This window comes from Holophagales bacterium (assembly GCA_016699405.1).
Classification (GTDB): domain Bacteria; phylum Acidobacteriota; class Thermoanaerobaculia; order Multivoradales; family JAGPDF01; genus JAAYLR01.
This window is the reverse complement of the sequence record CP064972.1, coordinates 5,132,411-5,190,081: the sequence shown is the minus strand read 5'-3', so window position 1 is coordinate 5,190,081 and position 57,671 is coordinate 5,132,411. Positions and strand designations below refer to the sequence as shown.

At 69.3% G+C, this 57,671-nt stretch carries 42 protein-coding genes (2 of these 42 running past the window's edge); 24 read left to right on the top strand and 18 right to left on the bottom strand.

Features of this window, described 5'->3' with window-relative positions; genetic code table 11:
- From IPJ17_21470 to IPJ17_21445, 6 genes are all read left to right on the top strand, one after another.
- Positions 1-835, top strand: the 3' portion of a protein-coding gene (locus IPJ17_21470) for a hypothetical protein (GenBank protein QQR74002.1). 782 nt of this gene lie to the left of the window's left edge; the window shows 835 of its 1,617 coding nt (coding positions 783-1,617); its start codon lies off the left edge, out of view; it ends in the stop codon at positions 833-835.
- Positions 836-879: 44 nt separating this feature from the next.
- On the top strand, positions 880-1,269 hold the full coding sequence (locus IPJ17_21465; protein ID QQR74001.1) for a VOC family protein: 390 nt from the start codon (positions 880-882) through the stop codon (positions 1,267-1,269).
- A 106-nt stretch (positions 1,270-1,375) separates the two neighbouring features.
- Positions 1,376-1,972 (top strand): hypothetical protein, encoded by a 597-nt coding sequence (locus IPJ17_21460; protein QQR74000.1) that lies wholly within the window; start codon positions 1,376-1,378, stop codon positions 1,970-1,972.
- An 82-nt stretch (positions 1,973-2,054) separates the two neighbouring features.
- Positions 2,055-2,450 (top strand): DUF1761 domain-containing protein, encoded by a 396-nt coding sequence (locus tag IPJ17_21455; protein ID QQR73999.1) that lies wholly within the window; start codon positions 2,055-2,057, stop codon positions 2,448-2,450.
- A 151-nt stretch (positions 2,451-2,601) separates the two neighbouring features.
- Complete coding sequence (locus IPJ17_21450; GenBank protein QQR73998.1) at positions 2,602-3,411, top strand: alpha/beta hydrolase; 810 nt, start codon at positions 2,602-2,604, stop codon at positions 3,409-3,411.
- Positions 3,412-3,435: 24 nt separating this feature from the next.
- A complete protein-coding gene (locus tag IPJ17_21445) occupies positions 3,436-4,065 on the top strand; it encodes a LysE family translocator (protein ID QQR73997.1) in 630 nt (209 codons plus the stop codon).
- A 75-nt stretch (positions 4,066-4,140) separates the two neighbouring features.
- Here the strand turns inward: IPJ17_21445 and IPJ17_21440 are convergent, their stop codons facing one another.
- Together IPJ17_21440 and IPJ17_21435 are read right to left on the bottom strand one after the other, a co-directional pair.
- Complete coding sequence (locus IPJ17_21440) at positions 4,141-6,864, bottom strand: protein kinase (GenBank protein ID QQR73996.1); 2,724 nt, start codon at positions 6,862-6,864, stop codon at positions 4,141-4,143.
- Positions 6,861-7,442 (bottom strand): sigma-70 family RNA polymerase sigma factor, encoded by a 582-nt coding sequence (locus IPJ17_21435; GenBank protein QQR73995.1) that lies wholly within the window; start codon positions 7,440-7,442, stop codon positions 6,861-6,863. Before IPJ17_21435 ends, IPJ17_21440 begins: the two co-directional genes overlap by 4 nt.
- A gap of 114 nt (positions 7,443-7,556) precedes the next feature.
- On the opposite strand from IPJ17_21435, the gene IPJ17_21430 reads away from it, so the two are divergent.
- Positions 7,557-9,233 carry an FG-GAP repeat protein gene (locus IPJ17_21430; GenBank protein QQR73994.1) on the top strand — a complete coding sequence of 559 codons (1,677 nt, stop codon included), beginning with the start codon at positions 7,557-7,559 and terminating at the stop codon, positions 9,231-9,233.
- Positions 9,234-9,375: 142 nt separating this feature from the next.
- Complete coding sequence (locus IPJ17_21425) at positions 9,376-11,043, top strand: FG-GAP repeat protein (GenBank protein QQR73993.1); 1,668 nt, start codon at positions 9,376-9,378, stop codon at positions 11,041-11,043.
- Here IPJ17_21425 and uvrA read toward each other — a convergent pair.
- From uvrA to smpB, 4 genes are all read right to left on the bottom strand, one after another.
- On the bottom strand, positions 11,033-13,870 hold the full coding sequence (uvrA, locus tag IPJ17_21420; protein ID QQR73992.1) for an excinuclease ABC subunit UvrA: 2,838 nt from the start codon (positions 13,868-13,870) through the stop codon (positions 11,033-11,035). The genes IPJ17_21425 and uvrA overlap by 11 nt on opposite strands.
- A gap of 116 nt (positions 13,871-13,986) precedes the next feature.
- The gene (locus tag IPJ17_21415) at positions 13,987-15,498 is read right to left on the bottom strand and encodes a hypothetical protein (GenBank protein ID QQR73991.1); all 1,512 of its coding nucleotides are present in this window, start codon (positions 15,496-15,498) and stop codon (positions 13,987-13,989) included.
- A 31-nt stretch (positions 15,499-15,529) separates the two neighbouring features.
- Positions 15,530-16,825 carry an outer membrane protein transport protein gene (locus tag IPJ17_21410; protein QQR73990.1) on the bottom strand — a complete coding sequence of 432 codons (1,296 nt, stop codon included), beginning with the start codon at positions 16,823-16,825 and terminating at the stop codon, positions 15,530-15,532.
- A gap of 110 nt (positions 16,826-16,935) precedes the next feature.
- Complete coding sequence (smpB, locus tag IPJ17_21405; protein QQR73989.1) at positions 16,936-17,424, bottom strand: SsrA-binding protein SmpB; 489 nt, start codon at positions 17,422-17,424, stop codon at positions 16,936-16,938.
- A 57-nt stretch (positions 17,425-17,481) separates the two neighbouring features.
- Between smpB and IPJ17_21400 the strand changes: the two genes are divergently transcribed.
- The 9 genes from IPJ17_21400 to IPJ17_21360 all read left to right on the top strand — a co-directional run bounded on the left by IPJ17_21400 (position 17,482) and on the right by IPJ17_21360 (position 30,990).
- Entirely contained in the window at positions 17,482-18,042 is a 561-nt protein-coding gene (locus IPJ17_21400) for a DUF4390 domain-containing protein (protein ID QQR73988.1), read from the top strand.
- A complete protein-coding gene (locus IPJ17_21395; GenBank protein QQR73987.1) occupies positions 18,039-20,252 on the top strand; it encodes a PAS domain S-box protein in 2,214 nt (737 codons plus the stop codon). The genes IPJ17_21400 and IPJ17_21395 overlap by 4 nt, the downstream gene beginning before the upstream one ends.
- Positions 20,253-20,260: 8 nt before the next feature.
- Positions 20,261-22,198, top strand: a complete 1,938-nt coding sequence (gene selB, locus IPJ17_21390) for a selenocysteine-specific translation elongation factor (protein ID QQR73986.1) — start codon at positions 20,261-20,263, stop codon at positions 22,196-22,198.
- Between the two features lie 65 nt (positions 22,199-22,263).
- The gene (locus tag IPJ17_21385) at positions 22,264-23,253 is read left to right on the top strand and encodes a tetratricopeptide repeat protein (protein QQR73985.1); all 990 of its coding nucleotides are present in this window, start codon (positions 22,264-22,266) and stop codon (positions 23,251-23,253) included.
- Positions 23,254-23,582: 329 nt separating this feature from the next.
- The gene (locus tag IPJ17_21380) at positions 23,583-26,477 is read left to right on the top strand and encodes a TonB-dependent receptor (protein ID QQR73984.1); all 2,895 of its coding nucleotides are present in this window, start codon (positions 23,583-23,585) and stop codon (positions 26,475-26,477) included.
- Positions 26,478-26,677: 200 nt separating this feature from the next.
- A complete protein-coding gene (locus IPJ17_21375; protein QQR73983.1) occupies positions 26,678-28,783 on the top strand; it encodes a sulfatase-like hydrolase/transferase in 2,106 nt (701 codons plus the stop codon).
- Positions 28,784-28,805: 22 nt separating this feature from the next.
- Positions 28,806-29,216: an OsmC family protein gene (locus IPJ17_21370; GenBank protein ID QQR73982.1), complete on the top strand. Its 411-nt coding sequence runs from the start codon at positions 28,806-28,808 to the stop codon at positions 29,214-29,216.
- Between the two features lie 8 nt (positions 29,217-29,224).
- Positions 29,225-30,385: an XdhC family protein gene (locus IPJ17_21365; GenBank protein QQR73981.1), complete on the top strand. Its 1,161-nt coding sequence runs from the start codon at positions 29,225-29,227 to the stop codon at positions 30,383-30,385.
- Positions 30,382-30,990 (top strand): nucleotidyltransferase family protein, encoded by a 609-nt coding sequence (locus IPJ17_21360; GenBank protein ID QQR73980.1) that lies wholly within the window; start codon positions 30,382-30,384, stop codon positions 30,988-30,990. Before IPJ17_21365 ends, IPJ17_21360 begins: the two co-directional genes overlap by 4 nt.
- Positions 30,991-31,079: 89 nt before the next feature.
- Here IPJ17_21360 and IPJ17_21355 read toward each other — a convergent pair whose 3' ends face one another.
- Positions 31,080-32,441 (bottom strand): 1-acyl-sn-glycerol-3-phosphate acyltransferase, encoded by a 1,362-nt coding sequence (locus IPJ17_21355; protein QQR73979.1) that lies wholly within the window; start codon positions 32,439-32,441, stop codon positions 31,080-31,082.
- A gap of 31 nt (positions 32,442-32,472) precedes the next feature.
- On the bottom strand, positions 32,473-33,765 hold the full coding sequence (locus tag IPJ17_21350; GenBank protein ID QQR73978.1) for an MFS transporter: 1,293 nt from the start codon (positions 33,763-33,765) through the stop codon (positions 32,473-32,475).
- A gap of 79 nt (positions 33,766-33,844) precedes the next feature.
- On the opposite strand from IPJ17_21350, the gene IPJ17_21345 reads away from it, so the two are divergent.
- Positions 33,845-34,543, top strand: a complete 699-nt coding sequence (locus IPJ17_21345; protein ID QQR73977.1) for a YafY family transcriptional regulator — start codon at positions 33,845-33,847, stop codon at positions 34,541-34,543.
- Here the strand turns inward: IPJ17_21345 and IPJ17_21340 are convergent.
- Positions 34,534-35,001 (bottom strand): DinB family protein, encoded by a 468-nt coding sequence (locus IPJ17_21340; protein QQR73976.1) that lies wholly within the window; start codon positions 34,999-35,001, stop codon positions 34,534-34,536. The genes IPJ17_21345 and IPJ17_21340 overlap by 10 nt on opposite strands.
- 296 nt (positions 35,002-35,297) lie before the next feature.
- On the opposite strand from IPJ17_21340, the gene IPJ17_21335 reads away from it, so the two are divergent.
- From IPJ17_21335 to IPJ17_21315, 5 genes are all read left to right on the top strand, one after another.
- Positions 35,298-38,993, top strand: a complete 3,696-nt coding sequence (locus IPJ17_21335; GenBank protein ID QQR73975.1) for a PAS domain S-box protein — start codon at positions 35,298-35,300, stop codon at positions 38,991-38,993.
- The gene (locus IPJ17_21330) at positions 38,990-39,430 is read left to right on the top strand and encodes a response regulator (protein QQR73974.1); all 441 of its coding nucleotides are present in this window, start codon (positions 38,990-38,992) and stop codon (positions 39,428-39,430) included. Before IPJ17_21335 ends, IPJ17_21330 begins: the two co-directional genes overlap by 4 nt.
- On the top strand, positions 39,414-41,141 hold the full coding sequence (locus tag IPJ17_21325; GenBank protein QQR73973.1) for a GAF domain-containing protein: 1,728 nt from the start codon (positions 39,414-39,416) through the stop codon (positions 41,139-41,141). Before IPJ17_21330 ends, IPJ17_21325 begins: the two co-directional genes overlap by 17 nt.
- Positions 41,142-41,392: 251 nt before the next feature.
- Entirely contained in the window at positions 41,393-42,346 is a 954-nt protein-coding gene (locus tag IPJ17_21320) for a TerC family protein (GenBank protein QQR73972.1), read from the top strand.
- On the top strand, positions 42,343-43,470 hold the full coding sequence (locus IPJ17_21315; GenBank protein QQR73971.1) for a site-2 protease family protein: 1,128 nt from the start codon (positions 42,343-42,345) through the stop codon (positions 43,468-43,470). Before IPJ17_21320 ends, IPJ17_21315 begins: the two co-directional genes overlap by 4 nt.
- A gap of 178 nt (positions 43,471-43,648) precedes the next feature.
- Here IPJ17_21315 and pta read toward each other — a convergent pair whose 3' ends face one another.
- Positions 43,649-44,620 carry a phosphate acetyltransferase gene (gene pta, locus IPJ17_21310; GenBank protein ID QQR73970.1) on the bottom strand — a complete coding sequence of 324 codons (972 nt, stop codon included), beginning with the start codon at positions 44,618-44,620 and terminating at the stop codon, positions 43,649-43,651.
- A 95-nt stretch (positions 44,621-44,715) separates the two neighbouring features.
- Here pta and IPJ17_21305 point away from each other — a divergent pair, with 95 nt between their 5' ends.
- Positions 44,716-45,963, top strand: coding sequence for an acetate kinase (locus IPJ17_21305; GenBank protein ID QQR76246.1), 1,248 nt, complete (start codon positions 44,716-44,718; stop codon positions 45,961-45,963).
- A gap of 369 nt (positions 45,964-46,332) precedes the next feature.
- Here the strand turns inward: IPJ17_21305 and IPJ17_21300 are convergent, their stop codons facing one another.
- From IPJ17_21300 to IPJ17_21265, 8 genes are all read right to left on the bottom strand, one after another.
- Complete coding sequence (locus IPJ17_21300; protein ID QQR73969.1) at positions 46,333-48,108, bottom strand: cyclic nucleotide-binding domain-containing protein; 1,776 nt, start codon at positions 48,106-48,108, stop codon at positions 46,333-46,335.
- A 105-nt stretch (positions 48,109-48,213) separates the two neighbouring features.
- Positions 48,214-49,077 (bottom strand): phosphate ABC transporter ATP-binding protein, encoded by an 864-nt coding sequence (pstB, locus tag IPJ17_21295; protein QQR73968.1) that lies wholly within the window; start codon positions 49,075-49,077, stop codon positions 48,214-48,216.
- A 47-nt stretch (positions 49,078-49,124) separates the two neighbouring features.
- Complete coding sequence (pstA, locus tag IPJ17_21290; protein ID QQR73967.1) at positions 49,125-50,771, bottom strand: phosphate ABC transporter permease PstA; 1,647 nt, start codon at positions 50,769-50,771, stop codon at positions 49,125-49,127.
- A 13-nt stretch (positions 50,772-50,784) separates the two neighbouring features.
- Complete coding sequence (locus IPJ17_21285; GenBank protein ID QQR73966.1) at positions 50,785-53,055, bottom strand: ABC transporter permease subunit; 2,271 nt, start codon at positions 53,053-53,055, stop codon at positions 50,785-50,787.
- Positions 53,056-53,159: 104 nt separating this feature from the next.
- Positions 53,160-54,131 (bottom strand): phosphate ABC transporter substrate-binding protein PstS family protein, encoded by a 972-nt coding sequence (gene pstS, locus IPJ17_21280; GenBank protein ID QQR73965.1) that lies wholly within the window; start codon positions 54,129-54,131, stop codon positions 53,160-53,162.
- Between the two features lie 188 nt (positions 54,132-54,319).
- Entirely contained in the window at positions 54,320-54,991 is a 672-nt protein-coding gene (gene phoU, locus IPJ17_21275; GenBank protein ID QQR73964.1) for a phosphate signaling complex protein PhoU, read from the bottom strand.
- A 95-nt stretch (positions 54,992-55,086) separates the two neighbouring features.
- Positions 55,087-56,433: a porin gene (locus IPJ17_21270; protein ID QQR73963.1), complete on the bottom strand. Its 1,347-nt coding sequence runs from the start codon at positions 56,431-56,433 to the stop codon at positions 55,087-55,089.
- Between the two features lie 146 nt (positions 56,434-56,579).
- Positions 56,580-57,671, bottom strand: the 3' portion of a protein-coding gene (locus IPJ17_21265; GenBank protein QQR73962.1) for a PAS domain-containing protein. 723 nt of this gene lie beyond the right edge of the window; only the last 1,092 of its 1,815 coding nucleotides appear in the window; its start codon lies beyond the right edge, outside the window — the gene reads right to left on this strand; its stop codon occupies positions 56,580-56,582.

The following is a 57,671-nucleotide window of genomic DNA, read 5'->3' as shown; positions in this document are numbered from 1 at the left end:
CATCGACGCACGTTTCGAGCGCAACCTGGTTCGACTGCACGGCTCGGACCTGGGCTTTGTCGACGGCATCCAGACCTTCGCCGCGAGCGGAGGCACGGTCTCGGTGGTCGCCGACGCCAATCAGTTTCTCGGAGGAGGAGGCCGCGTCGGCACCGGATTCGAAACCCGTGTCGCCCCGGGTGGTCATGCTGCCGTTCTCGCAGTGAACAACCTCTTCCGCAACCTTTCGATCGGCCTTTCACTCACCCTCGACGCGGCGAGTGGCTTGGAGGGTGCACCGATCGGTGGCACCGGAGCTGCAACCTGGGCCAACAACACGATCGCCGACTCGGGTTACAGCGGTCTGTCTCTCGAGATCGATGCCGGAGCCGAAGCGACAATGACAATCTCGAGCAATCTCGTGGTCAGGAGTGGCGGATACGGCGTCGGCTTGGCGGACGGGCTGCTCGGGGTCGTCACGCTCGCCGGCGGGCACAATGGGTTCTTCGGCAATCAGCTCGGCGACGTCCAGGCGCCGCTCACGCTCACCGACTCGGTCGTCGACGATCCGCTCTTCGTGAGCGGCGACGACCTCCACCTGCGGACCCACTCTCCGATGCTCGACGCCGGCGACAACAACCCAGTGATCAACCTGGTGACCGACCTCGACGGCAACCCGCGGATCCAGAACGGAACGGTCGACATCGGGGCCTACGAAGGGGCGGTCGGCTCGCTGGTCGAGGTGCCGACCCTCGACGCGATCGGCCTCGGCGCGCTGGTGATCGCCCTCGGCATCGGTGGCTGGCTCGTGCTCGGTCGTCGCGCCCAGGGTAGCTTGTCGCGCTTGCGCCCGTAGGGTCGACGTTCGAGTCACTTGTCACAACGTCCAGGAGTGGAGCCATGGATTCCAAGCTTCCGCTTCGCAGTCTCGACTACACCGTGATCTTCGCGCGCCAGATGGCTCGGATGCGTGACTTCTATGGCGTCGTACTCGGCCTTACCCAGCATCGCGAGCTCGGACCCCAGTGGGTCGAATACCGGGTCGGCTCGAGCATCCTCGCACTGACCGAGCGCGGCCTCCTGTTCGACGACCCCGCCCCTCCGATCGGCGTGTTGTCGCTGCAGCTGGCGTTTCGGGTCGCACCCGCAGAGGTCGCGCGGTGTGCCGACACCCTGCACGAGCGTGGAGTCGATGTCCTTTCCGGGCCGACGGACCAGCCTTGGGGTCATCGCACGCTGTTCTTCCGCGACCCCGACGGCAACGTCGTCGAGATCTTCGCCGAGCTCTGATGCTCCTCCGTGCGCTTCCTCCGAGAGGTCGGGTCGGCGCTGCTGCGCGGCTCTCTCCGTCGCGCCGTTCGTATCTTCGATTCGCCGGGCTGCGGCTTGCGAGACCATGAGGTCATTCGAGTCCTCCGCCGGCGTTCGCTTCGCGCCCTGGGTCCGCTCGACCGCGCTCGGCTGGGCGTTGGGCGTTCCGGCGATCGTGCTCTTCGCCGCTCTCGCCGAGAGCCTCGGTTGTCACACCCTGCACACACCTGTCGGTGCGGGCGCAGGGCTTGCGGTGGGCTTCTTCCAGGCACGGGCTCTGCGAATGTGGCACGGCCCCGTCACTCGTTGGTTCTGGTCGTGCTTTCTCGGCCTGACGGCGCCTTTTGGGGGTGCCGATCTGGCGAACCTGGCGGGGCTTGGCCTCCCGTACTCGCTCCACCCTTCCGTTGTGATCGGTGGCCTCGTCGTCGGCACCTGGCAGGCCGTGCTGCTCCGCACATCCTTTGGTCCTGCCGCTGCGTGGGTTGCCGCCTCCGTTCTCGGCTGGGGGTTCGCTTCGGGTTCCGTAGCCCTCGCGGATCTGCTCGTTCGGTCGTGCGCGATCGGCGGCATCGCGGGCGCAGTGGTCTACCTGATCCTCATCGCTTCCGGTGGCTTCGCCCTCGCACTCCCCACCGGGCTCACGCTCGCTCGGCTCCCGTGCACCCCTGGCGAGGTCTAGCCGCGGCCTGCACACCACTCCTGCCGCCGCGCTTGCCGCGAACCCGACGGCGTTCGGCGTTGAAGAAGAGGACGAATCCTGCATGAAGATCCTTCCCGTCATCGTGGCCGGTTTCAGCTACTTCGCTCTCGGCGGGCTTTGGTTCACGCCGTTGTTCGGTCGGCAGTGGGACACCGCCGTCGGTTTTCAACGCCCGCCGAAGTGGCGACCGACATGGGAGTACTACCTCGTGCCCCTGGCCGGCTGCCTGATCGCCGTTTCCGCCGCAGCTTTCCTGCTCGAATCCGCCCACGCTCATTCACTCGTCGATCACCTGCGCCTCGGGGCCGTCGTCGGGCTCGGCTTCGGCGCCACCATCACCACGGTCAATGCCGTCGCTCCGAACATGCCGCGACCCGGTCTCTACGCGGCTGTTGTCGGCTCCTATCACTTGGTCGGTCTCGTGCTCGCATCGCTGGTCCTCTATGGGCTGTCATGACCTCTCGGGCTCGCTTGCGCCAAGGGGAGTTGCCCCCGCGAAGGCAGGTGGAATTCGAGCTCGAGAGCGAATCGAGGTCGGAGACCTCGGAGCGGGAATAGGAGCGAGTCGCCCACGGTTAGGGGCCTCGGACCGGTCCGCGGGAGTCGACATGCAGGCACTTGCGAACATCACGACCGTTGCCTATGGCGAGCAGGCTGGCCAGGAGGGGGATCTCTGGCTCGCGGGCGCGGCGCAGGCGCCGTTCGCTCCCGTCGTCGTGCTCCTCCATGGCGGCTTCTGGCGAATGCCATGGGGACGGGAGCAGCTGGACGGCGTCGCGCAAGATCTCGCGGTGCGAGGGTTCGCGGTCTGGAATGTGGGCTATCGCCGGCTCGGTCAGCCTGGAGGCGGCTGGCCCGGGACCTTCGAGGACGTCGCCGCAGCGGTTGACCACCTGACGGTGCTCGCGAGTCATGGCGCGCCCCTCGACCTTTCCCGCGTCGTCGTCGCGGGGCACTCGGCAGGGGGGCAACTCGCGCTCTGGGCGGTCGCCCGGCGCCGCGCAGCGTCCTCCCGTGGCCCTCGCCGGGTACTCCCGGCGGCCGCGGTGGGGCTCGCGCCGGTCGCCGATCTGCGAACGGCCGCGGAGCAGCGGCTCGGCCACGGAGCGGTTGCCGATCTGGTCGGCGGGAGCCCGGCGGAGGTGCCCGCTCGCTATGCTGCCGTTTCGCCGCGCGACCTCTTGCCGCTCGGAGCTCCGCAGCTGCTGCTGCACGGCGTCCGCGATGCCGCCGTGCCCGTCGCCGCCTCGCGAGCGTACGTGGCGGCAGCTCGCGAGGCGGGAGACGAGGTCTCCTGGGTCGAGCTTCCGGACAGTGAGCACATGGACTTCGTGCGAGTGGAGAGCGCGGCCCACGCGGCGTTTCGGCGTTGGCTGTTGCGGTGGGCCGAGAGCGTCGTGACCACCGCGAAAGGCTGACAAAAGGGGAGCGCGAGGCGAGCGGTGATCGATCCGAGCAGATACCTTCTTTTTCTGGCCACGGCGGGAGCGCTGGTGCTCGCTCCTGGACCGGGACAGGCACTGGTGCTCTCGCGGACCCTCGCGGGAGGGCGGCGCGTCGGAATGCTGACGGCGCTCGGGCTGAACGTCGGCACTCTCTTCCATGCGGCTGGCGCCGCACTCGGCCTTTCGGCGCTCCTCGCTCGCTCGGCGACCGCTTTCACGGCCGTGCAGCTCGCCGGCGCGGCCTACCTGGTCCTGCTCGGTTTGCGGGCGATCGGTGGGAGCAGCGCGCGAGCCGCCACCACAGAACCCAGAGCACCCGCAGCGGGCCTCGTCTTCCTGCAGGCGGTGGCGAGTGGCGTGCTCAATCCCAAGGTCGCCCTCTTCTTTCTGGCGTTTCTCCCACAGTTCGTCGAAGCGGAGCGCGGGTTCGTGTTCCTTCAGTTCCTTCTGCTCGGTGCGACGATGGCGCTGCTCGATGTCCTCTACGAAGCAGGGCTGATCTGGCTCGCCACGGGACTCGGAAAATGTCGAACGATCGGCGCGCGAGTCGGGCGCTGGCAGGAACGAATCTCCGGCTTCGTGCTCGTGACTCTGGGGCTCCGCCTGGCCCGCCAGACCGCACACTGACCGCGCCTGAAGGCATGCCGAGCGCTGGCGCGGCATACGGTGCGAGCGCTGCGGCGTCGGGTGTCACCTGAAGATCTACCTGGGATCCTGCTGCGCCACCGCGGTGCGCGCCCGTTGCGCCCACAGCTCAAGCCCGAGAGAGTCCGCTTCGCGCGCGAGCTCGCGGAGCGGCGCGTGCGCCACCGCCGAAGCGAGCGTCGCTTGTGCCAGGCGCACATCGAGCTCGTCGAGCTTTCGGCCGGCCGCCGTGGCGATTGCGAGCGCCGAGTCGAGATCCGCTCGCGCCGCGGGGAGTCGCCCCTCGGCGCGCGCCAGCGCGGCACGCGCCAGCAGGAAGGCGATGCGACGACCAGGGGCCGGTGCGGAGTCCCCATCGCCAAGCAGCGCGAGCTCGCGAGACGCCGCTTCCAGCTCGCCGTCGTCGGCGAGCGTGCGGAGGCGCAGGCAGCGGGCGAGGTAGATGGCGCGGACCTCCCGAGCGCCTTCGGGGTACCGACGGATCACGGCTTCCGCGGCGCCCCGCGCCAACGAAGAACTTCCCGCCCGCCACTCGGCGGTGGCGTGAGCCGCGCCGATCTCGACCGCGTTGTCGAGGTCGCCGTTCTCGTCCAAGACGTTGAGAGAGTCGGCGAAACCTCTGCGCATCGGTTCGATCTCTCCGCGGGCTGCCGCCAGCCTAGCCTCGAGGCCGCGCGCTAGCGCCAACGGCAGCGGCGTTCCCGCGCCCTCCGCAGCGCTCCGCAGCTCGCGGGCGATCGGTTCGACTTCGTCGAGTCGTCCGGACTCGTAGGCCAGCTCGGCCCGGCTCTCGAGGAACTGTTGGAGGTTCTCGAAATCGCCGGGGGCACGCAGGATGGCCAAGGCGGCGTCGAGCTGCGCCGCAGCCTCGGTCGTGCGGCCGAGCTCGAAAAGCGACTGACCGAGGAAGCCGAGAACGTCGCCGTACTGCCGTCGATTCGACTCCTTGCTCCGAACCTCGGCGACTTGCCGCAGCGCCGGCTCGGCCAGATCAGGACGACCGCGGAGAATGTCCAGCAGGGCGAGATTGATCAGCAGCGAGCCAGGATAGAGGTCGGTCTGCTGCACTTCGTGCAGGCCCCGATCGAGAAGCTGTCGGGCGACCTCGAGATCTCCGGTTCGCTGATGATCGAGCCCCAGGTTGTTGAGCACTCGGCCCGCGGAGGCGTGATCGCCCGCTTGCTCGAAGCTCGCCAACGCCAACTCCATCTCTTGACGGGCCGCCTCGCGATCGCCGAGTCTAGAGAGGTTGCGGGCCAGCATCGCGCGGATCTGGCCCACGAGCTCTCCCCGGTGCCCCACGATGGCCTTCTCCAGCCCTCGACGCAGGAGCACGACGGCGCGTTGCGGTTGCTCGGTGCGCGAAGCGAGGGCCGCCTCCGCGTAGTCGGTCAGTGCGTCTTCCTCTCTGCCGGGGATCTGGCGCAGTCGAGCCACCACCAGGCGAGCCTCGTCGAGACGTTGCTCGGGTAGCAGGCGGAGAACAAGGAGCGCACCGGCCTGCGGATCATCGGGTGCGGCGGCGAAGTCGCGGCGCAGCGTGTCCAGATCGAGCCTCCCCACGGCCGAAAACGGGAACGGACGGGGCGGTGGGGGCGCAGGCCGACTCGGCCGGGACATCGACAGCGCCACGGTGGTGGCGAGAGCCGCGAGGGCGAGCGCGGCGGCGGTCGTGATGCCGCTGCGATGACGCCGCACGAAGCGCGCGCTGCGATAGCGCCACCCGCCGCGCCTGGCCTCGACCGCGGCGCCGGACAGGTAGCGCTCAAGATCACGCGCCAGTGCGTCGGCGTCGCGATAGCGGTCGCCGGGGTTCTTGCGCAACGCCCTGAGACAGATGGCATCGAGGTCCGCATCGAGCGGATCGACGGTCGACGGGGGTGCTGGATCGGTGTCGAGCACGGCCCGTTCGAACGCCCCCGGTCGCTCTTCGAGGTCGGCGAACGGCCGACGACCGCACAGGAGCTCGTAGAGGATCGCGCCGAGCGAGTAGATGTCGGACGCCGTCGAGATCGCTTCGCCGACAAACTGCTCGGGGCTCGCGTACGCCGGGGTTAGCGCCCGAGTGGCGGTGAGCGTCGTCGCCGCGGGTTCGCGCGGGTCGGTCAGCTTGGAGAGACCGAAGTCGAGGAGCCGAGGGCGCCCTTCCGCGTCGACGAGGAAGTGCCCGGGCTTCAGGTCGCGGTGGATGACACCGCGAGCATGGGCCCAGCGTAGTGGCGCAAGGGCGGAGAGATACAGCTCGACGCGTTCGCGGGTCGCCAGCCGATGACTGTCTGCCCAGGTCAAGAGATCCACGCCGTCGACGTGTTCGAGGGCGAGATAGAGGTGACCGTCCTCGGTCTGGCCTCCGTCGAGAAAACGCGCGATGCCCGGGTGCTCGAGGGTGGAAAGCAGGCGGACCTCTTCGCGGAATCGGCGGGCCGAATCCGCATCGCCGGCTGGTCGCTCGAGAACCTTGACGGCCAGCTGGCGCTGGTAGAGCTCGGTCTCTTCGACGGCGAGAAAGACGCGGGCCATGCCGCCGCGGCCAAGCTCGGAGAGCACGCGATAGGGACCGATCCGCTCGGGGAGTGGAGTGGCCTTTCCGCGGGCTGCACGCATGGTGTCCCAGGGCGAACGGTCGAGTGGCGAGCCGCCCTCGGCGCTTTCGAGCAAGCGTGCTAGCCGGGCAGCGAGCGCCGGATCGTCGGCATCGAGTAGCGCCAGCAGCTGACTCCGGCCCTCGGCGCCGAGCTCGATTGCTCTCGCGAAGAGCTCAGGGAGTGAGCTCTCGCTCATGTGGCAGATGAAGTCGAGGCCAGCTCCGCTTTGAGCCAGGCGCGGGCGAAAGCCCAGTCTCGCTTGACCGTCGCCGGCGAAAGGTCGAGGCAGACGCCGATCTCCTCGATGTCGAGATCGGCGAAGTAGCGTAACTCGACGACGCGGCCCTGGCGCGGATGCTCGGTGGCGAAGCGCGTCAAGGCTCGATCCAGATCGAGCAGATCGACCGCCGGGATGCCGCCGGCGGTGATGGACAGCCCTCCCTCCGCCTCGGGTTGCTGGCGCTTCCGGGCCAGCCGCGCGCGCGCGTGATCGACCAGGATGCGGCGCATCATGGTGGCCGCCAAGCCGAAAAAGTGCGCGCGGTCGCGCCAGTTCACCTGCTGCTGACCGAGCAAGCGCAGGAAGGTCTCGTGGACGAGGGCCGTAGCCTGCAGGGTGTGGGTGGAGCGCTCGCGGCGAAGCTGGGCCGCGGCAAGCCGCTTGAGGTCGGCGTAGGTGCGCGCCAGCAGGCTCTCGGCGGCCTGGGCGTCGCCCGAACGCCAGGCTTGAAGAAGACCGGTGACGTCGGTTGGAGCCGCACCGCCCGAGGCCATGACGCGAGTCTATTGCAGGCGGTCGGCGCCCGAAGCGAAGCACCAAACAGAAGCCCGCGGGCTTCGCGAGGATCGGTGGCGAGCCGGGAATGCGTTCGCTCTCGCGTACTGGTCATGAAGAAGAACACAACTCGAGGTCGTCTCGCCGGTCCTTTCCGAGCAGCCCTCCTGGCGCTCCTCGGCTTCGTTTTCGCGAGCCCGCGTCTCGCACTCGCGGGCATCGGCTTCTCTTCCGAGCGCGCTCTCGCGCTCCAGCAACAGAGCACCTTGCCGGCTCCGCCGGGGTCGTACGACCACTATGGTGCGGCACTCGCCGCTGGCGACTGGAACTGCGACGGCATCGACGACTTGGCGATCGGCGCTCCCGATCACACCGGTTACTTCCTCGGCGTCACCGTGCCCGCCGCGGGCGCGGTGATCGTCCAGGACGGAGCCCGCTTCAGCGGAATCGCCACCGGTGCGCTCGCCGAACGGGTCTTGTCGCAGTTCACCTCCGCCGCCCATCCGCCGCAGAACCTCGACCACTTCGGCAGCGCCCTGGTTTCCGGGGACTTCAACGGCGACGGCTGCGCCGACCTGGCGGTCGGCATCCCGAACGACCGCTACACGTTCCAGGGGGTCGAACACCCCTCGGGAGCTGTGGAGGTGTTCTTCGGTGGCCCGCTCGGGCTGGCGACGATGGCCGACCAGCACATCCACTGGTTCAACATCGCCGGCGACAGCTTCGGGGCGGCGCTGGCGGCGGGAGACTTCGACCACGACGGGATCGACGACTTGGCAGTCGGGATCCCGGGCAATCACGGCTACTTCGTCGGCGGCGTCTGGCAGATGACCGGTGCGGTCTGGGTGCTCGACGGCACTGGCTCCGGTCTCGATCCGAGCACCGCCGCCTACTTCGATCAGGGCACCGCCCCGCTGGCGAGTCAGGAGGACCCCGAGGCCTGGGATCTCTTCGGTTACGCGCTGGTCGCGGCGGACCTCAATAGCGATCAGTTCGATGACTTGGTGATCGGGGCCCCGGGAGAAAACGGCGGCGCGGGAGTCGTCCACCTGCTGTCCGGAGGCTCCACCGGTCTGGGACAAACGACAGCCCTGACCTGGAGGCAGCCGCAGATCGTGGGCGGCGCGGAAGAGCCGGGAGATGGTCTCGGCCGAGCGCTGGCAGCCGGGGATTTCGACGGCGATGGAGTCGGCGATGTTGCCATCGGTGTGCCGGGGCAGGACGAGGGCATCGCCGTGGACTCGGGCGTGGTCGCCGTCGTCTTCGGCGGCCCGATCTTCGAGGGGACGGGGTATCGGATGGTCCACCACTGGCCCTCCGACTACTACGCCTACGTCCCGGGCGAACAGGAGGTTCGGGGTTTCGGGGCCACGCTCGCGGCGGGCAACTTCGATGGCGATCGACGGGATCTCTCCGGCGTGCGACGACCGCTCGACGATCTCGTGGTCGGGGCAGACGGGACTCTCTCGTTCAGCCAGCGCGTCGGCAGCGTCACGGTGCTCATGGGGCGAGGCGAAACCGCGATCGCGGCGCGCTACGAGTCGCCGCATCCCGGCGTCGGTGGCCTACCGTTGTCGCCGCAGGTCGACCAGGGGTACGGCAAAGCGGTCGGCGCCGGCGATTTCAATGGCGATGGTCATGCCGACCTGGTGGCGGGTCTGCCGACCCGTGACTCCCCCCTCCTCCCCGACCTCGGCGCCGCCCTCTTGCTCTACGGCTCGCTTTTCGCTAACGGCTTCGAGTCGGGAAACACCACGCTGTGGTCCCGCCAGCTCCCGTACACGCGGTAGGTCCCGGCCGTCGGCGGGGAGCGCAGACACTCTCCGCGGGGTAACGTTCGCCGGCCGGGAGGACGGATTCCCACCGCGATGCGGGAGGAGGCGCTCTCCTCGCCGCGCGAGCCGCGATCCGGGCGGTTCTCGCGTACTGGGCATGAAGATCCGACATCAAACTACCCTCTCCTTCGTTTCCCGAGCAGCCCTCACCGCGTTCCTCGGTTCCGGCTTCGCCGGACCGCTCTCTGCGATCGCTGGCATCGGCCTCTCCGCCGAGCGCGCACAGTCGCTCTATCAGCAGAGCACTTTGCCGGCTCCGCCGGCGGCGCACGACCGCTACGGCGCGGCGATGGCCTCTGGCGACTGGAACTGCGACGGCATCGACGACGTCGCGATCGGCGCTCCCGATCACACCGGTTTCTATCTCGGCACCACGGTACCGAACGCGGGCGCGGTGATCGTCATGAACGGGGCGCGCTACAGCGGGATCGCCACCGGGCTGGCAGCCGAGCGGGTCTTGTCGCAATTCACCTCCGCCGCCTATCCGCCGCAGAACCTCGACCGCTTCGGCAGCGCCCTGGCCTCTGGAGACTTCAACAACGACGGCTGCGCGGATCTCGCGGTCGGCATCCCGAACGACCGCTACTCGTTCCAAGGGGTCGAGCACCCCTCGGGAGCCGTGGAGGTATTCTTCGGTGGCCCGTTCGGCTTGGCGACGCTGGCCGACCAACATATCCACTGGTACAACATCGCCGGCGATAGCTTCGGAGCTGCGCTGGCGGCAGCCGACTTCGACCGCGACGGCGACACCGACTTGGCGGTCGGGATTCCGGGCCATCACGGCTACTTCGTCGGCGGCGTCTGGCAGATGACCGGCGCGGTCTGGGTGCTCAACGGTACGGCCTCCGGCCTCGATCCGAGCACCGGGGTCTTCTTCGACCAGGGAACGGCCCCGCTGGCGAGCCACGAGGTCCCCGAGGCCTGGGACCTCTTCGGCTGGGCGTTGGCTGCGGTGGACGTCAACGCCGATACCTATCTGGATCTGGCGATCGGAGTTCCGGGAGAGAACGGCGGTGCGGGACGGGTCAACGTGCTCATGGGTACCTCCGTTGGCCTGTCGCGTACGATGGCGGCTGCCACCATCGGGCAAGGGGCGATCCCGGACCCGGAGGAGCCGGGCGACGGATTTGGTCGGAGCCTTGCGGCAGGCGACTTCGATGGCAACGGCCATCTCGACCTCGCCATCGGGGCGCCCGGAGAGGACTTGGCCGGTGCCGTAGACAGTGGGCTCGTGTTGGCCTACTTCGGCGGGATGGATCCATTGCAGGTCGTGAAGGTGGTCCACAAGCCCTCGGACTACTATCCCCGCATTCCAGGCGTCCAGGAGGTTCGAGGGTTCGGAGCCGCCCTCGCCGTTGGCAATTTCGACGGCGATCGCCGGGAGTACCTCGGCGCTCGACGGCCGATCGACGACCTTGCTGTTGGTGCGGACGGCACCATCTGGAACGGAGAACGCCTCGGAAGCCTGACCGTGCTCATGGGGCGGCCGGAAAGAGGGCTCGCGACTCGGTACGAGTCCCCGCACCCGGGAGTCGGCGGCCTGCCGTGGTCACCCCAGGTGGATCAGGGGTACGGCACGGCGCTCGGCGTCGGAGACTTCAATCACGATGGCAACGCCGATTTGGTGGCGGGGCTGCCGACCCGCGACTTCCTGACCCTCACCAATCTCGGAGCCGCCTTCGTGCAATACGGCTCGCTTTTCGCGAACGGCTTCGAGCCGGGGGACCTGAGCTTCTGGTGGGTCGGGGCACCGTTCATGAACTGAGCCTCGCGCCCACGCCCGCGAGCGCCCGCGCGAGGAACCGCCCGGTGTGGCTTTCCGGCAGTGCGGCGATCGCCTCCGGCGAGCCGGCGCCGAGGAGGCGGCCGCCGGCATCGCCGCCGTCGGGGCCGAGGTCGAGGACCCAGTCGGCGGTCTTGATGACGTCGAGGTTGTGCTCGACGACGATCACCGTGTTCCCCTTCTCGACCAGCTTGTGGAGGAGCGAGAGGAGCTTGCGGACGTCGTCGAAGTGGAGGCCGGTCGTCGGCTCGTCGAGCAGGTAGAGCGTGCGGCCGGTCGAGCGCTTGCAGAGCTCGGTGGCGAGCTTGACGCGTTGCGCCTCGCCGCCCGAGAGGGTCACCGCGGACTGACCGAGGTGGATGTAGCCGAGGCCGACCTCGTCGAGGGTCGCCAGGATGCGCGAGATCGACGGCACGTTCTCGAAGAACTCGCGCGCCTGCTCGACGGAAAGGTCGAGGATCTCGGCGATGTTCAGCCCCTTGTAGCGCACCGCCAGCGTCTCGCGGTCGTAGCGCTTGCCGCCGCACACCTCGCAGGTGATGTAGATGTCCGGCAGGAAGTGCATCTCGATCTTGATCTGCCCGTCGCCGGCGCAGGCCTCGCAGCGCCCGCCCTTGACGTTGAAGCTGAAGCGGCCGGGCTGGAAGCCGCGCGCTCGCGCCTCGGGGGTCATCGCCATCAGCGAGCGGATCGGATTGAACACCCCGGTGTAGGTCGCCGGGTTCGAGCGCGGCGTGCGGCCGATCGGGCTCTGGTCGATGGCGATGACCTTGTCGAGGTGCTCGAGGCCGAGCAGGCGCTCGTGCTCGCCCGGCTTGTCGAGCGCCTTGTAGAAGTGACGGTTGAGCGCCTTGTAGAGGATGTCGTTGACCAAGCTGCTCTTGCCCGAGCCGGAGACGCCGGTGACGACGGTGAAGAGCCCGAGCGGGAACTCCGCGTCGAAGCCCTTGAGGTTGTTGTGTCGCGCCCCCTCGACGAGCAGCGCCTTGCCGCCCGGTGCGCGGCGCCGGCCGGGCAGCTCGACGTGCAGGTCGCCGCGCAGGTAGCGCCCGGTGAGCGAGGTCGGGTGGCGCTCGATCTCGGCGGCAGTTCCCTCGGCGACGAGCTCGCCGCCGTGGATGCCGGCGCCCGGTCCGAGGTCGATGACCCAGTCGGCGGCGCGGATGGTGTCCTCGTCGTGCTCGACGACCAGCACCGAGTTGCCGAGGTCGCGCATCCCCTGGAGCGTCGCGATCAGCCGTTCGTTGTCCTTCTGATGGAGCCCGATCGACGGCTCGTCGAGCACGTAGAGGACCCCCATGAGCTTCGAACCGATCTGCGTCGCGAGTCGGATGCGCTGGCTCTCGCCGCCGGAGAGCGTCGCCGACGAGCGGTCGAGCGTCAGGTAGCCGACGCCGACGTCGACGAGGAAGCGCAGGCGGTCACGAATCTCCTGCAGGACCTTGCCGGCGATCACCCGCTCGCGCTCGGGCAGCGGCAGGGTGTCGACGATGCGGTGGAGCGCCTCGACGGGGAGCGAGTTGAGCGCGTCGATGCGGTGATCGCAGACCGTCACGCCGAGCGCCTCCGGGCGAAGCCGGCGGCCATGGCAGTCCGGGCAGGTCTTGACCGACATGAACTTCTCGATCTCCTGGCGGATGCCGGCCGACTCGGTCTCGCGGTAGCGCCGCTCGAGCATCGGCACGATGCCCTCGTAGCGGCCCTCCCACTGATAGCTCGATTTCTTCCCCTTGAACTCGAACTTCAGCTCGCGCTCGCCGGAGCCCTGGAGGATCACCTCGCGGGCGCGCGCCGGGAGCTTGCGCCAGGGCGTCGCCATCGAGAAGCCCATCGCCTTGGCGAGCGTGGCGATCATCCGCATCCGCCAGGACTTCGTGCCGGACTGGAAGAGCGCGAGCGCGCCGGCGTCGAGCGAGCGGTCGGGGTCGGCGACCACCTTGTCCGGGTCGACCCCCATCAGCGTGCCGAGGCCCGAGCAGGTCGGGCAGGCGCCGTAGGGGCTGTTGAAGGAGAAGAGCCGCGGGGTGATCTCGGCGAGCCCGGTGCCGCAACTGCCGCAGGCGTAGTTCTGCGAAAGCGTCTCCTCGGGCTGTCCGTCGACCGCCAGGACGACCAGGCCGCCGCCGACCTTGAGCGCCGTCTCGAGCGACTCGGCGACTCGCTTCTCGAGCCCGCGGCGCACCACCAGCCGGTCGACCAGCACGTCGATCGAGTGCTTCTTCTGCTTGTCGAGGGCCGGCAGCTCGCGGGAGAGCTCGACGACTTCGCCGTCGATGCGCGCCCGCACGAAGCCCTGCCGGGCCATCTCGGCGAGCTGCTTGCGGTACTCGCCCTTCTTGCCGCGGACGAACGGCGAGTAGAGCTGGACCTTCGTGCCGTCGGGCAGTGCCATCAGGCGGTCGACCATCTGCTGCACGGTCTGCGGGCGCACCACCTCGCCGCACTTCGGGCAGTGGGGAATGCCGACCGCGGCGAAGAGCAGTCGCAGGTAGTCGTGGATCTCGGTGACCGTGCCGACGGTCGAGCGCGGGTTGCGCGAGACCGATTTCTGCTCGATCGAGATGGCCGGGGAGAGCCCCTCGATCGAGTCGACGTCGGGTTTCTCGAGCTGGGGCAGGAACTGGCGGGCGTAGGCCGAGAGCGACTCGACGTAGCGCCGCTGCCCCTCGGCGAAGAGGGTGTCGAAGGCGAGCGAGGACTTGCCGGAACCCGAGACCCCGGTGACCACGACCAGCCGGTCGCGCGGGATCTCGAGCGAGAGGTTCTTGAGATTGTGTTCGCGGGCGCCGCGGACGAGGATCCGCTCCATAGGGCCGGAGACTCTAGCACCGCCGGCGACAGGCGAGGGGTGAAACGAACGACGCCCGGGTTGCCCCGGGCGTCGTGTGGCCTCCGGAGTCCGGGACGCAGCCCGGAACGGGAGGGTCAGTCGAGCTCGAAATGCCCGCGCGGGTTCGGCGGGTCCTCACCGACCGGCGGCTCGCCGCTCGGATCTTCCACCGGGTCGAGCGCCGGCTGCGGCTCGGCGTCGATCTCGGCGTCGCGCGGCCCTTCGCCCTCGGGCGAGACATCGACCGGCGTCTCTTCGGCGGGCGTCGTCTGCTGCGCGGCGAGGATCGCCTCGATCGCGTCGCGCGACGGCACGCCGGTGAGCTCCCGCAGCTGATCCTCGGCGCCGTCCTCGAAGACCGCCTGCGAGGCCTCGGAGTCGCTCAGCAGCGCGCGGGGCGAGGCCGAGGGTCCGAAGAGGAGCGGGAACATGTCGACCCCGGGGATGTCGGCATTGAACTTGTCGTTGATCGCCGCGATGAAGAGGTTGGCGATCAGGCCGTAGCCGATGTCGGTCGGGTGGAAGCCGTCGTAGCCGTAGACGCCGCCGGTGAGGAAACCGGTGCCGAGGCTCATGCCGCCGATCTTCAGCGGGCTGGCATAGAGCGAGTGGAAGAAGGCGCCCTCTTCGACGATCGCCGCACCGGCCGCGTTGGCCTCGCTGCGGATGATCGCGTGGATGGCGTCGGCGCGGGCCTCGATCGCGGCGACCTCGTCGCGGTCGATGACCACCGAGTTGGGTAGCGGCTGGCCGTTGCCGACTCCGGCGGGCAAGCCGTAGCCGGCCTGGATGTAGGCGCCGGCGGCCAGACCGAGGTAGTCGCGGTCGGTGAGCTGGATCGTCGAGCCGTCGCCCTTCTGCCCGGTCAGGTAGAGCTTGGTGCCGTTCGACAAGGTCACGTACGGCTTGACGGCGTTGGCGTACGGCGCCTCGGCGACGCGATTCGGGAAGGTGGCGACCGCGGCCTTGGCGCCCACCGCGGCGATGCTGGCCATGATCTGGTGGTAGCAGGCCTGCACGGTTGCTGGCGGCGTCAGGGTCACGCCGTCGATGGCCACGCCGGAGAGAACCGCGCCGAGCACGTCGTTGCCGCCGATGTGGACGAGCACGAAGGTCGGGCGCAGCGAGAGGGCCATTTCGAGCTGCGTCGCGCCGGAGCCGCGCAGCACGAGGTTGGTGGCGTCACTGGCGCTCGTCCCGGCGCGCTTGTTGACGACGTCGCAGGTGTTCGCCCCGGCGATCGCCATGTTGTCGTAGGCGCGCGGCAGGGTGAGGTTGGTCGGCGAGCCCGAGCTGTTGGCCTTCGGTCCGATGACCGGGCTCGGTACGAGGCTGAAGAGCGCGTATTCGGGACCGATGCCCGGCTCGCTCACTAGCGGCTGCTGGAAATCGGTGATGCCGACCTGCTTGGCGACGAGCGCCGGGAAGCTGTTCTGCTGGTGACCGACGAGGATGGAGGCGTTGGAGACGCCCATCCCCCAGCTGTCGCCGATGGCGACCACCTTGGTCATCGTCGCCGAGCCGGTGTTGACCGCGGCCTGCGCGGTCCCGGCGAGGAGAACGACGGCGGCGGCAAGCGCCGCGGCCTTCATGCCCTGGATTCTCATTTCGACTGGTCTCCCCCGTTGGAGCGCCGGATCAGAAGCTCAGCGTCGCGCCGAGCAGGTAGGCGGTATTGGTGTAGGAGCCGAAGAAGTTGTCGCGGTTGTCGGCGCTCGAACGGTTCTCGAACGGCAGGTACATGAACGCGATGTCCGTCTTCAGGCGAGCGCCCTGGTGGCCGTAGCCGATCGTGTAGCCGTTGCGATTGGCGTCCGGAAGCAGCGGCCCCATCCCCTCGGTGGGCTGCGGCGTCTCGTCGTAGACGAAGCCGAAGCGCCACTCGGAGGTCGCCGAGGTCGCCCAGTTGCAGCCGATTCGGTAGTTGTAGGCATCCTTCCAGCCCTCGACGACCTGGCTCGACAGTGCCGGCTTGGTCGGGAAGGTGATCGGCAGCGTGTCGAAGCTGCTCCAGCCGGTCCAGTTGGCGTCGACTTCGACGGTGAAGGCCGGCGAGAAGTGGAACGCCAGGCCGAAGCTGGCGATATCCGGGAAGCCGATCTCGGTCTTCACCGGAATCGGTCCGCCGAACGGCAGGACGGCAGCGACGGCGGCGTCGAGCTGCGCGTTGCCCGAGGAGATCTGCGTGAAGCGAGCGTCACCTTCGTACTTGACGGTGATCTGGCTGCGGTACGACAGGCCCCAGGAGAAGAAGTCGCTCGGCTTGCCGAGCAGACCGACGTTGAAGCCGTAGCCGTAGTCGAAATCGCTGTTGAGGTTCACCTTGCCGACGTTGATCACCTTGGCGGTGAACGGGTTGACCTGCGGGAGATAGCGCTCGAGCTCGACGTCCGACACCCGGACGATCGCGCCGATGCCGATGCCGAAGCGCGGCGTGACCTGCCAGGCGAAGGTCGGGTTGAGGTCGACGGCGCGCAGCGCCGCGAGCACCGAGAGATAACGCCCGGAGAAGGTGGCCTTGTTCTGCCATTCGGTGGTCAGACCGAAGGGCGCGTAGGTGCCGAAGCCGAACGTCGCCCGCTGGCCGATCGGGCGCACGTAGTAGGCGTGCGGCAGGAACTCGCTGAGCTTCTCGAGCTTGCCGGTGGCGTTCGGGCCCGGGAACGGCGCGGCACCCTTGAACTCCCCCTCCTCCGAGGTGATGTAGGTGACGCCGGCCATGATGCCCTTCTCGCGCTGGAACGCGAGGCCGGCCGCGTTGTGGAACATCGCCGACGGATCGTCGGCCTGGGCGGTGAACGCGCCCGCCATGCCCATCGCCTTCGAGCCGTGCTCGAAAAGGCCGAATCCGGCCGCCTGCACGTTGCCGGCCGCGAGGATGCCGAAGGCGAACGCGCCCCAGACGATCCCCTTCCTGAAGAAACCACTGCTCATGCCCGACCTCCCTTTCGGAGAAGAAAAACCTAGTTTCAGGTTTGGCGTGAGAAGGTAGACCAAGCCAGGAAGGCTGTCAACGGGAATCGCGCAGTCGCGGGAGTCGCCTGCTACCGGCTGTGCTCGCGAATCGCCTCGCGCGCCTCGCGATCGTGCTCTTTCCGCCTTTCGGCCTCGCGTTTGTCGTGAACCTTCTTGCCCTGGACGAGGGCGAGCTCGACCTTGATTCGCTGGCCGCGAAGATAGAAGGCGAGGGGCACGACGGTGAGCCCCTTGGTGATCCCTCGGCCGAAGAGTCGGTCGATCTCGCGGCGGTGAAGGAGGAGCTTGCGCGGACGATCCGGCAGGTGGTTCTCGCGATTGCCGTGGCTGTAGGGGCTGACGTGGGCGCCGATCAGATAGGCCTCGCCGCCGCGGAACTCGACGAACGCCTCGCGCAGTTGGACGCGGCCCGACCGGGCCGACTTGACCTCGGTGCCCGACAGCGCGATGCCGGCCTCGACCTTCTCGAGGACTTCGTAGTCGAAGAGCGCCCGGCGGTTGCTGGCGAGCGGGCGGATCGCCGGGGGCCGGCTTTCGCCGCGAGGGGAAGCGGACATGGCGCCGAGTCTATCGCCTGGGGTCGGCGGAGTCGGGTGCTACAGTCAGCGGGTCGCATGCGAAGTCTCCGCCACCCACTGGTCTGGATCGTCTTCCTGCTGCCATTTCTCGCCGCGGCGCGGCGTGACGAGCCGACGATCGTCGACCTCACGACGGCGCTCGACGGTCGCCGGGTGCTGGTGAGCTTCCGTCTCGCCGCGGCGTTCGACGACGACGTCCGAGAGCGGGTCGAGGCCGGGCTGCCGACCGGATTCACCTACGAGATCGACCTGGCCCGCGATCGTGCCCACTGGTGGGACGAAGGTCTGGTCGAGAGCCGGGTCGAAGTCGTGGCGATGTACAACGCGGTGACTCGCGAGTACCTGGTCAACACCAAACAGGACGGCAAGCTCGTCGAGAGTCGCACGGTGCGAGAGCCCGACGAGCTCGAAGAGGCGCTGACTCGCTTCACCGCGCTGCCCGCCTTCTCGGTGCCGGAGATCGAGCCGGGCCAGCGGCTGCTGGTGCGCGTCCGCGCCCAGCTCGGCTCGCGGACCTGGCTCGGCTTCATCCCCACCTCGGTGGAGACGTCGCGAGTCGAGTCGCGCAAGTTCCGCCTCCCGGTCGATCAGCCGTGAGACGCCCCGCCGACTTCCGCGTCCAGATCGCCCGCTACCGCCGCAACACCCCGCTGGTGGTGGGGCTGCTCGCGCTCCTCCTGCTGGTCCTGACGGTCATCTACTTCCTCGTCCAGCGCGGGCGCAACCTGCCCGAGACCCTGGTCACCAACCAGGTGCTCCTCTTCTTCCTGCGCAACGTCAACCTGTTGCTCATCCTGGGGATCTTCTTCGTGCTGGCGCGCGACCTCTTCAAGCTCTGGGTCGAGCGGCGGCAGCGGCGCCCGGGATCGCGGCTGCGCACGCGTCTCGTCGCGAGCTTCGTCGGCCTGGCGCTCGTCCCCGTGCTGGTCCTCTTCTTCTATGCGGTGGAGATGCTGCAGGGCTCGGTCGAGCGCTGGTTCAGCCCCTCGCTACGGGTGCTGCTCGAGCAGGCCGGACAGGTCGCGGAGGCGGCGCTGCGCCAGGTCGAAGGGCGGTGCCGGCGCGACGCGACCGCCGTGGCGCTCGACCTGTCGGGTCTCGACCTGCGCGATCCGGCGAATCGGTCGCTCATCGACGGCAAGCTGCGCGAGCGTCGCGCGGCGCTCGAGCTCGACCTGCTCGGGGTGTACGAGGAGAGCGAGTTCGTCGCCGCCGTGGCCGACCCGCAGCGCGGCCTGACCGACCTGCCCGAGCCCGGCCGCTCCCTGCTGCGCGAGGCGGCGGACAAGGGCGAGGCGGTGCGGATCGTCGAGATCGCCAGCGGCGCCGGCCGGCTGGTGCTCGGCGCGGCGCGCGGGCGAGTCGAGGCCGGCCGACCGCGCACGCTCGTCGTCGCCGGGACGCTCGTCGAGCCGGCCCTCGCCCGTCCCAGCGAGGAGCTGATCGAGGCGTACCAGACGTATCGCCAGCTCGAGGTGCAGAAAGGGCAGTTCAAGGCGAGCTACCTGTTGCTCTTCCTGCTCGTCACGTTGCTCATCCTGCTCGCCTCGACCTGGATGGGGGTCTATCTCGCGCGCCGCATCATGGTTCCCATCCAGGCGCTCGCCGAGGGGACGAGACGGATCAGCAGCGGCGACCTCGAGCGGCAGGTCGAGACCCCGGCCGACGACGAGATCGGCGTTCTCGTCGACTCGTTCAACCGGATGACCAGCGAGCTGCGCCGCAGTCGCGAGGTGATCGAGCGCAGCAATCGCGAGTTGCGCGAGGCCAATCGCCGGCTCGACGAGGAACGCGCGCTGGTCGCCGCGGTGCTCGAGAGCGTCGCTGCCGGTGTGGTGTCGGTCGATCGCGAGGGGCGGATCCTCACCTGCAACCGCGCCGCGCTCGCCATGTTGCGGCAGCAGCGAGAGGAGCTCGGCGGCCGGCCGGTGGGCGAGGCCTGGGCCGACCCGGAGCGGGCACGATTGGCCCGGCTGCTCGAGGGTCCGGAGGCGCCTCCTGCCGAGAGTCGCGAGCTGCGCTTGGTGCTGGGTGGCGAGTGGCGGACCTTCGAAGTCAAGGTCAACGAGCTGCGCGATCCATCCGGTGCGGTGAACGGACGGGTGGTGGTGATCGAAGACCTGACGGAGCTGCAGCGCGCCCAGCAGCTCGCCGCCTGGAGCGAGGCGGCTCGTCGACTGGCACACGAGATCAAGAACCCGCTGACGCCGATCCGCCTGGCGGCCGAGCGTGTCCTCGCCAAGTACCGCCAGGGCGACGCCGACCTCGGCCAGGCCCTCGAGAGCGGTGCCGAGACGATCGTCGCCTCGGTGGCCCGGATGCAGTCGCTGGTCGACGAATTCTCGCGCTACGCCCGGATGCCGCGACCGCAGCCCCTTGCGATCGAGCCGGCCAGCCTGGTGGAGGAGGTCGTGGCTCTCTATCGCGACCTCAAGCCCGGCGTGGTGTTGGTCACCCGCCTGCCGTCCGATCTGGGCACGCTCTGGGCCGACCCCGAGCAGCTCCGCCGGGTGCTGATCAACCTGCTCGACAACGCCTTCGAGGCGACGACGGCGCCGGGCGAGATCGAGGTCGAGCTGCGCGGCACGGCCGAGCGGGTGGAGCTCGCGGTGCGCGACAGCGGTCGCGGGATCCCCGTCGAGCAGCGCGACAAGCTCTTCCTCCCCTTCTTCTCGACCAAGGGTCGTGGCACCGGTCTCGGTCTGGCCATCGTCCACCGCATCGTCGCGGATCATCACGGGTCGGTGCGGGTCGAGGACAACGTGCCGCGCGGCACCGTGTTCGTCGTCGACCTGCCGCGCGAATGAGCGAGTCGATGTCACTGCACGCGCTCGTCGGCACGGCCGGCCACGTCGACCACGGCAAGACCCGCCTGCTCGAGGCGCTGACCGGCATCGACTGTGACCGCTGGGCCGAGGAGAAGGCGCGTGGCATCACGATCGACCTCGGCTTCGCCCACCTCGAGCTCGATGGGATGGAGCTCGGCTTCGTCGACGTGCCCGGGCACGAGCGCTTTCTGCACAACGCCCTGGCCGGCCTCGGCGGGATCCGTGTGCTGCTGCTCGTCGTTGCCGCCGACGAAGGGGTGCGACCGCAGACCCGGGAGCATCTGGCGATCGCCACGCTCCTCGGCATTCCGCGGGCCGTCTTGGCGCTAACCAAGAGCGATCTGGTGAGCGAGGAGTTCGCCGATCTCGCGGCTCTCGAGGTCGCCGAGCTGTTGGCCGGTGGGCCGTTCGCCGCCGCGCCGGTGCTTCCGGTTTCGAGCCTCACCGGCGCCGGTCTCGACGCGTTGCGGGCGGCTCTCCTCGAGGCGGCACGGGCCGAAGCGACGGCCGCTCGCGGTCTCCTCGGGCCGGTGCGCCTGCCGGTGGATCGCGCCTTCCATCTCAAAGGGCAAGGGGTGGTGGTGACCGGGACGCTGGTCTCCGGCCGGATTACCGCCGGAGCGGCCCTGGCGCTTCACCCCGGAGGCGAGAGCGTCCGCGTGCGGGGAGTCCAGGTGCACGGGCGGGCACGCGACGCGGCGGAGGCCGGCGAGCGGACGGCGTTGCAGCTCGCCGGCGTCGAGCTCGCGGCCCTGACCCGCGGCACCACCCTCCACGACGCCGGAGCGTTCTGCAGCTCGCGCCGCCTGCTGGCGCGTTTCCGCCTGCTTCCGGAGGCACCGGGACCGGTGCGGCGCGGCGTGCGGGTCAAGGTGCACCACTTCGCCCAGGAGGCGGTCGGTTGGCTGCGGCCGCTCGCTCCCGCGGAGCTCGTGCCGGGCGAGACCGGTCTCGTCGAGCTGCGACTGCGTGAGCCGCTGCTGGCGGCCCGCGGCGACCGCTTCGTGGTGCGCCGCCTCTCGCCGGTCGCCACTCTCGGGGGCGGCGAGCTGCTGGACCCGGCATGGCAGGTCCGACGCGCGGCGAGCCGCCCGCCGGTGCTCGCCGCGCTCGCGGCCGACGATGCGGCTGCCGTCCTCCAATGGGTTGCCGACGCCGGGCTCGGCGCGGTGTCGACGGTGGAGCTGGCGCGGCGGCTCGGTCGGGCCGAATCGTCCGTGGCGCCCCTGGTGGCCGAGCTCTCGCGCGCCGGGCGGTTGCTGGAGCTCGCGTCGGCGGGCACCGTGTCGCACTGGGTCGCTCCGGCGGCCGTCGAACGCCTGGCCCAGAGCGCGCGCAGCGAGCTCAAGGCGTTCTTCGCCCGCGAACGCCTGGCCGGTGGCATGCCGCGCGCCGAAGCGATCCGTCGCCTGCTTCCCGGTCGCGCGGCCGATCACGCCGACGTCTACCTGGGATGGCTCGCCAGCCAGCGGGTGCTGGTGTCGAGCGGCGAGCTGGTCAGCCTGCCCGGGCGACAAGCGGAGCTTACCGGCGAGGAGTCGAAGCTCTCCCAGGCCGCGGTCGAGTTGCTCGAAGCGGCCGGGCTCGCCGCGCCGTCGCCGGGTGAGGTCGCCGCGCGGCTCGGCGCGAAGCCGCAGATCCTGGAAGGAGTCCTGCGCTTCCTCGTCTCCCGCGGTCGCGTCACCCGGCTTCCGGGAGGACTCCTGGTGGCCTCGGCGGCCGTGGCGACGCTCCGCGATCAGCTCGTCGCGACCGGCTGGGAACGCTTCACCGTCGGGCAGTTCAAGGACCACTTCGGGTTGTCGCGCAAGTGGGCGATCCCGCTGCTCGAGCACCTCGACTCGCTCGGCGCCACCCGCCGCGTCGGGGAGGAGCGGATGATTCTCCGCCGCTCGGTGCCGCCCCCGGAGCCGGGTATCCCCTGATCGCGGTAGAATGGTCGTGGCGAGCGTCCGTTCGCCCTCCCAAGCCCGATAAGGAACCGGAAACCATGCGCAAGTCGATCGCCACGTTCGCCGCCGCGCTGATCTTGCTGTTCGCCGGTCGTGCGCTGCACGCCCAGGCCCAGGGTCGCGCCTACGGAATGATCAAGGACGAGCAGGGCAACGGCATCGAAGGTGCCCGCATCGTGCTCACCGACCCCTCCGCGAAGGACTACCGGGTCGAGGTGCAGACCGACAAGAAGGGCAAGTACTCGCTGGTCATCCTCGATGCCACCCACACCCTGACCTGGCACATCGAGAAGGAAGGCTTCCAGACCATCGAGAGCCCCCGCAAGATCCCGGCCGGCGGCAGCACCAAGCTCGACATCGTCCTCTACCCGGCCGGAACCGCGGCGGGTGACCTGGCGGCGGCGGCTGCGGTGGCGAAGAACCGCGAGGAGCTCGAGGTCGCCAAGAAGGCGGCCGAGGCCAAGGTCGGAGCGGTCGAGGCGTTCAACGCGGCGGTGCCGCTGTTCAATGCCGGCGACGTCGACGGAGCGCTCGCCAAGCTGCAGGAGGCCGTCGGGCTCGACCCCGATCTCGCGCCGGCGCACTACGTGCTCGGCCGCATCTACGAGCGCAAGGGGATGCTCGCCGAAGGGATCGCGTCGGCGGAGAAGGCGATCGCGCTCAACGGCGACGACGTCCGTTCGATCACCCTGCGCTACGAGCTGCTCAGCCGCACCGGCGACGCGGCGAAGACCGCCGAGGCGCTTGCGGTGTTCAAGGCGAAGGCGCCGGCGGCGGCCTCCAAGTCGCTCTACGACCGCGGCAAGGCGCTCTTCGACGCCAATCAGATCCGCGAGGCCAAGGCGTTGCTCGAGGACGCGGTGGCGACCGACCCGGCCAACGGGCGCGCCTACTACGAGCTCGGCCTCTGCCACGTCAATCTCAACGACATGCCGAAGGCCAAGGAGGCCCTGGGCAAGTTCGTCACGCTCGTTCCCGACGATCCCGAGGCGCCGATGGCCAAGGAGATCCTCAAGGCGATCAAGTAGCGGGAGAGTCGGTCCCGAAGCGAGAAGCTGGCGGAATCGCTAATCGTAGCGCCCTTGCCGCCCTCCGTCAGCGCTTGAGGCGGCGCGGACTGTCCAAGTAGTTGAACTTGCCTTGGCGTGTTTGGATCTGCGGCGCCGAGGAGCGGAGCTGACGGGGACTTCGGACTTTTCTCCGGCGGGTTAAGTCGTTCCACTCCGGGAGTTTGCGAGCCTTTCCCTGGAGAATTGTCGATACGATAGATCTGGCACGGAATTGGCGTGCAGATGATGTTGCTTGATGTTGCCCTCGGTGTTCGTGGGCACTGTAAATCCAGCGAAGGAGGTTCTTAATGCAGCGACAGAGGAATTGGGTCTGGGTCGCCCTCGCCCTGTGCCTCGTCATCGGTGGCACCGCGTTCGGGCAGGGAGTGCAGACCGGTACCCTCGTGGGCACGGCGACTTCGAACGACGGCAGCCCGCTGCCCGGCGTGATGGTCACCGTCTCCTCGCCCGCCCTGCAGGGCGAGCGCACGGCGACCACCGTTCTCAATGGTGATTTCGTCATCCGTGCGTTGCCCCCGGGTAACTACAAGGTGGTGTTCGGCCTCGAAGGGATGAAGTCGGTCGAGCGCACCGCCACGGTGGTTCTGGGCGGCATCTCGCGCGCCGACGCCGTCATGGAGGTCGCGGCGGCCGAAGAGACCATCGTGGTGACCGGCGAAGCGCCGTCCGCGATGGAAACCACCACCATCGGCGCCAACATCACTTCGGATCAGATCAATGCCCTGCCGGTGGTCGCGCGCACGCCGGTGGCGATCGCCGACCTCGCCGGCGGTCTGACCGACAACGGCACCGTGCCCGGGCAGGTCACGATCGGCGGCGCGTTCGCCTACGACAACGTCTTCCTGATCGACGGCGTCGACTTCACCGACCGCGCTTTTGGCTACTCCGACAACCTGTTCATCGAGGACGCCATCGAGGAGACGCAGGTCCTCACCGCCGGCATCTCGGCCGAGTACGGCCGCTTCTCGGGCGGCGTGATCAACGCCATCACCAAGAGCGGCAGCAACACCTTCAGCGGTTCGTTCCGCACCGACCTGACGGACCTCGACTGGCGCTCCGAGACGCCCTTCCAGAAGCAGCGCAACCAGACCAACACCGGCGACCTCTCCAAGGTCTACAGCGCCACCCTGGGTGGCGCGATCGTCAAGGATCGGCTCTGGTTCTTCCTCGCCGGCCGCGACTCCACGGCCGACATCCAGATCAACACGCTGCTCTCCGGCGTCGAGGTCAACTCACGCGACAACACTCGCTACGAGGGCAAGCTGACCTGGGCGCTGAGCCCGAATCACTCGATCCAGGGCTCCTACACCAACAACGAGCGCACTGACAGCCAGGAGGCGCAGGTTTCGCCCCTCGAGGAGGCGGCGCTCTCGAAGAACTCGACGCGCGAGAACGACGGCTGGGTGGTGTCGTACAACGGCGTGTTCTCCAACAGCATGTTCGGTGAAGCGCGCTACTCCGAGAAGCACTTCGGCTTCCGTGGCCTGGGCGGCACGGGGACGCGTCCGCAGGACTCGCCGATCCGCTCGTACGGTGGCTTCACCGACGCCGTGGCCGGCACCTACAATTCGCCGTACTTCGACGCCACCGACCCCGAGGATCGCGACAACAAGCAGATCTATGGCGCGGTGTCGTACTTCCTCTCGACCGAGTCCCTGGGGTCGCACGACCTCAAGGCCGGCGTCGAGCGGTTCAGTGACATCGGCATCGGCGGCAACTCGCAGACCTCGTCCGGCTACGTGATCTTCGCCGACTATCTGACCAATGCCGCTGGCAATCCGGTGTACAGCTCCAGCGGACGGCTGATTCCAGTCTGGTCGGCGGGCTGGAACTTCATGGCGTACTGGCTCCCGGTGCGCGGCGCGAAGAACGAGATCCAGACGACCTCCTTCTTCCTGAACGATCGTTGGTCGCTGAACAAGAACTTCTCGTTCAACATCGGCGTGCGTTACGAGGACATCGCTTCGAAGTCGCAGTCGGGCATCCCGACGATCGGCAGCGACTCGATCGTTCCGCGTCTCGGCGCCACCTACGACGTGCGCGGTGACGGCAAGTACAAGTTCGACGTCACCTACTCGCAGTACTCGGGCAAGGCCACCGCGAATCAGTTCGGCGCCATCAGCCCGTCCGGCAATCCGTCGCTCGCCTACGGCTATTACGTCGGTCCCGACGGACTCGGCGCCGATTTCGCGCCGGGTTACGACCTCAACAACTACGTGTTCTATTACTTCAGCAACCCGACCGCGACCAAGAAGATCGACAAGAGCCTGAAGACTCCGAAGACCGAGGAGATCGGTGTCGCCGCGGCGATGGCGCTTTCCAACGGCGGCTACCTCAAGCTGAGCTACCAGCGGCGCGAGATGTCGGACTTCATCGAGACCTTCATCGATCACACCACGGGCCTCGCTCCGGCGGTGGTCGGTCCGATCGACGGTGGAGTGACGGAGTATCAGTACATCACCAACTCCTCGGTGCCGCAGCGCAAGTACGAAGCCCTGCTGCTCGAGGGCAAGTACCGGATCATGGACAATTGGTCGGTGGCCGGCAACTGGACCTGGCAGCTGAAGAACGAGGGGAACTTCGAGGGTGAGTCCGGGCAGTCTCCGGCGATCGACTCGCTGTTCGGCGACTATCCCGAGGTCTTCACCGCCGAGCGCAACTATCCGTACGGCGACACCGACGACTACCAGGAGCACAAGGTCCGTCTGTGGACGAGCTACACGCTCGACCTCGGGCGAGCTGGCGCCCTCGACTTCGGCCTCGTCGGCCGCTACGACTCGCCGCTCCACTTCAGCTACGCCGCTTCTTCGGTAGCGCTTTCCAGCATCCAGCTGGCCCGCGGTGCCGGGTATTACTCGCTACCGAGCAACCAGACGCTGTTCTTCGGTCCGCGCGGCACCGGCGAGTACAACGCGGTTTGGAGCGTCGACTTCTCGGCCCAGTACGCGATTCCGGTCTGGAAGAGCCTCGAGCCGTGGGTGAAGTTCGCGGTTACCAACGTGACGAACGAGGACACCGCGGTGACGTTCAATACCACGGTGAGCCGCGACACGACGAGCCCGCGAGACGCCAATGGTCTTTACACCGGGTTCATCAAGGGCGCCAACTTCGGCAAGGCGACGTCGAACTCGCAGTATCAGGCTCCGCGCGAGTACTTCGTTTCGCTCGGCATCCGGTTCTGATCTGAAGCGGGAAGTTGTTGGATCGAGGGGCGGCCTTTGGCCGCCCCTTTTCCTTTGTGTGTGGATCTGACCTAGGATCGCCCACGTCCATGCGGCGATCTGCTCCGACACTCCTGCTCGTTTCCGCTCTTGTCCTCGCGCTCTGCTCGGCGGCCTGCCGAGGGGGCAGCCGGGCCTTCCGACCGAGCCCAGATGCGCCGGTGGTCCTCATCTCGATCGACACCCTGCGTGCAGATCGTCTGCCGGCCTGGGGATACCGAGCTGGCTCGACGCCGTCGATCGACGCGCTGGTGCGGGATGCGCTCCTCTTCGAGAACGCCTATGCGCAGGTTCCGCTCACGCTCCCGTCGCACGCCTCGTTGCTGACGGGCCTGCTTCCGGCAGACAACGGGGTGCGGAGCAACATCGGCTACAAGCTCGACTCGACCAATCACCTGACGTTGCCGCAGATCCTGAAAGCGTCCGGTTACTCTTCCATGGGCGCCGTGTCGGCCTACGTCCTGCGACGGGAGACCGGACTGGGTGCCGCTTTTGACAGCTACGATGACGCGATCGACGTTCACGAGACGGCGACCCTGGGAGCGCTGCAGCGCCCGGGCTCGGAGGCGGTCGATGCGGCCCTCGGTTGGATCGATCGCCAAGCCGGGCATCCCTTCTTCGCTTTCGTGCACCTCTTCGAGCCGCACACGCCGTACGAGCCGCCGGAGCCGTTTCGCAGTCGCCTCGCCGATCTCTACGACGGCGAGATCGCCACTGCCGATGCCCAGGTAGGCCGCCTGCTCGAGGGGCTGCGGCAGCGTGGGCTCTACGAGGGAACGCTGGTGATCCTTCTCGGCGACCATGGTGAGGGCCTCGGGGACCACGGAGAGAAGGAACACGGCATACTGCTCTACCGCGAGTCGCTGCACGTACCGTTACTGGTCAAACTGCCCGGGAACCAGCGCGGTGGAGAGCGGGTGGCGAACCCTGTCGCGCTCGTCGACCTCCTGCCGACAGTCCTCGCGGCGCTCGGCATCTCGCCGCGAACGGGTCTGGCGGGGGTTTCGCTGCTCGATCTCGGGAATCGTCCGGAGCTTGCCGACCGACACATCTTCAGCGAGACGATGTATCCGCGGATCCACCTCGGCTGGAGCGAGCTCCGCTCGCTGATCGACTCGCGCTACCACTTCATTTCCGGGCCCGACCCGGAGCTTTTCGATCACCGTGCCGATCCGGCGGAGCGAGTCAATCTGCGAGACGCGGAGCGACGCGAGCTTTCGCGGCGGCGGTCCGAGCTCGAGGCGATGCCGCTGCGCCTCGAAACGCCCGCTCCTAGTGATCCCGAGGAGGCGGCGCGCCTGGCTGCGCTTGGCTATCTCGGCGCGATGGCACCCGACAAGGCCGGTCCGCGCCCCGACCCGAAGGTGCACATCGCGGTGCTCGAGAAAGTGCAGCAGGCCTTTGCGTTGAGCCAAGCGGGAAAGCTCGAAGAGTGCGTGGCGCTCTGTCGCGAGATCCTGAGTGACTATCCCGATCTGATCGATGCGCGGAACCAGCTCGCGGGCACCCTCGAGAGAATGGGGCGCCTCGAGGAGGCGATCGAAGCCTACGAAGAGGCGATTCGGCGTTCCCCGGCATTCTTGGATGTGGTCGCGCTTGAGTTGGGACGGATCGAGCTCGAGCTCGGCCGGCTCGATCGTGCCGAGCTTCACGCGCAGCAGGCCTACAAGATCAACCCGTCGGAAGCGCATCTTCTCTTCGCGGGCATCGCCGGTGCCCGGGGCGACTGGGACAAAGCCGAGCGCGAGGCGCGTGCCGGGCAGGGCGACACTGGCAAGCCGCGTGTCGGTGCGATGCTGATGCTCACCCGCGTGCTGGTGGAACGGGGGCGTCTGGACGAGGCCCTGGCGATCGCGGAGCAGGCACGAGCCCGCGTTGCCGCCGGGCAGTCGCCGCCGCTCAAGCGACTCGAAGCGACCTATGGGGACATTCTCGGCCGCATGGGACGATTCGCCGAAGCGGAGACCGCGTTTCGGCACGAGATCGAGCATTTTCCACGCGTGCCCGAGCCCTACGTGCGGCTGGCGATCCTCTTCGCCGCGCAGCACCGTTTCGACCAGATCAAGCCCGTTCTCGATCGTCTGGTGGAATCAATCCCCACACCGCGTGCCTATTTGCTGGCTGGCAAGACGATGGAGGACCTTGGCAACCTTGAGGATGCGAGGGGGTACCGTGCCCAAGCGCGGCAGTTGGGAGCGCAACCTCTCGCGCAGTCGCGAAGTGTCGTTGCCACGGCCCCGGTGCGCCAGCCGGAGCGGAGTCCCTGAACCAACCTCTGGGAGGCTCGTCATGTCCGTAGCGATCTCCGGCCGCTACGCCGGCGGATTGAAGGTCGACCTCCTGCACGAGCCGTCCGGGGCGGCTTGGCGGACCGCCGCGCCGGTCGACAACCAGGGTGACGGCAGCTCCTTCTCGCCGACCGACATGGCGGCCGCTTCGCTCGGCGCCTGCATGCTGACGCTGATCGCCATCGTCGGCGAGCGGGACGGGCTCGATCTCTCCGGTCTCGCCTTCCGACTGGAGAAGCACATGCAGGCCTCGCCGCGGCGCATCGCGCGGATCCCGGTGCGCATCGAGATGCCGCGCGGGCTCGACGCCAAGCAGCGCACGCGGCTCGAACGGGCGGCATTGACCTGTCCGGTGCACGCCAGCCTCGCCCCCTGGATCGATCGACCGGTCGAATTCGTCTACCCCGACTGAGAGCGACGATGCAGGAGCTGCGAGAGATCGTCGCGCGAGCGGCCCGCGGCCGGGCCGTGGGAGAGCGCCTGGTGCTCGCCACGCTCGTCTCCGTGCGCGGGTCGCACTACCGCAAGCCGGGAGCGCGGATGCTGCTGGCCCCGGATCGGCCGGTCGGCGAGGCGACCGGCGTCCTGTCCGGGGGCTGCCTCGAAGGCGATCTCGCCGAGCGCGCCCGGCGCGTCGCGGCGCGGGGTGAGCCGGAAATCGCCGAATACGATCTCTCCCGCAGCGGAGACGCGCTCTGGGGGTTCGGTCTCGGTTGCTCCGGCGTCGTGACGATCCTCGTCGAGCCGCTGGCGGTCGAGGCGACCGCGGGATCTCTTGCCTTCGTCGAGCGCTGTCTCCTGCGCCGGGAGCGCGGCGCACTCGCCACGCTCTTCGCGGGCGAGCCGACGGCCGACGCGGATCGGCGGACTCCGGGGAGATGGTGGGCGCTCGACCGCGCCGGGACGACGAGCGGCGATCTCGACCCGACCCTGGCGGGCGAGCTCGCCCCGGCGCTGCGCGCCGCGCTCGACGGAGCCCCGGCGCAGGTCGTCGAGGTCGAGCGTGCGAACGGTCGAGCGAGCCTTCTGGTCGAGCCGATCGCGCCGCCGGTCTCCTTCGTGATCGGCGGCGCCGGTCGCGACGCCGTGGCGATGGCGCAGGCGGCACGGTCGCTCGGTTGGGAGGTCACCCTCGTCGATCCCCAGGCTCTCGACGACACCGCGGCGCGCTTCGCCGGAGTAGACCACCTCGTCGCCGGTCCGCTGCACGGGCTCGCCCGCCGACTCTTCCTGGGACCGCGCGCCGCGGCGGTGGTGATGACGCACCGCTACCTCGACGATCTGGCGCTGCTCGAGGAGCTGCTGCCGCTCGGGTTCGACTATCTCGGTCTGCTCGGCCCGCGAGCCCGCCGCGAACGCCTTCTCGGCGACCTCGCCTCGCGCGGCTCGGCGCCGACCCCGGCGCAGCGGGCATGCCTGTTCGGGCCGGCCGGTCTCGACCTCGGCTCGGAGGGCCCGACGGAGATCGCGGTCGCCGTGATCGCCGAAGCGCTCGCCGTCCTGTCCCGGCGCGAGGCGCGCTCGCTCGCCGCCGTCGCCGACACGATCGCCGCCCAAGGCCTCGTCCCGGCCGCGGGATGAGCGACGTCGCGCTCGCCGCCCTGGTGCTCGCCGCCGGCGGCTCGCGCCGCCTCGGGCAACCGAAGCAACTGGTGCGGTGGCGGGGCCGCTCGCTCGTCCGCCGGGCCGTCGACGCGGTGCTCGCTCTGGGGGCCTCGCCGGCAGTCTGCGTGCTCGGCTCGTCGGCCGAGGCGTGCCTCGCCGAGCTTGCCGGACTGCCCGTCTCCACGGTGATCCATCCCGACTGGCAGGAAGGGATCGGCAGCTCGCTACGAGCCGGGATCGCCGCACTCGACGCGCTGGAGCCGACGTGGTGCGGGGTGCTGATCCTTCCTTGCGACCTGCCGCGGGTCGACGCCTCCAGTCTGCGACGGCTCGCCGAGGCGGCCCGGTCGCGGCCGGAGCTCGCCCTCGTCGCCTCCTCCTTTGCCGGCACGGTCGGTGCGCCGGCGATCTTCCCGGAGCGCTTCGCGACCGAGCTCCGCGCTCTCTCGGGCGACCGCGGAGCGCGGGCGCTGCTCGAACGCCACGCCGGCGAGCTCGTGACCGTCGAGATGCCGGAGGCCGCCGCGGACGTCGACGACACGGGCGACCTGCGCGAGCTCCTCGGCCGGACGCCGCGCTGATCCGGGAGCACCCGGGCCGTGACGTCACCCCGCGAAGCGAGTGGGGCCTTCCGCCCGCGTCGTGGAGAACCCGCGGCCCGGGCGGCCGTTCACGCGTCGCGACCGCTGCCGGCGATCTCGTCGGCGAGCGCCTCGAGCTCGCGGCGGATCGCTTCGCGCCGCCCGCGCAACGCGTTCCACAGGCCTCGCCGCGTGTGCAGGAGGAGGAAGACGCGACTCTCGCGCGCCAGCCGGAGCTGGTCTTCGAGGGTGCGCAGGGCCACCCAGCCGCAGAGCGGAGCGAGCACCAGCGCAGTCAATCCGGCGAGCGGCCCGGCGGCGTAGCCGAGCGCCACCGCTTCGGCGATCCAGGTCGCCGGATAGAGGATCAACGAGGGATAGACCTTGTAGGTCGAGATCTGATCGGGCGATTCGCGCACGAACGCCGCGGCGAGGCGGGCGAGCTGGTAGGGGAGGAGATTGGCGAGCACACCGACGAGCGCGATCGGCAGCCGCACCACCATCGTCGCGAGCGAGCCGGCGACGAAGGCGGCCACCTCGCCGAGTGGATAGGCCGCGGCGACATGTTCGTCGCGCACCCGGGCGACCCGCAGCAGGCGGTCGTAGTCGGCGACGGCGGCGGCGAGCGCGGCGAGCCGCTCGGGGTATCGGTGGGCGAGTGACTCGCTGCCGGCGAGCAGCGCCCGCTGCATCTCGAACGTCTCGGCGAGGGGGCGTCCGGTCGGCAGCGAGCTCGGCTCGCGGTCGAAGAGACCGGCGGCGCGTTCGACGAGCCGCGCCTCTTCCCAGGTGTCGTAGTTCAGCGTGACCCGGCGCAGCGCTTCGTCGATGCGCGCCGTCAGCCCTCGCGCCGTGCCCACCGGATCCTCGCCGGCGGCCGCGCGTTCGACGGTGAGGTCGAGCGGCTCGCCGACGACGACGAGCGCGCGCGAACGGAAGCGCGTCTTGTCGGAGAAGGTGAGGCCGACCGGCAGGATCCGCACGCCGAGAGGGCCGAAGCGCTGCTCGGCCTCGAGCGCGATCCGCGCGGTGCCGGTTTTGAGCGGTTGCAGCGCCGGCGCATCGTGGCTGATCCCCTCGGGGAAGAGGGCGATCATTCCCCCCGCGGCGAGCAGCTCGTGGCAACGGGCGAAGGTCTCGAGGTTGCGCTCCGGGTCGACGCCCGCGTCCTGGCGACGGTGGACAGGGATCGCGCCGGCGAGTCGCAACAGCGCGCCGAGGACGGGGATCTTCCACAGCGTCGACTTGCCGAGGAAACGCACCGGCAGGCGCAGGGTGCCGAGCAGGAAGAGCGGGTCGACGAGACCGTTGAGATGGTTGGCCACGACCAGCAGCGGCCCTTCGGCCGGCACACGCTCGGCGCCCAGCACCTCGACGCGCCGGAAGAAGATGTGCAGGACGAGCCGGGCCAGGGCGGCGAAGAAGCGGTCGACCCGACGTTCGGAAGCCATGGCGCCGTCCGGTTCGCGCTCGACCCGCGCTTTAGTCGGCGTGGCTTGCGCTCCAGGCGGCGGCCGCGGCCTGGCCGCGCTTCTCGTCGACGAAGGCCATGCCGACGAGGCCGAGGACGAAGAAGAGCCCGGTCGAGAGGATCGCCGCGCGCTGCGAGTGGAGGGTCGAGGAGAGCAGGCCGAACACCGCGGGGCCGAAGGCGTAGGCCCCCTTGCCGGCGAGACCCCAGAAGGCGAAGAACTCGCCGCTCTTCTCGACCGGCGAGAAGAGCCCGACGAGGCCGCGCGAGGCCGACTGCAACGAGCCGATACCGAGTCCGGCGAAGAGCGCGATGCCCCAGAAGAGGCTCTTGCTCGACGACGAGTAGACGAGCGCACAGACGACGATCCACAGCACCAGCGTCGCCTGGATCGTCCGACTGGCGCCGAGCCGGTCCTGGATGAAGCCGAAGCCGATCGCTCCGGCGGCCGAAGAGATCTGAACCACCAGGAAGAGGACGATCAGCTCGTCGGGCGAGAAGCCGACCGTGCGCTCGGCGTAGACGCCGACGAAGGCGATGATGCTCATCAGCCCGGCGGAGTAGACGAAGAAGACGACGAGGAAGCGGGCGAGCTCGCGGAAGTGGCGGACCGCCCGCGCCGTCTCGAGCAGATGGCCGAATCCCTGCCGTGCGTACTCGGCGAGCGATCGGCGGTGCCGGTGGGCGCGTTCGCGCAGCAGCAGGAAGGTCGGCAAGGCGGCGACGAAGAAGAAGAGGGCCGTCACCAGCCAGGCCAGCCGGAGGTTGCCGAGGTTCTCGACGGTGAAGCCGGGGGCGATCAGCGGTCGGATGGCGAGCAGCGAAAGCAGGCCGCCGAAGTAGCCGAGCCCCCAGCCGAAGCCGGAGATGCGGCCGACGTTCGCCGGCGTCGAGAGCTCGGGCAGGAAGGCGGCGCAGAGGTTTTCGCCGAAGGAGAAGGCGATGTTCGAGACGACGAAGAGGGCGAGGCCGAGAGCGATCTCCCCCGGATGGACGAACCAGAGGCCCGCCGTGCCCGCCACGCAGAGCAGCCAGGTGGCGAGCAGGAAGAGCTTCTTGCGCCCGGAGTCGTCGGCAATCGCGCCCACCAGCGGCGAGAGCAGGACGACGACCAGGTTGCTGGCCGTGATTCCGGCGCCCCAGAGGCTGTCGGCGTTCGCGCCGGCGGCGACCAGCTTGGTGAAGTAGACGCTGAAGGCGACGGTGACGATCACCGTCGTGTAGCTCGAGTTGGCGAAGTCGAACATCGCCCAGGCCACGATCTCGCGCAGGCGGACGGGGAGGTTGGCGGGCGGCGTGGCCATGACCCCGCGGACTCTAGCGCACGCCGCCGCGGCGGTCTCCTCACCCGCCGGACGGCGGGCCGACTAGACTCTCTCGGCCATGCGCCGGGCCGATCGACTCTTCCAGCTCGTGCAGATCCTGCGCCGCGGCCGAGTGGTCACGGCGCGCGAGCTCGCCGCACGCCTCGAGGTGGCCGAGCGGACCGTCTACCGTGACGTGGCCGATCTCTGTGCCTCGGGGGTGCCGATCGAAGCGGCGGCCGGGGTGGGCTACCGCCTGCGCCACTTCGAGCTGCCGCCGCTGATGTTCACCCGGGAAGAGGTCGAGGCGCTGGTGCTCGGCGGGCGCATCGTCGCGAGCTGGGCGGATCGGGAGCTCGCCGCGGCCGGCCGCACGGCGCTCGCCAAGCTCGAAGGGGCGCTACCCGGAGACCGCCACGACCTCGTCCAGTCGACCTTGCTCTTCGCCCCGGAGGGGTGGCGCGCCGTTCCCCGCCCCGACCGCGAGCTGATCCTCGTGCGGCGGGCGCTGCGCGAGTCGCACAAGCTTCGCCTCGCCTATCGCGATGCGAACGGGCAGGCGACCGAGCGGGTGGTGCGCCCGCTCGCGCTCGCCTTCTACGGGCCGGTCTGGACCCTCGCCGCCTGGTGCGAGCTGCGCGAGGACTTCCGCAACTTCCGGGTCGACCGGATCGCCGCGCTCGAGATGACGCCCGACACCTTCGCCGCCGAGCCGGGCCGCACGCTCGAGGAGTACGTGCGCCGGCTCGAGGCGGAGCCGCCCGCTCCTCACATGTAGGGCATCGCCGGCACCTTGCCGAGCAGCCGGGCGTAGACGGACAGCGCGCCGCGATGATGGCCGGTGTGGTCGATGATCGCCTCCACCGTCGCGTAGAGCGGACCGTGCAGGATCGGGTTCTCGGGCAACGGCGCCGCGAGCTCGGCATCGCTCATGGAAGCCACCGCGTCGCGCGCTGCGGCGAAGCCGCGGGTGAGCCAGGCGCGCGCCGCGGCGAGCGAGGCGACCGCATTGACCTTGGCTGCCCCGGCCTCGAAGTCCATGTCGAAGCCGTGGCCGCGAAAGACTCCGTCGACGAACCATTCGACGGTACTGGCGACATGGGCGACCTGCTGGGCGACGGTCATCATCCCGTCGACCGGGGCGAACCCGGCATCGGCCTCGTCGAGGCACTCGGTGGTGCGGTTGAAGAAGCGCTCGGTGGCGTCGAGCTCGGAGAGGGCGTGCTGAACGTTCATCGTCGGACTCCTCGGGAAGGCGTTGCCGCGTCGTCACGGCCAACGTGGGGCGGACTCTCGCACGCCACTCCTGACAGCGTGGTGTCAGGAGACTGGAGAGCGGGCGCCGGGATCGCGGCGAGATCACGACGGCGAAGCGCCGCGGCGGCGGATGACCACGGGTGTACACTCAACCGGTAGTTGGATCCGTCGAGGACCGGGGGGAAAGCGGTGGGCCATCCTCGTGCGCGGCTCGCGCTGCCGGCAGCCTCGAACGAGGCCGAGAGGTCTCCGCGATGGCGGGCGACGAAGTCGGGGTGAACGGATCGACAGTCCGCACGGCGCCGGAAGTGCCCGGTGCCGGGCCAGACCGTGCCGACCCGGGGCCCTGGCCACTGCTCGCCGTCTTCTGTCTCTTCGCTCTCGGACTCCTGGCGGCAGGTTGGTCCTACTTCCGCTCCTACGAATCGCAGTTCCGGGCTGCCGTCGAGGCCCAGCTCTCGTCGGTTGCCGACCTCAAGGTCGCCGAGCTTGAGCGCTATTGCTGGGAACGACTTGGCGACGCCGACCTGGTCGCCGGCAATGCGGCGTTCGCCTCGTTGACCGAGAGCGTCGTCACCCAGCCCGCCGATGGCGCGGCCGCCGCGGCGCTGCGGGCCTGGCTCGAGCGGCTCCGCACGGTTTTCGAGTACGAGCGCGCTTCGCTCGTCGACCCTGTCGGGAGGGTGCTCGTTTCAGTTCCGGCGGGCGAGGAGCCGCTTGCCGCGGAGGTCCACGAGCAGCTTCCGGCGGCCTTGCGGTCCTCGAAGGCCGTGTTCATCGACTTCTACCGCGGCGATGCGGACGGCCGCGTGCACCTCGAGGTCCTCGCACCGGTGCGTTCGCCGGACGGATCCGGCGGTGCACTCGCCGTCGTCGCCCTACAAATCGATCCCGAGTCCTACCTCTTTCCCCTCCTCGAGCGCTGGCCGACGTCGAGTCGGTCTGCCGAAACGCTCCTCGTTCGTCGCGAGGGCGAGGAAGTGGTCTTCCTCAACGAGCTTCGCTTTCAGAAGGGAACCGCGCTGGCCCTGCGGAGATCGGTCGCGGCGCCGGACCTTCCCGCGGCCCGAGCGGCCTGCGGAGAGACCGGGATCGTCGATGGTATCGACTACCGCGGGGTTCCGGTCATCGCCGCGCTCCGCCAAGTTGCTGGGACGCCCTGGGCACTCGTGGCGAGGATCGACCGCGGCGAAGCGCTGGCACCGGTGCGCGAGAGGCTGGGCTGGCTCCTCGGCGCGGGGATCGCCGTGGCGCTCGCCGCCGGGGCTTCGGTCGGTGCGATCTGGCGTCACCAGCGGAGCCGGTTCTATCGCTCCCGAGCCGAGGTGGCGGAGGCCGCGCGAGTCAGCGCCGAGCGTTTTCACCGGCTGATCCAACGGGCACCGGTGCCGATGGTGCTGGTCCAGGCCGACGGGCGGCTGTCGGTGCGCAACGATCGCTTCCTCGAGCTTTTCGGTTACACCGTCGAGGAGGTGCCGACGCTCGACGCCTGGTGGAAGGCGGCCTATCCCGACGAGGGCGATCGCGACCAGGTGCGCGGGCGTTGGCGTGTCGAGTCCGAGGCGGCGCGGCAGGCCGGACGGGACCTCGGACCGCTCGAGCTCGAGGTGACCTGCCGCGACGGAAGCGTGCGGCAGGTGAGCTTCTCGAGCACGGTGATCGGCGAGGAGACGCTCGCCGCGCTCGTCGACGTCACCGAGCGGCGGCGGGCCGAGCAGGCGCTCGCCGAGAACCGGCAGCTGCTCCAGGACATCGTCGACAACGGGCCGATGCTGATCTACGTCACCGACCTCGAGGGCCGTTTCCTGCTGGTCAACCGACACCTGGCGGCGCTCTTCGCGAGCGATCGGGAGCGGATGGTAGGCGCGACGCGTCAGGAGCTCATGCCGCAGGCGCTCGCCGAGAGCCATCGTGCCAATGACCTGGAGGTGATCCGAGCCGGCGCCGCCCGGGTCGTCGAGGAGGAGAACGTCGAGGCGGACGGCCGTCACGTCTACGTGAGCGTCAAGTACCCGATCTTCGATGCACGCGGGCGGATCTACGCCATCGGCGGGATGTCGACCGACATCACGGAACGCAAGCGGATGGAGGAGGCGCTCGAGGCGGAGAAGGAGCGCTTCCGCATCGCCGCGGAGACGTCGAACGACATCGTCTACGAATGGGATCTCGCCGAGCGCGTCGACTGGCACGGCCGGATCGACGAGATGCTGGGCTACGGTTCCGGGGAGTTTCCGCGGACGCTCTCGGCATGGAAGGCGGTCGTCCATCCGGAAGACCGCGAACGCGTCGCCGCGGCGATTGCCGCGCATCTCGAGCAGCGGGCTCCCTACCGGATCGACTACCGCGTGCTGCGGCGCGACGGCAGCGTCCGCTACTGGGCGGCACGAGGAGCGATCGCCCGTCGCAGCGACGGATCGCCGATCCGCTGGGTCGGGACGGTCACCGACGTCACCGCGGTGCGCGAGGCCGAAGAGCGGCTCGCCGACCAGTTCGCCGCACTCGGGGCGAGCGAGGAGCGCTACCGCGAGCTGCACGAACGGATGATGGACGCCTACGTGCGGGTCGACATGACCGGGCGGATCGTCGAGTGGAACGAGGCCTTCCTCGACCTGGTCGGTTACCAAGCGGGCGAGGTCGCGGATCTCTCCTACGTCGACCTGACGCCCGAGCGCTGGCACGGGCTCGAGCAGCGGATCGTCGACGAGCAGATCCTGCCGCGCGGCTACTCCGATCTCTACGAGAAGGAGTACCGGCGCAAGGACGGGACGACGGTCGCCATCCAGTTGCGCACCATCCTCAGCCGCGGCGAGCGCGGCGAGCCGCTCGGCATGTGGGCGGTGATTCGCGACGTCAGCGAGCGACGCCGGGCCGAGGAGGCGCTGCGCGAGAGCGAGACGAAGTACCGGGCGCTCTTCGAGAGCATGGCCGAGGGCGTGGCGATCCACGAGATCGTCCGCGACGGCAGCGGAACCGCCGTCGACTACCGGATCCTCGACATCAACCCGGCCTGGGAGCGGCACACGGGGATGGCCGGCGAGAAGGCGCGGGGGAGGCTCGCCAGCGCCGTGTACCCCGGGAGCGCGCCCCCCTACCTCGCCGAGTACGAGCGAGTCAGTCGCACCGGCGAGTCGATCTCGTTCGAGACCTACTTCGAGCCGCTGAAGCGCCACTTCAACATCTCGGTCGTCTCGCCGCGGCCCGGCAGGTTCGCCACGGTCTTCGAGGACATCACCGTGCGCAAGAACCAGGAAGAGGAGCTGCGCGCCAAGAACGCCGAGCTCGAGCGCTTCACCTACCTCGTGTCGCACGACCTGAAGAGCCCGCTGGTCACGGTCAAGACCTTCCTCGGCTATCTCGAGGAGGACCTCGCGGCCGGGGATAGGGCACGCATCGAGAAGGACCGCTTCTTCCTCCGCGCGGCGACGGACAAGATGGGGCGGTTGCTCGAGGACCTGCTCGAGCTCTCGCGTGTCGGACGTGTCGTGCGACCGCCGGTCGAGGTCCATCTCGGCGAGCTCGTCACCGAGGCCTGCGAAGCGGTGGCCGGCCGCATCGTCCGCCAGGGCGTGAAGGTCGAGCGCAACGGGCGCGACCTGCTGCTGCGTGGCGATCGACTGCGCCTGGCGCAGATCTGGCAGAATCTGCTCGAGAACGCGATCAAATACATGGGCGACCAGCCGGCGCCGCGCGTGTCGATCGAAGTGCGCGGCGAGGGTCGCCACGCGGTCTTCGCCGTCCGCGACAACGGCATCGGCATCGACCCGCGCTTCCATGGCCGGGTCTTCGGCCTGTTCGAGAAGCTCGATCCCGGCACCGAGGGGACCGGACTCGGGTTGGCTCTCGTCAAGCGCGTCGTCGAGCTCTACGGCGGTGAGATCTGGCTGGAGTCGGGCGGGGTCGGGCACGGCACGACCGTCTCCTTCACGTTGCCCAAGGCCGTGGTCGTCGCGGGAGAGGGGGCATCACCATGAAGGGGAAGCCGGTGGTCATCCTGCTGGTCGAAGACGATCTGGCGCACGCCGAGATCGTGCGGAGGAATTTCGAGAGGTCGCGAGTCGCCAACGAGCTCATCCATGTCGAAGACGGCCAGGCGGCACTCGACTTCCTCCATCGCGAGGGTGCGTACGCGGCGCCGCAACGAGTGCCGAGACCCGATCTCGTGCTCCTCGACCTGCGCCTGCCGAAAGTCGACGGTCTGGAGGTCCTGCGTCGCGTCAAGTCGGATCCGGATCTGACGTCGATCCCGGTCATCGTCTTGACGACCTCGACCGCCGAGTCCGACATGGTGCGGGCCTACGACGCGCACGCCAACAGCTATCTGGTCAAGCCGATCGGTTTTCCACAGTTCGTCGAGCTGCTCGACACGCTGGGTTACTACTGGCTCGCCTGGAATGAACGTCCGTACTGAGACGACGACCGAGCTCCTCCCGGAGCTCGCGACCGCCCGGCTCCTGGTCGCCGAGGACGACCCCGGCCACGCCGAGGCGATCCGCCGCGCCTTCGAGCGTCACGGTTGCGGCGCCGGAGTCGTCGTCGTGCGGACCCTGGCGGAGCTGCGCCGGAGCGTCGACGTGACCCCTCCGGATCTCGTGCTCGTCGACCTCAACCTGCCCGACGGCCAGGCGTTCGAGGTGCTCACTTCGCCGTCGTCGGACGGCCCCTTCCCGATCGTGGTGATGACCAGCTTCGGCAACGAGCAGATCGCCGTCCAGGCGATGAAGGCCGGGGCGATCGAATACGTCGTGAAGTCGGCCGAGAGCTTCGCCGCAATGCCGCGGACGGCCGAGCGGGCACTCGTTCAATGGGCCGCGATGCGCGGCCGTCAGATCGCCGAGCGTCGCGCCCAGCAGCTCAACCGGGTCTATCGACTGCATTCGGAGATCAACAAGGCGATCGTGCGGATTCGCGACGTGCACGCGCTGCTCGAAGAGGCGGCGCGCGTGGCCGTCGAGGAGGGCGGGTTTCGCGCCGCTTGGATCGGGTTGGTCGAGCCGGAATCGCAGAAGGTGCTCTTCTGCCGCTACGCCGGGCTGGTGCCGGTCGAGGACGAAGGCCCGGGTCCCGCCGGCATCGCGCTCGAAACCGGCGAGCGCTCGGTGTGCAACGACGTGCGCACGGACCCGCGCGGGCAGCGTTGGCGCGAGATGGCCGAGCGCCGGCGCTTCCTCGCCTGGGCGGCAACGCCCCTCGCCGTGGGCGGCGAGACGGTCGGAGCGCTCTGCCTCTATTCGAGCGAAGCCGAAGTGTTCGACGAAAGCGAGCTCGCGCTACTCGACGAGCTGGCGATGGACCTCTCCTTCGCCGTGGAGATGGCCCGGCGCGAGGCGGCCCGCCGCGAGGCCGAGCTCCAGGTCGAACGGCTGAACGCGTCACTCGAGGTCAAGGTCCAGGAGCGTACGGCCGCCCTCGAATCGGCCAACCGGGAGCTCGAGTCCTTCAGCTACTCGGTGTCGCACGACCTGCGGGCGCCGCTGCGCGCCATCGACGGATTCAGCCAGATCCTGGTCGAGAGCCTCGGCGGCTCGGCCGACGAGGAGACGCGCGGGCTGCTGGCGCGGATCCGCGGTGGAGCCAAGCGCATGGGGCAGTTGGTCGACGACCTGCTGCGCTTCTCCCGCCTCGGTCGAGCCAGCATGCATCGCGAGCCGCTCGACCTCGCCCAGGTGGCGCGTGAGGTCGCCACCGAGTTGAAGGCGGCGAACCCGGAGCGGCAGGTGGAGTTCGTCCTCGCCGAGCCGCTTCCCGTCGACGCCGATCCGAGCCTCGCCGCCGTCCTGCTGCGGAACCTCCTCGGCAATGCCTGGAAGTTCACCGCGGGGCGGGCCATGGCGCGCGTCGAGGTGGGCGTCGAGGTGACGGAGGGCGAGCGGGTCTACTTCGTCGCCGACAACGGGGCGGGCTTCGAGTCGAGCTACGCCAAGGCGCTCTTCCAACCCTTCCAGCGGCTTCACCGCAGCGACGAATTCGAAGGCACCGGGATCGGCCTCGCGATCGTCCGCCGGATCGTCGAACGTCACGGCGGGAGGGTCTGGATCGAAGGCGCCGTCGATCGCGGCGCCACCGCCCGCTTCACCCTGCCGGCCGCACAGCCGGGGAGCGCCGGGTCGGAGCCGCGCTGACTCGCCGCCCCGCCCGGCCGGCCGCTCCGGGAGGCGGGGACACCCGTCATCCGAATCGGGACATCTGACGTAAGATCGAACTGAGGTGGGGAGTAGCCGCCCGGGCTCAGGGTCCGGGCGGGGCGACCGTCAAGACGAGGCGAGGCCTCCGGTCGCTCCGAGTCGAGTCCGACCCCGGCGAGACCACCGCGACACGCAAGTGCGCGGGGTCTCGGCATTTCGTCGGGTGCCCCGGACAGGAGATCGACGCGATGGAAACCGCCTCCCTTTCCCTCTGGATCGGCTTCAATGTCTTCGTCCTGGGCATGTTGGCCCTGGACCTCGGGGTCTTTCACCGCAAGGCCCACGTCGTCTCCTTCAAGGAGGCGGGCGTGTGGAGCGCGGTCTGGATCGCCCTCGCCCTCGTCTTCAACGCCGGTATCTGGTACGTCTTCGGTCCCCAGAAGGGGATGGAGTTCCTCACCGGCTACCTGATCGAGAAGTCGCTCTCGGTCGACAACATCTTCATCTTCGCGCTGATCTTCGGCTACTTCGCGGTGCCGCAGGAGTACCAGCACCGGGTCCTGTTCTGGGGGATCCTCGGCGCCCTGGTCATGCGCGCCGCGTTCATCGCCGCCGGCGCGGCGTTGATCGCGAGCTTCCACTGGGTGATCTACGTCTTCGGCGGTTTCCTGATCCTCACCGGAATCAAGATGGCCTTCACGCCGGACAAGGGGCTCGAACCGGAGAAGAACCCGGTCGTTCGCCTGGTACGCCGGCTCCTCCCGGTGACTCGCGACTACCGCGGGCAGCGATTCGTGGTGCGCGAGAACGGAGCGCTCGCGGTCACGCCGCTCTTTCTCGTTCTCGCGCTCGTCGAAACGACCGACCTGATCTTCGCCGTCGACTCGATCCCGGCGATCTTCGCGGTGACGACCGACCCGTTCATCGTCTACACCTCGAACGTCTTCGCCATTCTCGGTCTGCGCTCGCTCTACTTTCTGCTCGCCGGCGTGATGGCGAAGTTCGAGTACCTCAAGCTCGGGCTCGCCGCGATCCTCGTCTTCGTCGGCACCAAGATGGCGATCGTCGACCTCTTCAAGATCCCGTCTCCGGTCTCCCTTGGCGTCGTGGCCGGCATTCTTGCCCTGGCGATCGCCGCGTCGCTGCTGCGTGCTCGGCGGCGGGAGGCCGAGGCTGCCCCTATTCGGGAGGGCGAGCGATGAAGGGCGGGTGGACGATCGGACGGCTGGCCGGCATCGACCTTCGGCTGCACTTCACCTTCCCGCTGATCCTGGCTCTCGGCGCCTTCCAGTGGGGCAGCGCGCACGGTGTCGGCGGCGCCTTCTTCGGCGTCGTGCTGATGCTGGCGCTCTTCGCGTGCGTTGCGCTGCACGAGCTCGGACATGCGCTCGCGGCACGGCACTACGGCATCGCGACGCGCGAGATTCTGCTCTCACCGCTCGGCGGAATCGCCTTCCTCGCGCGCGCTGCACGGCGACCGATCGAGGAGCTGGTGATTGCTCTGGCCGGGCCGGCTGTCAACGTGGCGATCGCGATGGCGCTGGCCCTGCTGATCGGTGTGGCGCCGGCGGCGTTACCAGCCGAGGCCACCGGTCTGTTGCGCGCCGATGAGGGAGGTCCGTCGCTCGGCACCTTCCTTCACTGGCTGCTCGGGGTCAACATCAGCCTGGTGCTCTTCAACCTCCTCCCGGCGTTTCCGATGGACGGCGGCCGCGTGTTGCGAGCGCTCCTCGCGTTCCGCTTCGGATGGCTGCGCGGCACGCGTTGGGCGGCTGCGGTGGGCCAGGGGCTGGCGGTCGCGGGGGGAGCCTGGGCGCTGTTCTCCGGGCAGTTGCTCCTCGCCGTCGTGGCCGTCTTTGTCTTCCTCGGAGCGGGGCAGGAGCGAACGCACGCGGAGGCTCGCCACGTGCTCGAGAGCCTGCGCCTCGCCGACGTCTACAACCGACACGCGATCGTGCTCGGACCGGAGGACCGGCTCTCGCGCGTCGTCCAGCACCTGCTCACCAGCTATCAACCCGACTTTGCGGTGTTCGGGAACGGTCGGCTCCTTGGAGTCGTGACTCGCGAGCGTGTGCTCGCGATCGCGGCCCTGCGGCACGACGATCCGCCGGTTGCCGAATGGCTCGAGCCTCGCGTGCCGGCGCTCCGCTCTTCGACGACCCTCGAGGAGGCGCAGGAGCTGCTCTCGGCAGCCGCGACGAGCTGTGGCGCGGTCGTCGAGGGGGGGCGCTACCTCGGTCTGGTGAGCCTCCAGGATCTTGCCGAGGCGACGGCGATCGCTGCCGCGCTCGGATCCGGTCGCGACCGGCGCATGGGGGCGACATGACGGCACTCCGCTCGTGCTGGAGATCGGCGTCCGCCTCGGCGCTCGCGGCACTCTCCAGGGTCGATGCCGTCCTGGATCGCGTCGACGCTTCAGACGGGGGCGCCGACACCGGGAGCCCTGAGCAGTCCGCCCGCGCGGCGGGGAGGGCGTCAGCCCTTCCCCAGCCGCGCGGAGGTCGTCAACCCATCGCCTGGATCGCCGTCATCACCCCGGTGTCGGCGAGGTCCTGCCAGGAGCAGCCGCGCGACACGTCGTTGACCGGCCGGGCCAGCCCCTGGAGGATCGGCCCGATCGCCTGAGCGCCGCCGAGCCGCTCGGTGATCTTGTAGGCGATGTTGCCGGCGTCGAGATCCGGGAAGATGAAGACGTTCGCCTCGCCGCCGAGGGGGCTGTCGGGACACTTCTTCTTCGCCACCGCCGGAACGATCGCGGCGTCGAACTGGATTTCGCCGTCGACCAGCAGACCGGGCTCGGCCTCCTTGCAGAGCCGTGCCGCTTCGCGCGCCTTGTCGACGAAGGCGTGCGTGGCGCTGCCCCGGGTGGAGAAGGACAGGAAGGCGACGCGCGGCTCGTAGCCGAACGAGCGGGCGGTCGACGCGGAGGCGCGGCCGATCTCGGCGAGCGTGGCGGCGTCGGGGTCGATGTTGACCGAGCAGTCGGCGTAGAAGTAGACCTTCTCCGGCCAGGTCATCAGGAAGACCGAAGAGACCCGCTTGAAGCCAGGCTTCATGCCGATCGCTTCGAAGGCGGGAAGAAACGGCTTGGTCTCGCTGTTGAGGCCCGAGACCATCCCGTCGGCCTCGTCGGCGCGAACCAGGAGCGCGCCGAAATAGTGGAGCTGGCGCGCGCGCTCGGCGGCGAGCTCCGGGGTGGCGCCCTTGGCCTTGCGCAGGTCGAGGTAGAGCTCGGCGAGCTTGTCGGTCGACGGATCGGCCGCCGGGTCCCGCAGGGTGACGCCGGAGAGCGGGATGCTCTGCGCCGCGGCGGTGGCGCGGATTTCGCTCGCCGGACCGAGGAGGATCGGGTGGGCGAGCTGCTCGGCGGCGAGGAAGCTCGCGGCGCGGATGGCCCGCTCCTCGCGTCCTTCCGGATAGACGATGCGCGCGCCGCGGCCGCGGACTCGCGCGCGGGCGGCTTCGATGAACTCCATGGGGGGCTCCTTTCGCAACGGACGGACGGCCCCGGCCGGGGCCGATGCCACCATTGTACTTGCCGCGGCGCGGCGTGTCCCGCTACCATGGCGGCATGAACATCCTCGTCCTCAATTGCGGCAGCTCGTCGCTGAAGTTCCAAGTCATCGCCACCGACCTCGACGCCATCGACCGCAACGAAGACCGCCAGCTCGCTCGCGGCCTCGTCGAACGGATCGGCAGCGAGGCGCTCATCAGCCTGCGGGCCGAAGGCAAGCCGACCGTCCGCCGCGCCGCGCCGCTGCGCGACCATCGCGCCGCCCTCGATCACGTCATCCGCTGGATCGTCTCGCCGGAAGCGGGCGTCCCCGGCGTCACCTCGCTCGCCGACTTGCACGCCGTCGGTCACCGCATCGTGCACGGCGGCGAGAAGCTCACCCGTTCGGTGCTGATCGACGACGCGGTCGTCGACCAGATCGAGGACTGCATCGACCTCGCGCCGTTGCACAACCCGGCCAACCTCAAGGGCATCTACTCGGCGCGCGAGCTGTTCGGCCACGGGATCCCGCAGGTGGCGGTCTTCGACACCTCGTTCCACTCGACGATGCCGCCGGAGTCGTTCCTCTACGCCATCCCCTATCAGCTCTACGTGCGGCACAAGGTGCGCCGCTACGGCTTCCACGGCACCTCGCACCGCTACGTCGCCTACCGCTACCGCCAGCTCACCGGGATGTCGCACGAGGAGACGAACATCGTCACCGTCCACCTCGGCAACGGCTGCTCGGCCTGTGCGATCCGCGGCGGCGACTCGCTCGACACCTCGATGGGCATGACCCCGGCCGAAGGGCTGGTGATGGGCACCCGCGGCGGCGACCTCGATCCGTCGGTGCTGGAGTTCCTCCATCACAAGGAGGGGATGTCGTTCGAAGAGCTCGACGGTCTGGTCAACAAGCGCTCGGGCCTGCTCGGCATCTCGGGACTGACCAACGACATGCGCGACCTCCTCGAGGAGGAACGCGAGCACCAGGACCGGCGGGCGCACCTGGCGATCGAGATCTTCTGCCTGCGGGTGAAGAAGTACCTCGGCTCCTATCTGGCGCGGATGAACGGCGCCGACGCGATCGTCTTCACCGGCGGCATCGGCGAGAACTCGGCCGACATCCGCAGTCGCGTCTGCCGCGATCTCGATTTCTTCGGCATCGTGCCGGACGAGGGGCGCAACGCGACGCTCTTCGGCGGCAAGGAGGGCGAGTTCGGCGCCGAGGGCAGCCGGGTGAAGCTCTACGTCATCCCGACGAACGAAGAGCTGCTGATCGCCCGCGACACCGTTCGCTGCGTGCGCGACGTGCCGCGCCGCTGGTAACGCGGGCTTGCCCCTGCGGCGGGTCCTGTCCGGCCGGCTTCCCGTCTCCGTGCTCGCCCGGAGCGCAGGCCGCATGAGCTTGCGGCAGTCCTGGGTCCGGGCTCCGCGCGGGGACGGGAGCCCTCCGTCCGGCCACCCACGGCCCCCCTCCCCTGAGGCCTCGATGAGGCTCACTTCCGCGGGGGGAGAGCCGACGGGGGCTTCTCCGGAGCGGGTGGCGCGTCCCCGGAGGGGCCCATCGACAACCGTGGGCATGGGTGGGGAGCCTGTCGATGGGACGGCCGGGAAAGCGACGGGTCCCGTGGAGGAGAAGCCCTCGTCGGCGCGGGTGGGGGACGTTCCAAAGGACGCCCGAACCTCGATCGGGTCTCAGGCCGTGGAGGCGTCGAGGCCCGGCGTGCCAGAGAGGATGCGCCAGCCGACGACCTTCTCGTCGATCTCGCGCAGGCGCTTGGCGATCAGCCGGCAGAGCAGCCGCAGGAACTCGAGCGAGGCGTTCGGGTCGAGCGACAGCATCTCCTGGATCGTTCCCTGGTCGAGCACCAGCACGGTGAGCGGGCCACCGTGCGCGCGGGCGTCGGCGGAGCGCGCCTCGCCTTCGATGAGGGCCATCTCGCCGAAGAAGTCGCCGCGTTCGAGGATGGCGAGCGCCTCCTCGCCGGCGCCGGGGATGAACTTGCTGATCATCACCCGACCCTCGAGGACGATGTACATCTCCTTGCCCTCGTCGCCCTCCTCGAAGAGCAACTCGCCGGAGGCGAAGCGCCGCTCGCGCGAGAAGGTGGCGAGGGTGACGAGCTCCTTGCTCGACAGCCCCTGCTCACGGAAGAGCCGGATCTTGTCGCTCGAATCGACCGCGACGTCACCGCCTGCCGGGCGCTCGCGCCGCCGCAGGCGGACGAAGTTCTCCGAGCGCGCCTCGGCGCTGAAGAAGGTGCGCAACTGGTCGTTCGTGTCGCGCAGCTTGCGCGAGAGGGAGTGCCAGAGTCCCCAGTAGAGTTGCACGCCGAGATCGGCCGAGCGTTCGACGAGCGACTCGAGGGCTCCGGCGTCGAAGCGCAGGAGCGTCGTGGGAAGCCTGGCGATCGCCTCGCCGGAACGCTCCGCCCGGGTGAGGAAGTTGACCTCCCCGAAGACCGCGCCAGGACGGAGCACGGCGAGCTGGAAGACACCGTAGTGGGTCGGCCGCTGGATGGCGACCTCGCCCTCCTCGAGCTGGTAGAGGTCGGAACCGTTCGAGCCGTTGGCAAGGATCCGGCTCCCCTTGGCATGGCGTTCGAAGTGGACGACGCGGGCGAGCTCGAAGACCTGCTCGTCGGAGAGATGCGCCCAGGCCTCCTGGCGACGCAGCCGTGCGGCGAGCTCGAGGCGACCATCTCCGGGTGGGCGGACGGGGGGCGATGGTGCCACCGCGCGCTCGATCAGCGCGTCCTCCTCGCGATAGCGCTCGCGGCGCCACTCGAGCCGATCGTAGGCGAGCCGCAGCGCCTCCTGGCGCTCGTGGAAGAGCTGGACGACCTCTTGCGACTCCCACCCCAGGGCATGCCGCAGAGTGCGGACCTTGCGGCGCAGCCGCTCGCCGTCGGCCGAGGCGGCGTCGGCGAGGAGCAGGAAGGCATCGATCGTGGCGACCAGGGCGGCATGGAACTGCCGCCGTTCGTACTCGACCTGGCCGAGCTGCTCGGCGGTTCCGAGATCGAAGGGATTGAGGCGATGCGCCCGTGCCAGGAGGTCGGCCGAGCGGTCGAAATCCTTGAGACGCAGGTGGATCCGCCCGGCGAGCTTCCATGGACCGGGGTGGCCGGAGTCCTTCGCCTGGGCGATCTCGAGGCACTCGAGGGCCCGGAAGTCTTCCCCGCGCTCGACATAGAGGTGGGCGAGGCCGAGGAAGTGCGCCGCGTCGATGGCGTTGCGCTTGGCCTCCTCGCGCGCCGACTCGCGGGGGCTCTTGGCCGCCGGCGCGAGGTCCTTCTGCTGCCGTTTGAGCTGGGCGAGGGCGAGCTGGACGCCGAGATTCTTCGGGTCGAGCCGCTGGGCGAGCCGGAACAGCTCGCCCGCTTCGTCGTAGCGCTGCAGCTCGGCGAACCGCCGCGCCAGGGCGATCAGCTCGTCGAGGTCTCGCGGACCATCCGCCGCAGGGGACATGGAGATCGTGCTCCCAGAGAACCGGGTCGAAAAGTGTAGCACGGGGCCGTCAGACGTCGAGCGACCCCCCTCCCTGCCGGCTCCGCCCCCGAGCGGTGGCCGCGATCAGCCGAAGCGGCCGGTGATGTAGTCCTCGGTCTGCTTCCTGCGCGGATTGATGAACAGCCGCTCGGTCAGGCCGTACTCGACGAGCTCGCCGAGATAGAGGAACGCCGTGTAGTCGGACACCCGCGAGGCCTGCTGCATGTTGTGGGTCACCACCACGAGCGTGTAGTCCTTCTTCAGCTCGAGCATCAGCTCCTCGATCTTGGCGGTGGCGATCGGGTCGAGGGCCGAGCAGGGCTCGTCGAGCAGGATCACCTCCGGCTCCACGGCGATCGCCCGGGCGATGCAGAGCCGCTGCTGCTGGCCGCCCGACATCCCGAGCGCGCTCTCGTCGAGGCGGTCCTTGACCTCGTCCCACAGGGCCGCGCCGCGCAGGCTCCGCTCGACGATCTCGTCGAGCTCCTTCTTGTGGCTGACGCCGTGGATGCGGCAGCCGTAGGCGACGTTCTCGTAGATCGACTTGGGAAACGGGTTCGACTTCTGGAAGACCATGCCGATGCGCTTGCGCAGCGAGTTGACGTCGGTGCGCGGGTCGAAGATGTCGGCCCCTTCGAAACGGATCTGTCCGTCGAGGCGGACGCCGTCGACCAGGTCGTTGAGGCGGTTGATGCAGCGCAACAGGGTCGACTTGCCGCACCCGGACGGGCCGATGAAGGCGGTGATCTGCCGCGGCGGGATGCGCAGCGAGATCTCGCGCAGGGCGAGCTTGGCGCCGTACCAGAGCGACAGCCGGTCGATCTCGAGGATCGCCGACTCGATCGGCGGGGAGAGCGCCGGATCGGCGGCCGCAACGGTTCCGACCACGGCTCCGACCGCGGCTCCCGGGCCGTCGGGGCTCGTCTGGGGAGGCATCTGGCTGGTCATCGGTTCGCTCCCGGGGAGGGGTTTCGCAAGCTGCGTGATCATGATCTTCACACCGAGCTGCCGGCGTACTTGCGGCGCAGGCGGTTGCGCAGGGTGATCGCCGTGAGGTTCATCGCCGTGACCACCGCGATGAGCAGCAGCGCCGTGGCGAAGACGAGCGGCTTGGTGGCATCCACGTTCGGGCTCTGGAAGCCGACGTCGTAGATGTGGAATCCGAGGTGCATGAACTTGCGCTCGAAGTGGACGTACGGGAAGTGTCCGTCGACCGGCAGCGCCGGCGCCAGCTTCACCATGCCGACGATCATCAGCGGCGCCACCTCGCCGGCGGCGCGGGCCATCGCGAGGATCATCCCGGTGAGGATGCCGGGGGCGGCGGCCGGGATCACCACACGGAAGGTCGTCTCGAACTTGGTGGCGCCGAGGGCGAGCGAGCCCTCGCGGACGATTCGCGGCACCGCCGCGAGACCCTCCTCGGTGGCGACGATCACCACCGGCACGGTCAACAGCGCGAGGGTCAGGGCGCCCCAGAGGATGCCGCCGGTCCCGTAGGTCGGCGTCGGCAGCGCCTCGGGGTAGAAGAGCCGGTCGATCGACCCGCCGACCAGGTAGACGAAGAAGCCCAGCCCGAAGACGCCGAAGACGATCGACGGGACGCCGGCGAGGTTGTTGACCGCGATGCGGACCGCGCGGACGAGCGGACCCTGTTTGGCGTACTCGCGCAGGTAGAGGGCGGCCATGACGCCGAACGGCACCACGGCGACCGACATGAGGAAGACCATCATCACCGTCCCGAAGATCGCCGGGAAGATGCCGCCTTCGGTGTTCGACTCGCGCGGGTCGTCGAAGACGAACTCGCGCAGACGCGAGGCGTTGAGGGCCACCTTCTCGAAGAAGCCGAGGGTGTTGGGCCGCACCAGGCGGACGATCGCGCCCACCGGCAGCTCCTTGCGCCGCCCGTCGGCGGCCTCGAGGACCACCGTCTCGGCGTCGAGCGCGTGGCGCAGGGCGAAGAGCCGTTCGGCCAGCCGCTCGTAGTCGGCGTGTCGCGCCCGCTCGAGCGCCGCGAGCTCGGCGAGCCGGGTCTCGCGCTCCGCGCTCGTCGCTCCGGCAAGCTCGATCTTCCGAACGGCGAGGCGCAGTCGCTCGATCTCGCTGTTGACGTCGCCGATGGCGCCGCGTTCGAGCTCGCGGATCACGGCGCGCTGGCGCAGCTTCTCGCGATGCAGCGGCCCGAGGGCACGCCAGACCGAATCGGCGCCGGAGGCGAGGACCTCGCCGCCGCGTCGCAGCTCGATGAGATAGCCGTAGAAGTCGCCCCATTCGAGGCGTTCGAGGGCGACGGCGCTGTCCGGCAGTGCGCGGCTGCGGATCTGCGATTCGTCGACCCAGAGGAAGTCGGCCCCGGTCAGGTCGCGATTGGCCACCTTGATCTGCAGCCGTTCGGCTCCCGAGGGACCGGACTCCCCTTCGCGCGCCGCCACCGGCTGGCGATCGAAGACTTCGCCGAGCACCACGCGGCCGTCGGCGAGGGTGAATTGTTCGAGCGGCTTCTGCCAGAAGATGCCGCCGCCGTTGACGGCCAGCAATCCGAGCAGGGCGACGATGAGCAGCAGGTTGAGCGCCAGCGCGCCGCCGCAGAGCGCGGTGAGCGAGTCGCCGAGGAGATCCCGGTGCGGCTTCTGGATCGAGCTCATGTCGGCTCCCGGCTCAGAGCTGCGCGAACTTGCGGCGCAGCCGCTGGCGCACCAGCTCGGCCAGCGTGTTGACCACGAAGGTGATGGCGAAGAGCAGCAGGGCAGCGAGGAAGAGCGTGCGGTAGAGCGTCCCGCCGTGCGGCGCCTCCGGGATCTCGACGGCGATGTTGGCCGAGAGCGTGCGGAAGCCGTTGAACGGGCTCCAGCTGGTGATCGGGGTGTTGCCGGTGGCCATCAGCACGATCATCGTCTCGCCGACGGCGCGGCCGAAGCCGATCATCACGCCCGAGAAGATCCCGGGGCTGGCGGTGGGCAGGACGACACGGGTGACCGTCTGCCAGCGGTTGGCGCCGAGCGCGAGCGAGCCGGCGACGAGGTTGCGCGGCACGTTGGAGAATGCATCCTCGGAGATGGCGAAGATGATCGGAATCACCGCGAAGCCCATCGCCAGGCCGACGACGATGGCGTTGCGCTGGTCGTAGGTCTCCCCGGTCGTGGCGAGGAGCCAGGCCTGGAAGTCCCCGGCGAACGCCAGCCGTTCAAAGGCGGGTGCGAGGGCGAAACAGAGCCCGAAGGAGAGGGCGATGACGACGAGATACCAGAGGACCTCGGCGCCGGAGCGCATCCGATTGCGGAAGGTCGCCGGCAGCCCGCGCCAGAGCAGCCCCGCCGCGATCACCGCGGCCGGGACGACCACGAGCAGCAGAAGCAGCGCCGAGAAGGCGCGCTCCACCCGCGGCGCGAGCCAGAGCCCGGCGAGGAACCCGAGCACGACGCTCGGCAGCGCTGCCATGATCTCGACCGTCGGCTTGACCAGGCGGAGCAGCGACGGGTGCATGAACTGCGAGGCGTACATGGCCCCGAGGACGCCGAGCGGAATCGCCAGCAGGAGCGAGTAGAAGGTCCCCTTGAGCGTGCCGATCAGCAGCGGCGTCAGCGAGAGCTTGGGCTCGAAGTCGTCGGTGCCGCCGGTCGACTGCCAGGAGAAGCCGGGACGCTCGTAGCCCTCGTACCAGACGCGCGAGAAGAGCGCCGACCAGGTGGTCTCGGGATGGGCGTTGCGAACCGCGAACGAGTGGAGTCGCGCGCCAGCGGCGAGGAACAGCCCGTCGGCTTTCGGCGAGAAGGACGCCGCGGTGGCCCCCGGCGCCTGCCCCGTGCCGCGCCAGAGCGTCCGGTTGGAGGTGGAGAAGAAGAGACCGAGACCGCCGGAGGCGTCGACGGCGAGGAACGTGCGGTTGCGCTGCGACGGGGCGAGCAGCGAGATCGCTCCCGGTTGCCGGGGGAAGTCGCGGATGCGGGTGAGCAGGAAGCTCTCGTCGCCTTGGCGGACCGGGTACCAGACCGAAAGCGCTCCGTCGGCCTGGCCGACGACGAGCGACCGGTCGCCGATCAGCAGGGTCAGGGCGGTGATCGCCGCCGATCCGGTCGGATAGCTGCGCGGTGCCTGCAACTGGCCGTCCTCGATCGGCCACCAGACGAGCTCGCCGCTCGCCGTGCCGGCGAAGAGGTTCTGCACCTGGTGGTCGAGGACCATCGGTCCCAGCCTGCCGGGGGCGGTCGACTCGCTGCGCCGCAGGGTTTCTTCGACTTCGCCGGTCATCAGGTTCGTGCTGCGCAGAACCTCGACGAGGCGGACGGAGCCGTCGGTCGTCTGGGCGGCGGCGGCGAGGCCGGACTCGCTCGCCTCGATGGCGGCGAAGCTGGTCAGGGATCCGTGCGCGGGATCGACCTCGAGGGCGCGCGGGCGTCCGAGGCGAGGGCTCACCTGCCGCCGTTGCTGGCCATCGAAGGCGACCTCCCAGTCCACCGGTTGCAGCAGGACGCGGCCGTCGGCGGTCGCGGCGGCGAGCATCGACGCCCCCGGAGGGACGGCGGCGGCGACGACCGGCATCGCTGCCGACGAAGCCGGGTCGAGCGCCTGGTCGGCGACCGTCACGCCGTCGGCGAGCCGAACCACCCGGATGCGGCCGTCGGCGGCCACCGTCGCGAGGTGCGTGCGGTACTCGTCGCCGACCAGCGCCAGCGTCGGCGCGGGAAGAGCGGTCTCGCCGGTGGCCGAGACTTCGGCGGGCCGGCCGAGGGGCAGGACCTCGGCGACGATGAAGAGCAGGATGCCGAGGATGCTCGCGATGATGCCGATGCCGCCGGCACTCACCAGGATCCGCGCGGCCCGGTCGGCGACCAGCCGGCGGCGCGGCGTCGCGGTGAGCTTCGAGGCGGGGCGGGTCGCCGCCGGGCCGGGAGACGGGAGCGGGCTCGGAGCGGACGCCGGCGTGGCCATGTCGAACCTCGTGCGCGGGGGGTGGATGCGGCGGGTCAGGGGATCGGAGGAGAGACGAGGGCCCGGGGATCGAGGCGATCCCCGGGCCGGGAAGTCGGAGTCGCTCAGCGAGCGAGCTTCGCGCGATCCTCGGCGGCCACCGTGGCGGAGACCGGGATGTAGCCGTCCTTGACCACCGTCTCCTGCCCTTCCTTGGAGAGGACGAAGGAGACGAACTCGCGCACCAGCGGGTCGAGCGGCTTGCCCGGTGCCTGGTTGATGTAGACGTAGAGGAAGCGCGAGAGCGGGTACTTGCCCGAGAGGATGTTCTCCGGCGTGTCCTCGTAGTACTGGCCGTCCTTGCCGGCGAGCGCGACGGTGCGGACGCCCGAGGTCTTGTAGCCGATGCCGCTGTAGCCGACCGCGTACAGGTCCTCGGTCACCCCCTGGACCACCGAGGCCGAGCCCGGCTGCTCCTTGACGGTGTCCTTGTAGTCGCCCTTGAAGAGCGCGATCTCCTTGAAGAAGCCGTAGGTGCCCGAGGCCGAGTTGCGGCCGTAGAGGCTGATCGGCCGGGCGGCCCAGTCGCCGGTGACGCCGGCATCGCCCCAGGTCTTGAGGTCCTTGCCACCGCCCTTGCGGGTCTTGGAGAAGATCCCGTCGACTTCCTTGAGGGTGAGCTTCTGGATCGGATTGTCCTTGTTGACGAAGACGCCGATGCCGTCCACGGCGACGCGGATCGCCGTCGGCTTGTAGCCGTACTTCTTCTCGAACTCGTCGACCTCCTCGGCCTTCATCAGCCGGCTCATCGGGCCGAGCTGGGCCGTGCCGGCGATCAGGGCCGGCGGAGCGGTCGACGAGCCCTTGCCCTCGATCTGGATGCGCACGTTCGGGTACTGCTTCTGGAACCCCTCGGCCCAGAGGGTCATCAGGTTGTTCAGGGTGTCGGAACCGATCGAGTTGACGTTGCCGGAGATGCCGCTCGCCTTCTGGTAGCCGGCGATCTTCGGATCGACCTGGGCCGGCTGGGCATGGAGGCTGGCGGCGGTGAACAGGGCGCCCGCCGCGAGGGCGGTGAACCGCGAGATCTGCTTCATCTGGGTCTCTCCTTCGTCTGAACGTGGTCGCAGGGGCTGGTCGGCGGACCCGCTACCGTCGCTCGGTCCGAAGAGCCGGGCGACCGGGGAGCCGGGAGCGAGGCAAGCATGTCGCCCCGGTTTGTCAGTCCGAGGGTGGGGTTGTGACGGTGGCGTGACAGGCGCGGAGAAGATCCGGCGCCGGAGCTTCAGGCGCCGGAGGGGAGCGGGCCGCCGTGACGGATGTCGCGGCCCTCGACGTAGTAGACGACGTCCTCGGCGATGTTCGTCGCGTGATCGGCGACGCGCTCGAAATTGCGCGCCACGAGCAGCAGGTGGAGGGCCCGGGTGATGCTCTTCGGGTCCTCGATCATGTAGGTCAGGAGCTCGCGGAAGAGCTGCTTGTACAGGCCGTCGACCTCGTCGTCGCGGCGGCAGACGTCGACCGCCTTGGCGGCGTCGCGTTCGACGAAGGCGTCGAGGCTGTCCTGGACCATCCGCCGGACCAGCACCGAGAGGTGCGGCAGGTCGATGTAGGGCTTGAGCGGCGGCTCCTGGTTGAGCACCTCGACCGCCTGGGCGATGTTGACCGCCGAGTCGCCGATGCGCTCGAGATCGTTGGCCGCCTTCATCACCGAGACGAGGAAGCGCAGGTCGACCGCCGTCGGCTGGAAGAGGGCGATCGCCGCGTTGACGTTGCCGTCGATGCGCTTTTCGAGCTGGTCGACTTCGTGATCGGTGGCGATGACGACCGCGGCATGGGCCGCGTCGCGGTCGATCAGCGCCTGCATCGCCCCGGCCAGCATCTCTTCGACCAGGCCTCCCATGCGCAGCAGGTCCTGGCGGATCTCGTCGAGGTGGTGGTGGAGGCTTCGTTCCATGGCAGTTCCCCGGGGTCGGCAGGTTAGCAGAAGGCGAAAAAGGGAAGGAGAGAGCCCGAGAGAGGGGCGGGCTCTCCCCTTCGCGGGAGGAGCGGTCAGAACATGATCTGGTACTGCAGGCGGAGCTCGCGGTCCTTCTGCTTGCTCGCCTTGTTCTCGATCTCGCGATAGTCGGCCTGCAGCTTGTGCGGGTGCTTGTTGAAGAAGTAGCCGACCGCCAATCCGGTCTCGGTGCGCTCGTCGTTGTCCCGGTCGGCGTTGGGGTCGAGCTCGGCGTAGCGAACGGCGAGCTCGAGCCGCTTCGGAATCACGAAGTAGCCGGCCTGCAGGTTGTAGCCGCTGTTGTCGAAGCTGACCAGGTTGTTCGTGCGGTCGTTGGTGGCGTCGAAGAGCTCGCCGAAGAGGAAGAGCCCGCGGTACTTGAAGACGATGTCGCCGCCGGTGATCGTGCGCTCGCGCGCATGAGCCGCGACGCCGCCCGCCGCGGCAATCGGCAACGTGTTGTTCTCGTACTGGGCGGCGATGGCGAGCAACGGCCGGTCCGTGCTCTCGAAGTCGCCCTCGGAGTACTTCGCGTCGCCGAACGGCTGCCAAGTCACGCGGGCGTTGAGCTGCAGGTCGTCGTTGTCGTTGCGCGTGACCGTCCGGCCGTTGCCGTTGAAGACGCCGACGCGCCAGTCGAGCTTGCCGCCGAACGGCGTGCCCCAGAGCTGCAGGCCGATGTCGCGTCCGCGCTCGAACTCCCCGGCGACGATCGAGCGGTCGACGAACTCCTGGACGGTCGACGACGACAGCTCCTGGCGGCCGAACGGCACCTTGAACTGGCCGGCCTTGACCATGAGGTTCTTCTTGCCGTGCGTCAGGTCCCACTGGAAGTTGGCGTCGTTGACGACGTTGGCGGTGTCGGCCCAGTTGAGCTCGAGCTCGTAGGTCAGGTCCTTGGTGTAGACCCAGCCGGACATCTTCGTTTCCATGCGACGCACGCGGAAGCTGTCACGCTCCGGCTGGCTCGAGCTCGCCGGGTCGAGGTCCTCGCTGGTGAAGCGGATCTGCATCCGGTTGTTGAGGTTGAGCGTGGCGTTCTTGCTTTCGATGGTGGTGACGCCGTCTTTCCACGAGACGTTGAACGGCGGCGCGTACGGCTTCGGCGTCGGCCGCTCGTAGCCGGGAAGGTTGTGCTTGAACAGGTAGAGGTCGATCGCCGTCTCGTTCTCGCCGACGAGCGTCATGCCGCCTTCGGCGCGGCCGACGAGGGTGATCGCGGTGCCGATCTCGCCCGAGGCCTGCCAGGACTTGAAGCGCTCGGGCGAGTTGAAGACGTAGACGCGGCCGTCCTTCTCGGCCTCCTGGTAGAAGAGGCCCATCAGGGGCTGGGCGCCGACCTGGCCGGCGAGCAGGGCGACGAGGCCGAAACAGACGGCGAGCAACAGCGGCTTTCGCATGACGACTCTCCTTGGTTCTTCCGGTCGAAGAAGCTCGACGCCGCCGCACGAACGGCGGAGGCGGCGTGAGGGTTCGTTCGAGAGGATAGGAAAGCGCCGACGCGACGCTGCGACGCGGCGGTGACAGCGCGGCGACAGGCAGCGCCCTAGGAGGATGCCGAGGTGCGCGGCAGCCGCACGTGGAAGGTCGAGCCGTGGCCGAGGGCGCTCTCGATCTCGACCGTGCCGCCGTGGGCGAGCGCCGTGTGCTTGACGATCGCCAGGCCGAGACCGGTCCCCCCTTCCGCTCGACCGCGTCCGCCGTCGAGGCGGAAGAAGCGCTCGAAGACGCGCGGCAGGAGCTCGGTCGGAATGCCCGGGCCGTCGTCGCGCACGCGCAGGAGGACCTCGCTCGGCCGTCCTTCGACCTCGATGGCGACCGCTCCCCCCGGGCGCCCGTACTTGACCGCGTTGTCGGCGAGGTTGGCGAGCATCCGCTCGAGCGCGTCGGGTTCGCCGAGGAGCGTGGCGTCGCCGGTGGCGGTGACCGTGAGGCGGGTGTCGCGTGCCGCCGTCTGGTCGCCGAGCTGCTCGGCGACCCGGCGGGCGAGGTCGGCGAGGTCGACCGGCGAGAGGACCCGCGAACGCTCCGCGGTCTCGAGTCGCGACAGCATCAGCAGGTCGGAGACCAGCGTCTCGAGCCGCCCGCAGTGGGCGAGGATCCGGTCGAGGAAGGGGTGTGCCGCGGCCGGGTCGTCGAGCGCGCCGTCCGAGAGCGTCTCGGCGCAGCCGCGGATCGCCGCGAGCGGTGTCTTGAGCTCGTGCGAGACGTTGGCCACGAAGTCGCGACGCATCCGGTGGAGCTGCTCGGACTCGGTCACGTCCCGGGCGACGACGACGGCGCCGTCGCCGCCGGCGAGCGCCGTGGCGTGCAGGTCGAGGATGCGCCGGTGCGGCGGCGGCAACTCGACCTGCGTCGTCTGCCGGCCGCCCTCCCGGCGAACGCGTTCGACGAGGTCGGAGAGCGCCGGCTGGCGCGACACTTCGCGCAGCGTCCGCCCGGCGATCGGCGCCGGGTGCCCGAGCAGGTCGCGGAAGACCGGGTTCGCCGTGTCGGCGCGCCCGTCGCGGTCGATCACCAGCACCCCGTCGGCCAGCGAGTCGACCACGGTGTGGAGGTGGTCGCGTTCGGCGGCGAGCGCGGCGATCTGCTCCTGGGCGCGGCGGGCGATGCGCGAGAGGGCGAGCCCGAGCGTGGC

What these genes read in the sequence shown, in the direction of transcription:
- IPJ17_21465 (QQR74001.1), top strand. Translation starts at nt 880, where the DNA reads ATGGATTCCAAGCTTCCGCTTCGCAGTCTCGACTACACCGTGATCTTC.
- IPJ17_21460 (QQR74000.1), top strand. Translation starts at nt 1,376, where the DNA reads ATGAGGTCATTCGAGTCCTCCGCCGGCGTTCGCTTCGCGCCCTGGGTC.
- IPJ17_21455 (QQR73999.1), top strand. Translation starts at nt 2,055, where the DNA reads ATGAAGATCCTTCCCGTCATCGTGGCCGGTTTCAGCTACTTCGCTCTC.
- IPJ17_21450 (QQR73998.1), top strand. Translation starts at nt 2,602, where the DNA reads ATGCAGGCACTTGCGAACATCACGACCGTTGCCTATGGCGAGCAGGCT.
- IPJ17_21440 (QQR73996.1), bottom strand. Translation starts at nt 6,864, where the DNA reads ATGAGCGAGAGCTCACTCCCTGAGCTCTTCGCGAGAGCAATCGAGCTC.
- IPJ17_21435 (QQR73995.1), bottom strand. Translation starts at nt 7,442, where the DNA reads ATGGCCTCGGGCGGTGCGGCTCCAACCGACGTCACCGGTCTTCTTCAA.
- IPJ17_21430 (QQR73994.1), top strand. Translation starts at nt 7,557, where the DNA reads ATGAAGAAGAACACAACTCGAGGTCGTCTCGCCGGTCCTTTCCGAGCA.
- IPJ17_21425 (QQR73993.1), top strand. Translation starts at nt 9,376, where the DNA reads ATGAAGATCCGACATCAAACTACCCTCTCCTTCGTTTCCCGAGCAGCC.
- uvrA (QQR73992.1), bottom strand. Translation starts at nt 13,870, where the DNA reads ATGGAGCGGATCCTCGTCCGCGGCGCCCGCGAACACAATCTCAAGAAC.
- IPJ17_21415 (QQR73991.1), bottom strand. Translation starts at nt 15,498, where the DNA reads ATGAGAATCCAGGGCATGAAGGCCGCGGCGCTTGCCGCCGCCGTCGTT.
- IPJ17_21410 (QQR73990.1), bottom strand. Translation starts at nt 16,825, where the DNA reads ATGAGCAGTGGTTTCTTCAGGAAGGGGATCGTCTGGGGCGCGTTCGCC.
- smpB (QQR73989.1), bottom strand. Translation starts at nt 17,424, where the DNA reads ATGTCCGCTTCCCCTCGCGGCGAAAGCCGGCCCCCGGCGATCCGCCCG.
- IPJ17_21400 (QQR73988.1), top strand. Translation starts at nt 17,482, where the DNA reads ATGCGAAGTCTCCGCCACCCACTGGTCTGGATCGTCTTCCTGCTGCCA.
- selB (QQR73986.1), top strand. Translation starts at nt 20,261, where the DNA reads ATGTCACTGCACGCGCTCGTCGGCACGGCCGGCCACGTCGACCACGGC.
- IPJ17_21385 (QQR73985.1), top strand. Translation starts at nt 22,264, where the DNA reads ATGCGCAAGTCGATCGCCACGTTCGCCGCCGCGCTGATCTTGCTGTTC.
- IPJ17_21380 (QQR73984.1), top strand. Translation starts at nt 23,583, where the DNA reads ATGCAGCGACAGAGGAATTGGGTCTGGGTCGCCCTCGCCCTGTGCCTC.
- IPJ17_21370 (QQR73982.1), top strand. Translation starts at nt 28,806, where the DNA reads ATGTCCGTAGCGATCTCCGGCCGCTACGCCGGCGGATTGAAGGTCGAC.
- IPJ17_21365 (QQR73981.1), top strand. Translation starts at nt 29,225, where the DNA reads ATGCAGGAGCTGCGAGAGATCGTCGCGCGAGCGGCCCGCGGCCGGGCC.
- IPJ17_21360 (QQR73980.1), top strand. Translation starts at nt 30,382, where the DNA reads ATGAGCGACGTCGCGCTCGCCGCCCTGGTGCTCGCCGCCGGCGGCTCG.
- IPJ17_21355 (QQR73979.1), bottom strand. Translation starts at nt 32,441, where the DNA reads ATGGCTTCCGAACGTCGGGTCGACCGCTTCTTCGCCGCCCTGGCCCGG.
- IPJ17_21350 (QQR73978.1), bottom strand. Translation starts at nt 33,765, where the DNA reads ATGGCCACGCCGCCCGCCAACCTCCCCGTCCGCCTGCGCGAGATCGTG.
- IPJ17_21345 (QQR73977.1), top strand. Translation starts at nt 33,845, where the DNA reads ATGCGCCGGGCCGATCGACTCTTCCAGCTCGTGCAGATCCTGCGCCGC.
- IPJ17_21340 (QQR73976.1), bottom strand. Translation starts at nt 35,001, where the DNA reads ATGAACGTTCAGCACGCCCTCTCCGAGCTCGACGCCACCGAGCGCTTC.
- IPJ17_21330 (QQR73974.1), top strand. Translation starts at nt 38,990, where the DNA reads ATGAAGGGGAAGCCGGTGGTCATCCTGCTGGTCGAAGACGATCTGGCG.
- IPJ17_21325 (QQR73973.1), top strand. Translation starts at nt 39,414, where the DNA reads ATGAACGTCCGTACTGAGACGACGACCGAGCTCCTCCCGGAGCTCGCG.
- IPJ17_21320 (QQR73972.1), top strand. Translation starts at nt 41,393, where the DNA reads ATGGAAACCGCCTCCCTTTCCCTCTGGATCGGCTTCAATGTCTTCGTC.
- IPJ17_21315 (QQR73971.1), top strand. Translation starts at nt 42,343, where the DNA reads ATGAAGGGCGGGTGGACGATCGGACGGCTGGCCGGCATCGACCTTCGG.
- pta (QQR73970.1), bottom strand. Translation starts at nt 44,620, where the DNA reads ATGGAGTTCATCGAAGCCGCCCGCGCGCGAGTCCGCGGCCGCGGCGCG.
- IPJ17_21305 (QQR76246.1), top strand. Translation starts at nt 44,716, where the DNA reads ATGAACATCCTCGTCCTCAATTGCGGCAGCTCGTCGCTGAAGTTCCAA.
- IPJ17_21300 (QQR73969.1), bottom strand. Translation starts at nt 48,108, where the DNA reads ATGTCCCCTGCGGCGGATGGTCCGCGAGACCTCGACGAGCTGATCGCC.
- pstB (QQR73968.1), bottom strand. Translation starts at nt 49,077, where the DNA reads ATGACCAGCCAGATGCCTCCCCAGACGAGCCCCGACGGCCCGGGAGCC.
- pstA (QQR73967.1), bottom strand. Translation starts at nt 50,771, where the DNA reads ATGAGCTCGATCCAGAAGCCGCACCGGGATCTCCTCGGCGACTCGCTC.
- IPJ17_21285 (QQR73966.1), bottom strand. Translation starts at nt 53,055, where the DNA reads ATGGCCACGCCGGCGTCCGCTCCGAGCCCGCTCCCGTCTCCCGGCCCG.
- pstS (QQR73965.1), bottom strand. Translation starts at nt 54,131, where the DNA reads ATGAAGCAGATCTCGCGGTTCACCGCCCTCGCGGCGGGCGCCCTGTTC.
- phoU (QQR73964.1), bottom strand. Translation starts at nt 54,991, where the DNA reads ATGGAACGAAGCCTCCACCACCACCTCGACGAGATCCGCCAGGACCTG.
- IPJ17_21270 (QQR73963.1), bottom strand. Translation starts at nt 56,433, where the DNA reads ATGCGAAAGCCGCTGTTGCTCGCCGTCTGTTTCGGCCTCGTCGCCCTG.